This is a genomic window from Pseudoalteromonas sp. 10-33, assembly GCF_001469195.1.
In the GTDB taxonomy this organism is placed as follows: Bacteria; Pseudomonadota; Gammaproteobacteria; order Enterobacterales; family Alteromonadaceae; genus Pseudoalteromonas.
On sequence record NZ_LOFI01000001.1, the window covers coordinates 692,058 to 734,926 of the forward strand.

Consider the following 42,869-nt stretch of genomic DNA (forward strand, 5'->3'; position numbering starts at 1 on the left):
ATATAGCGCTAAAGCGCCAAGTTTGCCCCGTGAATGGGGTATTTGCTGTGCAAGCGACTATTGCAGGGAAACAGGTTTTTGGGGTTGCTAATATAGGCAACAAACCCACATTTAATGGGACACGTGCACTTCTGGAAGTTCATCTTTTTGACTTTGCACAAGACATTTACGGACAATTTATGCACGTTGAGTTGATACAAAAACTCCGCGATGAAAAAAAATTCGAGACATTAACACAATTAACGGCGCAAATAGCAACAGACGTTGCCGCCGCTAAACAGTGTTTTGGTTTAAATCAGGTAGCCGATAGAGACGGAATGTAGGATAAATGAGCGACTATAAACATACTTTGAACTTACCGGAAACACCGTTTCCAATGCGTGGCAATTTGGCACAACGTGAACCAAAAATGCTAAAAGCATGGTATGAAGACGACCTATATGGTCAAATCCGCAGCGCTAAAAAGGGTAAAAAAACCTTTATTTTGCATGACGGTCCGCCATATGCAAATGGCGACATTCACTTAGGTCACTCAGTAAATAAAATTTTAAAAGACATTATTGTAAAGTCTAAAACCTTATCTGACTTCGACTCGCCATATATTCCAGGCTGGGACTGTCACGGTTTACCAATCGAGCTAATGGTTGAGAAAAAAGTAGGTAAGCCTGGCGTTAAAGTAACTGCGAGCGAGTTTCGCGAAAAATGCCGCGCTTATGCTAAAAAGCAAGTTGAAGGTCAAAAAGTAGACTTTAAACGTTTAGGTGTGTTTGCCGATTGGGACAAGCCTTACCTAACAATGAATTTTGATTTTGAAGCGAATGCAATTCGTGTACTTGGTCGTATTATTAAAAATGGTCACCTACACAAAGGTGCAAAGCCTGTGCACTGGTGTACTGATTGTGGCTCTGCATTAGCTGAGGCTGAAGTTGAGTATCAAGATAAACAGTCGCCAGCCATTGATGTGCGTTTTATTTTTGATGATCAAGACGCCGTAGTTAATGCATTTGATATGGCACAAGGGCATAAAGGTAAAGGTGATGTTGGTACTGTAATATGGACTACAACACCATGGACGCTTCCTGCAAACCGTGCAGTCGCAGTTCATGCTGAGTTAGAATATGCATTAGTACAAGTTGAAGATGAAGGCGCTGAGCAGCGTTTAATTTTAGGTTCAGAGCTTGTAAAAGATGCTATGGATCGTTTTGGTTTTAATCATTACCATGTTTTAGGTTACGTAAAAGGTGCTGCACTTGAAAACTTGCAAGTAGCGCATCCTTTTTATGACTTTAATGTACCGGTAATTGTTGCAGAGCATGTAACTACGGACTCAGGTACTGGCGTGGTGCATACAGCACCGGGTCATGGTCAAGAAGATTTCGTGGCAGGCTTAAACTATAACCTAGAAGTTGCTAACCCAGTTGGCGCTAACGGTGTGTACTTGCCTGATACAGAATTATTTGCAGGCCAGCACGTATTTAAAGCTAACGCGAGCGTAATTGAAGTATTAAAAGAGCGTGGCGCTTTAGTGCACCACCATGCGCTTACTCATAGTTACCCTCATTGCTGGCGTCATAAAACCCCTATTATTTTCCGTGCTACGCCACAATGGTTTGTTAGTATGGATCAGGCTAATTTACGTAAAGATTCATTGGCTGAAATCAAAAATACACAGTGGCTACCAGAATGGGGCGAAAGCCGTATTGCAAACATGGTTGAAGGTCGCCCAGATTGGTGTATTTCTCGCCAACGCACTTGGGGTGTACCCATTGCTTTATTTGTTGACAAAGACACCGGTGCATTACACCCAAATACCCAAGCGCTTATTGAGCAAGCTGCCGCATTAGTAGAAAAATCAGGTATACAGGCATGGTATGACTTAGAGCCAGAAACACTATTAGGCGAAGAAGACGCTAAACAATACATGAAAGTGCAAGACACACTCGATGTATGGTTTGACTCAGGTGTGTCGCATGCTTGTGTTGTTGATGCTCGTGAAGAATTAGTAGGCCCAGCAGATTTATATCTGGAAGGGTCGGATCAACACCGTGGTTGGTTTATGTCGTCGATGATGACATCGGTTGCAATTAATGGTCATGCCCCTTATAAACAAGTGCTTACGCATGGCTTTACCGTTGATGAAAACGGCAGAAAAATGTCTAAGTCATTGGGTAACGTTATTTCTCCGCAAAACGTTATGAATAAGTTGGGTGCTGATATTTTACGTTTATGGGTCGCGTCTACCGACTACACGGCTGAAATGACTGTATCGGATGAAATATTTAAACGCTCTGCAGATCGCTACCGCCGTATTCGTAATACGAGCCGTTACTTATTAGCTAACTTAAATGGTTTTGATCCTAAAACAGATCAGGTTGCTGTTGACGATATGGTTGAGCTTGATAAGTGGATTGTTGGCCGTGCTGCACAGCTTCAGGACGAAATTTTAGCCGCTTACGATAGCTACCAAATGCTATTAGTTACGCAAAAGCTAATGAACTTCTGTACGGGTGAGCTTGGTTCGTTCTACTTAGATGTAATTAAAGACCGTCAGTACACAGCTAAGAGCGACAGCCATGCACGCCGTTCTTGTCAAACTGCGCTTTACCATATTGCTGAAGCAATGACGCGTTGGATGGCACCAATTATGAGCTTTACAGCACAAGAAATTTGGGAAGCTTTACCTGGAGAACGTAGCGATTACGTATTTACATCAGTATGGTATGAAGGTTTACAAGCACCAACAAATACCCAGTTTAGTAATGATGACTGGCAAGCAATTTTAAACGTACGTGACGAAGTGAACCGTTTATTAGAAGCGGCACGTAAAGAAGAAGTTATTGGTGCAGCTCTTCAAGCTACAGTTAATTTATTTGCGGGCGAAGAGCTGGCAAACAAATTAACAGCATTGGGTGATGAGTTGCGTTTTGTACTGCTAACGTCAGCTGTTAATGTAGCGCATGTTGATAGCCAGCCTGCAGATACGCAAGAAACAGAAATTGAAGGTTTGTACATTAGTGTTGCAGCAACAGATGCCGCCAAATGTGAACGTTGTTGGCATTACAGCGACGATGTAGGCATTGAGCCTGCTCACCCAGAAATTTGCGGTCGTTGTGTTAGTAATGTTGATGGTGAAGGCGAAAAGCGTCAATTCGCTTAGGGGATGTTTTTAGTGAGCAAACTAGCCCAAAAAAGTGGTTTAGTGTGGTTATGGTTGAGTCTATTGCTTTTAGCAATAGACTTTGCCAGTAAAACACTTGTTGTAAATACTATGGCTTATAGCGAGTCTATTAATTTACTACCTGTTTTTAGTATTACCTATGTGCATAACTATGGTGCTGCTTATAGTTTTTTAAGTGATGCTGGTGGTTGGCAACGTTGGTTTTTAAGCGCAATTGCAATTGCGATAAGTGCCTTATTAGTGTGGTGGCTAAAAAGATTACCTGCCACTAATAAAGTGTTATGTGGTGCTTACTCGTTAGTGCTTGCTGGCGCTATTGGTAATTTATACGACCGTATTGCTTACGGTTATGTAATTGACTTTATTCACGTATTTTATGAAGACTCACATTTTCCTGTATTTAACTTTGCTGATTGTGCTATTTGCGTTGGCGCGGCATTGTTATTATTTGACGCTTTTACAGGCGAGAGTCCGAAGGAGCACAAATCATGAGCCAAGCTGTAATTGGTGAAAACTCGCAAGTTATTTTTCATTTTTCTATAAAACTTGAAGATGGCTCTGCCGCTGATTCAACTAAAGTGCATAACAAACCTGCAAAATTAACAATGGGCGATGGTAGCTTAACAGCAAATTTTGAGAAGTGCCTATTGGGTTTAAGTGCAGGCGAAAGTAAAACGTTTGAATTAGAGCCTGAAGATGCGTTTGGTCAGCCAAATCCAGATAATATTTATTACGTTGATCGTAGTAAATTTGGCGCAGAGACACCTGCTAAAGTAGGTGCCATTATTGCGTTTACACAACCTGATGGAACAGAACTTCCTGGGTTAGTGCGTGAAGTGCAAGGTGAGTCGGTTACAATTGATTTTAATCACCCGTTATCTGGGCAGCGCTTAACATTTGAAGTGGATATTATTGAGGTAGAGGGCTAATGGATATTTTATTAGCTAACCCACGTGGTTTTTGTGCAGGCGTTGACAGAGCAATTAGTATAGTAGAGCGCGCTTTAGATATTTTTGAAAAGCCAATTTACGTGCGTCATGAAGTTGTTCATAACAAATATGTCGTAGATGGCTTAAAAAATCGTGGTGCTGTGTTTGTCGAAGAATTGCACCAAGTACCAGACGATAGCATTGTTATATTTAGTGCTCATGGCGTTTCGCAAGCCGTTCGTTCTGAAGCCAAGCGCAGAGAACTAAAAGTGTTTGATGCAACATGTCCACTTGTTACTAAAGTACATATGGAAGTAACCCGCGCAAGCCGCAAGGGTACTGAATGTATTCTTATTGGTCATCATGGTCACCCTGAAGTTGAAGGCACCATGGGACAATACGACAACAATGCTGGCGGTATATATTTAGTTGAAACCGTTGACGATGTTATTGCCCTTAATGTTAAAGATGCAGAAAATTTATTTTATTGTAGTCAAACAACTCTCTCTGTTGATGACACCGCAGATGTCATTGACGCATTACGAGAAAAGTTTCCAGCAATTGACGGCCCGCGCAAGGATGATATTTGTTATGCAACACAAAATCGCCAAGATGCTGTGCGTGATTTAGCTGATAAAGTTGATGTGCTTTTAGTTGTCGGTGCAAAAAACAGCTCAAACTCAAATCGATTGCGCGAACTTGCGGATAAAATGGGCACAACCGCTTATTTAATTGATGATGCGACTGACGTACAAGAGCAATGGGTTTCAAGTGCTAATTCAGTGGGAGTGACTGCCGGTGCATCTGCGCCTGAAGTGCTTGTTCAACAAGTGATCAGTCGTTTGAAAGAACTTGGCGGTAAGCAAGTTGTCGAAAATCCAGGAGAAGAAGAAAATATCGTATTTGCTGTTCCTGTGGAGCTGCGTTAATCTATATAAATTAACTATTTAGATTACAAGGAGAGCTGTCATGAGCAAGTCGCTTCAATCGGATGCACTGCTTTTTTCGGCTCTTTTTAATGAGCGAGGTGTACTTGCCTCGCTTGTTGTCACTCAAGTTATAGCGGTCGTTTTAGCATTTGCTCCGCACGCTCAGGGGGATATATGGCTTAGGCTTGGGATAATTAGCTTATTTCTACACTTAATCGTTTTATCAAGTACGTCCTCGTTATATATAGCTAGACCTTTATTGCAAAATCGTTCTCATGTTTTGCAACTTTCACTTTTTTTTGTTTCTTTTTTATTATTTACCAGCTTATTTAGTGTTTTATTTTCGCGCTTTGCGTTTGACATAAATACAACTAAACACCTTATTTATTTTGTAATGCAAAATACTATTATTGTCGCTTTTTTGGTTGCGTTGTTTGTGCAGTTTTTACTTATTCATGCTGAAAAAGAGAAGCAAACTAAGGCACTTTCACGTGCAGAATTAGATGCTTTACAGGCACGAATTCGTCCACATTTTTTATATAACAGCTTAAATACAGCAGCAGAATTAACGCATCACGATGCCGCGGCCGCAGAGCAAGCTATTTTAGCATTAGCTGCATTATCTCAAGCAGCAATGCGTTCTGGTAAAAGCGTGCTACTAAACGATGAGGTAACACTGAGTAAGCAATATATTGCTTTAGAAACATGGCGCTTTGGTGAGCGATTAAAAGTTAATTGGCTCATTCCAGAAGAATTACCAGTATTGAATATACCGTGTTTATCACTCCAGCCATTGCTTGAAAACGCAGTATGCCATGGTGTTGAAACAAGTGAAGACGGCGCAACCATTAATGTAGAGCTGCACATAACCACTGGTTATATTACTATGATTGTTTCAAACCCAATCACAGCATCAAAAGTGCAAACTAGGCCTAATAACGGCATGGCGCTTGAAAATATTCGTCAGCGTTTAAATATTTACTATAAAAATAAAGCGCAGCTTACTATTACCAATAGGGACAACGTATACAGAGTAAAGGTCGTTATCCCCAAGCACATTGAGAATAGCTTATGAATGTACTAATTGTTGATGACGAACCATTAGCTAGAATGCGCTTAAAACGGCTTTTAGCAAATGAAAACAGCATAACGATAAAAGCAGAAGCGGCAAATGGTAATGAAGCGTTGAAGCTTGCTAACAAGTATAATCCCGATTTAATTTTCTTAGACGTTGATATGCCCGGTATTAATGGCCTGCAAGTTGCGTATGAGCTTAACAGCTTGGCTTTGCCGCCAGCAATCGTATTTATAACAGCTCACCCTGAACATGCATTGGATGCACTGCAGTTAAGTGCTGCAGGGTATTTAGTTAAACCGGTTACCGAGCAGTCTTTAGCTAAAGTACTAGAACAACTAGGGCGTATAAATAAAGCGCATGTACAAAAGCAGCAATCACCTAAAATTAGTTATCAGGTAGCAGGGGTGATAAAAAGTGTAGATCTTGAAAATATTTTCTATTTTAATGCGCAGGAAAAATACACGAATATGGTTTTTGAAGGTGGAGAAGCCTTTGTTGAACAAAGTTTAAAACAGTTAGAGCTACTTTACCCTGCTCAATTGTTAAGAATTCATAGAAACACCCTAGTAAATAAAAATAAACTGCTGTGTTTAAAAACACAACGTGCTGGTTTACATACTATTGAACTTGCTGGTTGCACAGAGCCGTTGGCCGTAAGTCGACGGGAGCTAAAAGCAGTTAAAAATATATTAAATGCCTAGCTGTTAACCGTTTATCAACAAATCCTACCGCTCATCCTAGTAAGTATTGAATCTAAATTTTAATGTCATAAACTTACAATCAGATAATTTTTATTTGGTTTTGGTATGCAATCGTCTCAAACAAAATTTCAAAAAGGCTTCACACTAATTGAAGTACTCATTGCATTTATTATTTTAAGCTTTGGCTTATTGGGGGCCGTGGCTTTGCAAGCTAAGGCAAAGCAAGCAAGCTTTGATTCTATGCAGCGAGCTGCAGCTGTTGCGCTTGGAAACGACATTATTCAGCGCATTCGTGCAAATGATACACCGCAACTAGTTGGGCTTTACGCTAAAACATTTAACAGTGAAACCTCCACATCAACGTCTCAAGCTTGTTTCAGTGCAAGCTGCAGTGCAGCGCAAGTGGCGGCTTTAGATTTAGAACAATGGAAAAGAGCAATCAGAGCGCGAGAGAACACAGGTGCCTTAGATGATGCAACTGTGTGTATTACGCCAACGGCAGTTGGTGGGTCAGGTGGTAAAGCGTTTAACTTAGAAGTGATTATCTCATGGCAAGGTAGGCAAGAGTTTACAGCCAATGATGCAACAGCTGCGATTGAGTGTGGCGAATCAGACAAAAAGCGTCGTCTAGTTGTTTTAACTAGTTACATTTACTTAAGGAGCTAAGCATGAAGCAAAAAGGGTTTACCCTTGTAGAAATGATGATCTCGCTTTTTATAGGTGGTTTAGTTCTTGGTGGCGTTATGTTTACCTACATTGGTATGAAAGTAACCACAAAAGACACCATGACCATCGGCGAGATCCAAGAGTCTGCGCGTCTTGCTATTAATATTATGCAGCGAGATATAGAACAAATTGGGTTTTGGGGCACATACTACGATGACTCATTTGTCGCAGGTAACACCACAAGGGCTTCAGCAACAACCCCTGCACCAGATTGTTTTGAAGGGGCTAATAATGGGAGTTTTCCTGATTTAGCGTCTACCACTAACTTTAGAACTATTTATGCAAAGGTTGCTGAAGAGTCTAAAGAACTTAACTGTGTGAGTAACCCTGTAAAAAGTACAGATATTTTACAGCTTAAGTTTTTACAGGGAAATCGTTTAACAGTAGGAGCTGCAGGAAACGAAACCCAAGCAGGTCAAAATTACTTTGTTGCTGAGCAAGAAAGAGCGCAATTTGTGCGCGGCGTGGTTAATGCTGGTGCGCTAAATATTAATGCAACTGTTTGGCCCTATAGCCACCATGTTTATTATGTTTCTGAGCAAACCTATAAAGTTAATAATAAAAATATTACCGTTCCCGCATTGATGAGAAAACGCTTGGTGGGCGGCAATATTTCTACAGAGACAATCATGGAAGGCGTAGAAAATATGCGTTTTGTTTTTGGTCTCGACACAAATAGTGACAGCCGCATTGATACCTATAAAAGTATCAGCGATATGGAACATTCAGACTGGGAAGACCGAAAGGGTATTTTAACTGTTCAAGTATTCTTATTGATAAGAGCTTTACAAGAAGATCCGGGGCTTAAAATAAAAAATCAAACATATACCTTGGGCGAAGACGATAATAAGCGTCAATTAACATTTAACGACAGTTACAGACGCACCGTATTTACTACCACTATTCGATTAAACAACGTTGGATCAAACTTATGGCGTATTTAAAAAACTCACCTAACAAGCAGCAGGGTGTTGTGCTTATTACAGCATTGATCATGGTTATAGCCGTTACCGGTATTGCTGTAACACTTATGAGCAGCAGTAGTATTGACGTTAAAATTACAAATGCAGCGCAAGAGCGAGAAGTCGCTGAAAATGAACTGATTGGTGAAGTGCAAAGAATGATTTCTGATGAGGCTAATAAAGGAGCTGCAAACCAGTTTTTTTTAACGCCGGATGAAGTATCACATCACTCAGGTGATAATGGCGAAGGTATGACGATTGCAACACATGGCGATATGCAAAGTAAAATGATTAACCTAAACCAAGGGGCGCTTGATTTAGAGTGCCCAAGGCGTTTTAACTTTACCGCGGGTATATCGTGCAACATGGTACAAGTTGCTACTACCGTTGAATATGGATCTAAAGCAAAGCATTCACTCACAATTGTGACAGGTGTAGCACAAGAAATGGCTAGTATGAGTAAGGGAATTTAAGATGAGTTTTAAATTAAACAAAGTGCTAGCGGCATTACTTGGCTTAGCGGTCAGTGCAACAGCAAGTGCAGAAGACATTGAATTATATGTAAACCATAATGTAGAAACTGATGAAAACCCAAGAGTATTAATGATATTTGATACGTCAGGCAGTATGGCTTGGGATGTGACTGATGGTGGGCAGTGTTATCGTCGCTACCAAAATGGACAATTTTATCAATCAGATTGTTTTAAAAGTCAGCCTTATTTTAATTACACACAGCAGTGCTACAAATCGGTTAACGGATACGCTCAAGCTATTTGTGAAGATAGCCGACTTTTAGTCGCTAAAAATGCGATCACACAACTAGTCAATGATAACGATGATATTGATTTTGGTTTAATGCGTTTTAACGGAAACTCTGGAGGTTATGTACTTGCAAGATCTGGTGCTAGCAAATCAAATATATTAAAAGAAATTGATGATTTGCCAGCTAGCGGTTCTACGCCAATAACAGAGACTCTCTGGGAGGCATACCGTTATATAACAGGTGCAAGTCTCGATTTTGCAAATGGTATAAATAATCGGGATAAAAGCGCAGATGCAAGCGGGAACTATAAGTCGCCTTTTAAAAAAAATTCAGGGGACCCTTTGAGATGTGACAATTCAATAAACTTAATATTAATGACAGATGGCGACCCAACGAATGATAGTGGCCGTGATAATCAAATAAAAAATGTGCACAACGATATATTTGACGACTCAATTCCTTTTGTTGATGGTGACTATTCAAATAGCTATTTAGTGGCTTTATCTAAAATTATTCATGGCACCAACAACACAAAGGTAGATTTATACACAGACACTAGCGATGTTTTAGATACGGGTAGAGTGTATACCATTGGTTTTGGTACAGGTATGAGTGAAGATGGTATTAAGTTACTAGAGGGGGCTGCTTCTGTTGGTGGCGGACAATATTTAGAAGCTCGAACATCTGAAGCTTTGTCTGAAGCACTCAAAAATACAATTTCTCGTATTAGAGAGGTAAACGATAGTTTTTCTTCTCCTTCAGTAGCAAGTAATAACGTGGATCAAACCCGAAGCCGCGACGCTATTTACTTTGCTATGTTTTACCCTGAAACCGGTGCACGTTGGCGTGGTAACCTAAAAAAGTTAAAAGTTTCGGGCAGTCAAATTGTTGACTCAACGGGCAACCAGGCTCTTGATGAAAATGGACTGATTGACGAAAGTGCCAAAACGTTTTGGTTACCTAGCGGTGAAGCTGCCGATGGTAATTTAGTGGCCCAAGGTGGGGTAAATCTTCATTTAACTAATCTTGATTCAGACAGCCGTAACTTATACACAGAGAATCAAGGACAAGTTATTACGTTTAATACAAGTACTGTAACAGATATTCTTGATTTGGTTGACGATAACCCGATTAGCTTATCGAGCAAGGATATTAAATGGGCTATGGGTATAGATGTAGACGATGAAGATGGTGATGGGTCAAGTGTAGATCAGCGTAAAGATATATTTGGCGACCCTTTACATTCAAAACCTGTAGCCATTGATTATGGTAACGATGATATCAGGGTTTTAATTGGCACTAATGCAGGCTTTTTACATATGTTTAAAGATTCTGATACCAGTGTGAGTGAAAGCTGGGCATTTATTCCTTCAGCCTTATACGACATTATTGAGCCGCTTAGGAATAACCAAGCAGATACAAAAGTATACGGTATGGATGGGCCCATTAGTGTTTATTTTAGTAATAAAAACCTAAACAGCGATGGGTTGAACGATGGCATTATTGATGCCAGTGGGGACGACAAAGTGTGGGCGTTTGCAGGTATGCGCCGCGGTGGTGAAAATTACTATGCGCTTGATATTACTAACCCAGATGAGCCTAAAAAACTGTGGGATAACCCAATTGAAGGCGGTAAAGGAGATTTCAAAGAATTAGGTCAGTCGTGGTCTAAGCCACAGATAGCCTATATTAAAGCATTTGGTGATAAACCATTACTTATATTTGGAGCAGGCTACGATATAAATAAAGATGAGGCTATTCGAAGTAATGATGGTATTGGCCGAGGTATATATATTGTTGAGGCTGAAACTGGTAAAAGAGTATGGGCTTTGACACCTAGCATTAATGGGTTTAAGGGCGAGCACAGCATTGCTGCCGATATTACTACATTAGACTCTGACTATGATGGCTACATAGACAGAATATACGCAGCCGATACAGGCGGTGATGTGTGGCGTATAGATATGCCCGGCTCAAACACCAATGATTTTAGCCATTTTAAACTGGCAGAACTTGGCAGTAACAAAGCAACAGAAGACAGGCGCTTTTTTTACAAGCCACTGGTTGCGCGTACTATTTACAGCAAAGTATCAGAGACGACGATTAACGGTAAAAAAGTGATTACACGTTTGGATACACCGTATGATGCAATAGTTATTGGTAGTGGTAACCGCTCTAAACCAACCGGTACAAACGAGCAAGACCAACTGTTTATGATAAGAGATGAGAACACAGTCACACAAACGTTTAAAACAAACGCACCAGACACCATTAAACCAGATGATTTAATGCTCATGAATTCAGACCCGTTTGGTAATGCACTTGATGATGTGGACGATTTTGTAGATTTAGAAATAGACTTAGCAAAATTTAATGGCTGGCGTTACGAGTTAGGAACTGGAGAAAAATCACTTGCCGCTTCGACGGTAGTGGGTGGTGTTGCGTACTTTACTAGCTTTACTCCAGCGTCAGAAACGTCAACAGAGAATCAATGTTCACTAAGTGGCGGAGGGGGCTCATTGTATGCTTTCCACCTACATTACGGTACAAAAGTGTATGACGACCTGAAATTTTCAACCAGTTACGATGTACCTGATACACCGCAACTTTACTTTGGAGAAGGCCCTTCATGTGCCGATGGTAATGGCGATGGTAAGTGCGATGACAACCCAACCCTATCTGTAACACAAGAAAGCCAATTTTATCTCATTGGGCCGGGTATTAAAGGAGAAAATGCACAAAACCCAATGAGGCCAGTTGAGATCACAGGCCCTGGTTTAAATGTAGTTGATGGTAAAGTACAGCTTGTTAACCCTGATAATACATTAGGCTTTGGATTTAGAACGCAACAAACGTATATCTATAAGCGTGAAGAAAATGATGAAGTTGGAAATTAAGGACTAAAAATGAATAAGCAACGTGGGTTTACCTTGATTGAGCTGATGATAGCGGTGGCTATTGTTGGCATTATAGCGGCAGTGGCAGTGCCTAATTACACAGAATATGTAAAACGGGCATCAAGGGCGGAAGCTGCTGCAGCACTTTTAGATACAGCTAATAAGCAAGAGCAGTTTTTTGTTGATAACCGTGAATACACAGAAACATTTGCAGACTTAGGACTTCAAGATAAAACCGAAAATGGACATTTTGAATTATCCATTGATGTCGTCGATGGCAATGCATTTACCATAAAAGCAAAGCCAATTGCAGGTGCTGTAAAGGGTGATAACGACTGCAAGGAGTTATCTGTTACCGATACAGGTCTAAAGGGCGCTAAAGGTGCTAAAGGTAACTCAGATATTGACTATTGCTGGGGCCGTTGAGTTTAATTTTTTTGGCACTTATCGGTTGATTTAATCCGTATTCTGCCAGTTTGACTCACTGACAAAGCCAACCCTTCTAGGTTGGCTTTTTCATTTGGGCAGTAAATAAACGTCCCATTTTGAAAACCGTTTAATGAGCCATCAGGGCGAAAAGTAATTGCAGTACGAGGGTATTCAAGCGCATCAGCCTCATTTATTCTTTCAAAGGTACTAAGTAACAATTCATCGTCATCTAATGTTGTTGATTTATCTAGATCGATAAACAAAGACATTTGACCATCCCATTCATCTTTTGAGCACTCGCCTTCGTTTAATGAGCAAAGAGTAACGAAAGTACTATTTTCAATTGCGTAAAGTCGACCATAATTGATAGTTCGATGAAGAAGGTTAACGTGGTTCTCTAGTCGGTTTTTTGCTAGAAAATCTGGGTAGTACCACATAGAAATTTGACTGATAATGCTTACGACAGCGAGTGTAAGCATTAGTTCAAGAAGCGTGATCCCTTTACATTTCGATATTGATAACCTCATCCCTGAAGTCCTAAATTAATTATCTTTTAATTTAGTTTAGTAAATGAATAAAATATGACAAGCTAAATTGGTTGTTTTTTAACCGCAGGTTTTTGCACTATCACCTAAATAAAACGCCGTACCAGATTGTGATACGCTGAGGGCTTTATTGTTATCTGTGCCGCTGTTAGGACAAAAAACAAACTCTCCTGGGTTTGTTGTAATTCGGCCACTGGTATTAAACCGTAGTCGCTTAGCGTTACCTGTAAATTTAACTTTATCTTCCAGGCTAATTTTTTCCATAACGCGTAATAAAGAATCGGTAGATTTGTTGTAGTGTCCACTGTTATCAGAGTCGATAAAAACAATAATGATTTTATTTCTATCCCATCGGTTTCGGCATTGCATATTATCATTTTGGTTTTTAACTTCGCCGTGTTGTGCTGCGCATATAACAACTATTTCATCGGTGCTTGCCGCTTGAGAACGCGCGTAGCTAATGTTTCTTTTCAGTTCAAGTAAAAAGTTTTCAGCACGGTTTTCTTCTAACATGTCGCTACTATTCCAAAAGCGATAGACGCTATAATGCCAACAATTGCGACGGTTACCATTAATTCTAAAAGTGTGAATCCTGATTGTTTAATCTTCATAACGATCTCATTTACAGCTAATTTTTATATTACGATTCTTATATGGCCAAAATTATATCATGGCTGATTAATTTATCACCGTAATTCAATTGCTTTGTTTGCTATGAACCTTATGATTGTCTAAAATCGTGGCATCTAAAGCTTTAAAAAGTAATTAATATGAAAAAAATAGAAGCAATTATAAAACCGTTTAAACTTGATGATGTACGCGAGGCGCTGTCAGAGGTGGGCATTAACGGCATGACAGTGAGTGAAGTAAAAGGTTTTGGTCGTCAAAAAGGGCACACTGAGCTTTATCGTGGTGCTGAATATATGGTTGATTTTCTGCCAAAAGTGAAGCTTGATATCGTATTGGCTGACGAAAATGTTGACCGTGCTATTGAGGTTATTGTAAAAACTGCACAAACCGGAAAAATTGGTGACGGTAAAATATTTGTCACTGAGGTTGAGCGTGTAGTTCGTATTCGTACCGCAGAAGAAGATGAAGACGCAATTTAATTTAAGCTTAAATAGCTTAGGCAGTAAAAAGGCGCTTTAAAGCTGTCTCTTATACACAAATCCCTGCTAAGAAATTAGCGGGGATTTTTTTGAACTAAATCCCAATGTCATGATCAGATCTTCAAATCTTGTTTGAGGGCACATTATGATTAACGAACATACTCATTGGGCAAAACAACAATTCGGTAAATCGGACTTAGGTTATCCAAGAAGAACAGCGCGTCTGGTAAAGTTAGCATCAACGCTTGCAAATGAACCAGGAAAACCGCTTGTGAACATCACTCAATCCCCCGCCGATATGGAAGGTGCCTACCGCTTTATTCGCAACGAGAATATTGACGCAACGGCTATTGCAAAGTCAGGCTTTAAAGCCACGGTTGAACAGGCCAAAAGTCATAACTTATTGCTCGCATTAGAAGACACGACCACACTAATTTATAAACATTCCTCCATTCGAGATGATTTGGGTCATGTCGGACGAGGAGCAAAACAACGAGGCTTGTTAGCTCATAGCGTATTGCTGTTTGCGCCAGACACAAAGCACGTTGTGGGATTAATTGAACAGTCTCGCTGGAGCCGTAATATCAACACGATTGGAAAAAGGGAAAAACACGCGACGACTTCTTATGAAGAAAAAGAAAGTTACAAGTGGGAGTTAGCGTCACGAGCGATGGCAGAGCGGCTGCAAGGACAAATGGCGAACGTGATATCGGTGTGTGACCGCGAAGCGGACATCTACGAATACTTGCAGTATAAACTAACCGAGCAGCAACGATTCGTCGTACGCTCAATGCAAAGTCGTCATATTGAAGAAGGTGAGGATAAGCTTTATGCGTTTGCAAGCGAGCTGATGAGTGCAGGCACCAAACAAATCCACATTGCACAAAAAGGAGGAAGAAAAGCCCGAAGCGCAACACTGGATATCACCTATGCGCCAGTGACACTGAAAGTGCCTTACAATAAAAAAGGACACTCTCTCCCAGTTTACTATGTCGGCTGTGCAGAGCGAGGAAACGCTGAGAACGATTTAAGCTGGCACTTATTAACTAGTGAACCAGTCACCAGCAAAGAAGACGCCTTAGCCATCATCACCTACTATGAGCACCGTTGGCTTGTTGAGGAATACCATAAAGTCTGGAAAAGTGATGGCACGAATATCGAAAGTTTACGCCTTCAAAGCCAAGATAACATGGAAAGGTTGGTGACGATTAATGGGTTTATTGCGACGCGAATATTGCAACTAAAGTTCACCAATGAGCAGCCTGATTCTCCAAGTTGTGAACAACTGCTACCTCCTAAAGCATGGAAGTTATTGTGGTTAAAGAGAATAAAAACACCATTGCCTGAAACCGCTCCAAATATGTCATGGGCGTATCGAGAACTGGCAAAGTTAGGGGGTTGGAAAGATACCAAGCGCACAGGGCGTGCATCTGTGAAAGTGTTATGGCAAGGATGGCTTAAATTACAAGCCATCCTTGAAGGCTACAATTTAGCAAAATCTCTTGAGTCAGACTTGTGATCAAGAGACAGCTTTAAAGCGCCTTTTTTGTATTTACTGTGTTCTTTTATTCAGTGCTTGTGCTTTTTTAGCGTTTTGGCTTAATTCGGTTAAACCTAACTTTTCATAGCTTTTTTGCATCATATCAAGGGCTGCATTTAAGTAACTACTTTGCGAGTAGTGTTCAACTACAAATTTACCACGGTTAGCAGCTGCTAGGTACGCTTCGCGCTCATAGTAGTATGTAGCTACTTTTAGCTCGTAACGTGCCATACGGTTTAATAACCATACTAAACGACGTTTTGCCTCTGGTGCATAACCGCTTTGTGGAAAACGTTTTACAAGTGTTGATAAATCAGTAAAAGCAACGCGGGTTCTGTTAGCATCCCTGTCAGCTCTATCAATACCAAAGTATTCTTGGAACGCGTTTTTGTCTGCTTTAATATTTACCAAACCACGCATGTAATACATGTAATCTAGATCTTTATGATTTGGATTCAAACGGATAAAACGGTCAATGGTTGCTAATGCTTGTTCAGTGTTACCCGACTGGTAGTGTGCATACACTAAATCCATTTGCACCTGTTTTGAGAATGGCCCAAATGGGTAGCGCGAATCAATCGCTGATAAAAGCTCAATTGCACGGGCATATAAACCTGAATCTAGTGTTTCTTTTGCATCTTCGTATAAAGCTTGTGCTGATCTGTTTGGTACACGTTGAATGTCTTCTTGGTCAGGTGCTGACGAACAGGCACCTAAACTAAGTATCGAAACTGAAAAAACGATGGCAAATGCACGTTTCCCTATTTTATTTATCATTTTATTTGTTACCTTCGATGTCTTCGGCTAGGCCAAGTCGGTAAAACCGAGTAAACTATACGTATTATATTATGCTTTTATTAAAAGCGATTCTAACCCAGTCGAGCAAAGCTTGCACTGGTAAATTGGGTAAAGTTACGAATGACAGAGCAAATTTCTCTTCAAGCCGAGGTTCCAACCGACTTAGGTGGTAAACGTCTAGACCAAGTATTAGCGCAATTGTTCCCTGATTATTCACGTTCACGTATAAAAACGTGGATTTTGGATGATAAAATCACCGTTGATGGCGAAATATTAAACACACCGCGTACAAAACTGTTAGGCGGTGAAGTGTTAAATGTTGAAACAACCATTGAAGCACCGCGTGAATATCTTGCACAAAATATCGACTTAAACATTGTTTATGAAGATGACCATATTTTAGTTATTAATAAACCTATGGGATTAGTGGTTCATCCTGGTGCTGGTAACCCAGATGGCACAGTGCTTAATGCATTATTACACCATTACCCTGACATTATTAATGTTCCACGAGCAGGTATTGTGCATCGCTTAGATAAAGATACAACAGGTTTAATGGTTGTTGCTAAAACAATTCAGGCGCAAACACACCTTGTTAAGGCACTACAAAAACGCGAAAACTTCACTCGTGAATACGAAGCGCTTTGTAACGGTACTATGACAGCGGGTGGTATGGTTGAAAAACCAATTGGTCGCCATGCAACACAGCGTACTCATATGGCTGTGCATGAAATGGGTAAGCCTGCTATTACTCATTACCGTGTTGCTGAAAAATTTCGTGCGCATACGCGTTTGCGCTTGCGTTTAGAAACAGGCCGTACTCACCAAATTCGTGTACACATGGCTTATTTGAACCACCCATTAATTGGTGATCAGTCATACAACGGTCGTCCGCGTCCACCAAAGGGTGCAACACCGCAATTGTTTGAACTGCTTAGAAGTTTTAAACGCCAAGCGTTACATGCGGTAAAACTAAGTATTGCGCATCCAATCACGGGCGAAATGATGACGTGGCAAGCACCTATTCCAGATGATATGGTAGAAATGACGTTAGCACTTCGTGAAGATACTCAGGCTAACCCAGATATAGATAGATAATGCAGTTGCTATCGGCAACATGGCAAAGCCTTCACAATGTGAGTACCCTCAGTACCACACGTGAAGGCGGCGTATCAAAGGCACCCTATAACAGTTTAAATTTGGGGCTTCATGTTAATGATAGCCAAGCTAACGTTTTAAAAAATCGCTCAGTATTAAATAACCTTCTTCCAAATCCAGCTATCTGGCTAAATCAAATTCACAGCGCAGATGTAATTACAGTTGATCAGCAGTTTGATTTTAATAAATTACATAATGCCGATGCACTCTATACGCGCCTAGTTGAACAACCTTTGGCTATAATGACTGCCGATTGCCTACCTATATTGCTTGCAAGTAATGATGGGACTGAGGTAGCAGCTATTCACGGCGGCTGGCGAGGGCTAAAGCAAGGTATTATTCAAAATGCACTTAAATGCTTTAACGCTAAACCAGAAAATATATATGCTTGGCTTGGTCCGGCAATAGGGCCTGATCGGTTTGAGGTTGGTGTAGAGGTTTTTGAAGCATTTAATAATCAATCGCCTCTATTCTCAGATGCATTCAAGCCGCAATCCAATAACAAGTATTATGCTGATATATACGGTATTGCGCGTATTTTATTATCACAGCTAGGGGTAATAACTATTGCTGGTGGTGAGTACTGCACAGTTTCTCAATCACATTTATTTTTCTCTTATAGAAGAGATGGGCAAACAGGGCGAATGGCTAGTTTGATCTGGCGCAAGTAATTAATCATTTAGCGAATATATTTTCTTTCGTACCTTGAACAAATCGTGCAACATACCCATTTATTAATCAATTAGATTTTTTAATAGGTAACCCCTCATGCGTTTAGATAGATTTACAAGTAAATTTCAATCTGCGCTTTCTGATGCGCAATCGCTGGCCCTTGGGCGCGATCATCAATTTATAGAACCCGTTCACCTAATGTATGCACTCCTCCAACAGAGTGGTTCAAGCGTTCGTGCCTTGTTTGCTCAAACAGGTGTCAGTGCAGACGAGCTTAATACAAAGCTGTCTCAAGAAATAGAAAAGCTTTTTAAAGTAGAAGGTGTTGGGGGCGACGTACAGTTATCAAATAATATGGCTACGCTCATAAATTTATGTGATAAATACGCTCAAAAGCGCAAAGATAAATTTATTTCGAGCGAACTATTTGTGTTGGCTGCATGCGACGATAAAGGGCCGCTTGGAGATATATTTAGATCACTTAATATCACTGCAACAAAAATAGAAAGCGCTATAAAAGCAATCCGTGGTGGTCAAAAGGTTGACGACCCGAATGCGGAAGAAACGCGTCAAGCATTAGAAAAATACACGATTGATTTAACCGAGCGTGCCGAGCAAGGTAAGCTTGACCCTGTTATAGGTCGAGACGACGAAATACGCCGTACTATTCAGGTATTACAACGCCGAACAAAAAATAATCCGGTACTAATCGGTGAACCGGGAGTGGGTAAAACAGCCATAGCAGAAGGTTTAGCACAGCGTATTATTAATGGTGAAGTACCTGAAGGGCTTAAAAATAAACGTGTACTTTCACTTGATTTAGGCGCGTTAGTTGCTGGTGCTAAATTTAGAGGTGAATTTGAAGAGCGTTTAAAATCGGTTTTAAATGAGTTGGCAAAAGAAGATGGCCAAGTCATTTTATTTATTGATGAAATTCATACTATTGTGGGTGCAGGTAAAAGCGATGGTGCAATGGACGCAGGCAATATGCTCAAGCCAGCATTAGCACGCGGCGAGCTACATTGTGTGGGGGCGACTACGCTTGATGAGTACCGTAAATACATAGAAAAAGATGCAGCCCTTGAGCGTCGTTTTCAAAAAGTATTAATTGAAGAACCCTCAGTTGAAGACACAATTGCAATATTGCGCGGCTTAAAAGAGCGTTATGAACTGCATCATTCAGTTGAAATCACAGACCCTGCAATTGTTGCTGCCGCTCAGTTATCGCATCGGTACATTAGCGACCGCCAGTTACCCGATAAAGCAATAGATTTAATTGATGAAGCCGGCTCTTCAATTCGTTTGCAAATTGATTCGAAGCCGGAGTCATTAGATAAACTTGAGCGCCGTATTATTCAGTTAAAACTCGAAGATAATGCACTTGCTAAAGAAAAAGATGAAGCCAGCCAAAAACGCCGTAGTGAAATGCAAGAGCTCATAACCGATCTTGATGGGCAATACCTCGAACTTGATGAAATTTGGAATGCCGAAAAAGCATCACTGCAAGGTACGCAAGTAATTAAAGCGGAGCTTGAACAAGCTCGGCTTGATTTAGATGTAGCTCGAAGAGCAAGTGATTTACAGCGTATGTCTGAGTTGCAATATGGTCGTATTCCAGAGCTTGAACGCAAGTTAGATTTAGCGTCACAAGCTGAAATGCAAGACATGACGTTGCTTAAAAACCAAGTAGGCGAAGATGAAATTGCAGAAATACTCTCTCGTTGGACAGGTATTCCTGTATCTCGAATGCTACAGGGGGAACGTGAAAAACTGTTGCAAATGGAAGATAAACTGCATAGTAAAGTAATAGGGCAAGACGAGGCCGTTGTTGCGGTGTCTAACGCTATTCGTCGCTCCCGAGCTGGGCTTGCTGATCCAAACCGACCTATTGGCTCATTTTTGTTTTTAGGGCCAACAGGCGTAGGTAAAACAGAGCTTACTAAAGCCCTTGCTGGGTTTATGTTTGACACAGAAGATGCCATGGTGCGCATTGATATGTCTGAGTTTATGGAAAAACATTCTGTTGCCCGTTTAGTAGGTGCACCTCCTGGATACGTAGGGTATGAAGAAGGGGGCTATTTAACAGAAGCTGTTCGAAGAAAGCCATACTCGGTCATACTGCTTGATGAAATAGAAAAAGCACATCCTGACGTGTTCAATATTTTATTACAAGTACTTGATGATGGTAGGCTAACCGACGGACAAGGGCGTACTGTTGATTTTAAAAATACCGTGATCATCATGACCTCAAATTTAGGTTCAGATATTATTCAAGAGCAGGCGGGTAATAATGATTACGCAACACTAAAATCAAAAGTAATGGATGTATTGATCAGTGAATTCAGACCTGAGTTTATAAACCGCATTGACGAAACCGTGGTATTTCATCCGCTTGCGAATCAGCATATTAAAGAAATTGCTGACATTCAGCTAATGAAATTACGTGAACGTTTAACTGAGATGGGGTACTTATTAGAAATTAGCGACCCAGCTCTCGACACTATTGCTGCAAGTGGATTTGATCCTGTGTATGGTGCACGTCCATTAAAACGAGCCATTCAACAAACAATTGAAAATCCGTTGGCGCAAAAGTTACTTAATGGTGATTATATTCCGGGATGTGTCATTGTTATTGATGCTGGCAGTGATGGGTTAGTATTTACTAGCCGGTAAATAATTATAAAAACCGCTTAGTTGCCTATCTCCTGAAACTAAGCGGTTTTTTAACCTATAATGTTTATACTTTAAAAGTTAAAAGCAAGTCATTTACTTTTCGTGAGCCTTCAACCAGTTCTGCTGCACCTTTAGCTACTTCAAAGCTTAAACTCAAATTGTTATCGCCAAAGGCTTTAATATCAGTCACATTGTTGCTGATATCGTTACTCACCATTTGTTGCTCTTCTGCTGCAGACGATATTTGAATGGCTAAATGCGATATTTCACTAATTTGAGAAAAAATACCTTCTAGCTCCACTTGCGTTTTTTCTGTGGTACTTACGCAATTATCGGCTTGCTCTTTTGTGTCTTGCATCACTTTTGACCAGCTAAATAAAGTATCTTGTATTTCTTTTATTGAGCTGTGAATTTGTGTTGTAGCACTTTGCGTACGAGACGATAAAGTTCTTACTTCATCGGCAACGACAGCAAACCCTCTGCCATGTTCACCCGCTCTAGCTGCTTCTATTGCTGCGTTAAGTGCAAGTAGGTTTGTTTGATCTGCAATGCCTTCTATTTCACTCATTACCTGACCAATCTTATCAGCTTCTGAGGCCAAGCTACTTGCAGTGGTTGCTGCATGCTCAACTTGCACTGCTAATTCAGAAATCATATTGCTATTATTGGCAATGTGTATTTTGATTTCAGAGCAGCTGCTATGTGTTGTGTTTACTTTATCGGCCGTTTCAGCTGTGTTTACTGAAATTTCGCCAATGGTCGATCCCATTTGAGTCATTGCAGATGCAATCTGTTCCAAGCGCTCACCCTGAGAAGCAATTCCTTGCTCTGTAAGTGTTGATTGTTTGTCTAAATTAGTCGCAATACTATTAAAGTTAAGAGTTGAGTCTTTCATTCGCCCAAGTACAGTACGCAACTTGGCATTTAGCAGTTGCTCTTTGTAGTCACTAACGCTGTGGGCTGTGGTACCGCTGTATATATAGCGAGAAACAGAGTCCGATTTAGCTTTATGCTCGCGCAATATTTTAGGGGTTGCAACAAGCTCATCGTAATTTAGGGCGATTACTAATATACAAACAATAATGTTAAGCAAAGTAATGGCTAATGTAGCAAATACTACAGAGCTTATTAACCAAAGTAACACACACGCGATGGTAATACTCTGCCTTACTCCGGTTTGTTCGCGAATACTGAACAATGATTTATTGGCATTGAGGGTGTTGTATAAGCTTTGCGCTTTGTTTTTGAGCGCTTGACTCGGTTTTGTTCTTACTGATTGGTAGCCAACAAGCTGATCATGTTCAAAAATTGGCGTAACAAAAGCGTCAACCCAATAGTAACGGCCATCTTTACAGCGATTTTTGACCATGCCGCGCCAAGAATGACCCTGTTTTAATGTGTCCCACATTTCTTTGAAAGCCGCTTTGGGCATATCTGGGTGGCGAACTATATTATGATTTTTGCCAACAAGCTCTTGTATTGAGTAACCAGCAACGGTGCAAAACTCTGTATTAGCGTAGGTAATAACACCGCGTAAATCGGTTGTTGAAACAAGCTCTTGTGTCTCATCAAAATGAACTTCTTCATTAATTAGTGTTTTATTACTGTGCATTGTATTCACTATCATCCTTTTTAATTAATTGAAGTATATTCAGTTATTTATACAAAGCAAAATTACAGCTCGTTTATGTTTATATTTGAGGTAAATCTAATGCTTTATTGATCTGTATCAAGTTTTTTTAGTTAACAATGTTTACCAAATAAAGTTTGAATTGTTTATTATTAATTACAGGTCTTTTGAACAGCTTGGTTTAATACTGCTTTATTAGCAAATAGCTACGTAAAGCAATTGTATAAAGTGAATAGCAATGGCAAGATTACAACATCATTGCATGAAGATAGTTATATCAAGCGTATGCTCAAATCATGGATATGAGGACTAATTGAAAAAACTATATTGTTCTTAACAATTTAATCTTGAGTAATCGGTAATTAGCCCCCATAACCGAATGATTACGCCACGTGGCCTGAGGAAATATTTTTGACAACACATGATCTAACAAATGCGCTTAACGCGTTATCAACTGGTGAACACCAAAACGCAATTAAGGGCATTAAGCGTGGCATTGAACGCGAGTCGCTAAGAATTCAAAGTAACGGTGCTATTTCTTCTCAAGGTCATCCAAAAGGGGTGGGGAGTGCATTAACTAACGGGCACATAACGACTGATTTTTCGGAGTCTTTACTCGAGTTTATTACGCCTGTTAGCGAGTCATCAACACAGACCCTGAAGCAGCTGCGCGACCTTCAAAAATTTACGCTTGAAAATATGGGTGATGAACTGCTTTGGCCCATCAGTATGCCTTGTTTTATAAATCATCAAGACGATATTGTACTTGCTCAGTTTGGTAGCTCAAATATAGGTAAAATGAAGACGCTTTACCGTGAAGGGCTTAAAAATCGATACGGCAGTATGATGCAGGCTATTGCTGGTGTGCATTTTAATATCTCTTTTCCAGAGTCACTTTGGAAGTCTCTGTACTCGTTAAAGCAAAGTAATGCGAGCTTGCAAGATTTTATATCTGATGGTTATTTATCCCTGATAAGAAACTTTAAACGTGAGCTGTGGCTTATTAGTTACATGTTTGGCGCATCGCCTGCACTGTGTAACTCATTTTTGCAAGGTCGAAAAACAGATTTACCATTTAAAAAGTTAGGTAAAGGCACCTTATATTTAGAGGTAGGAACTGCTCTGCGTTTAGGTAACTTAGGGTACACAAATAGTGCACAATCGTCGTTGCGTGTTATGTATAACTCGCTTGATGAATACGTTGCCGGTTTGAAAAAAGCTATCAATACGCCATCAGATATATACAGTGACATTGACGACTACACTAGCGAACAGCCAAAACAGTTAAATAAAAACATTCTTCAAATAGAAAATGAGTTTTACTCGCCAATTCGCCCTAAACGTAATGCAAACAGTGGTGAGGCACCAACGGATGCATTATTAAGAGCAGGTATAGAATATGTTGAAATTCGTGCACTAGATGTAAATCCGTTTAGTGAAGTGGGTATCGATATAGAGCAAATTCACTTTTTAGATGTATTTTTAACGTATTGCTTATTAAAAGATTCACCACAAATGGACTGGCAAGAACAAGCTCGTAGTACTGAAAACTTAGATGCGGTGGTAAATCAGGGCAGAGAGCAAGGGTTGATGCTCAATGATAATAATACTCCGCGTAGTCTGCAATCTTGGGGTCATCAAATATTCTCTCAATTAACAGATGTTGCAAAGTGGATGGATAAAGCTTACGGCGTTAGTTACTACTCAGAAACAATTGAGCGCATGAGCACATGGGTCACTGACTCTTCACTTACTTACTCTGGGCGATACGTAGCAAAACTAAAAGAGTCAGGTTTAGACAATGGTCACTTTGCTCTAGATTTAGCAAATAAGTATAAGAAAAGCCACGTAAACACAGACTACAGTGAGTTTTTAAAACCGTGGCTTGAGCAGCAAGTTGAGCAGTCAAATGAAGCCCAGCGTAGTATAGAGGATGCAGATACGCAGTCGTTTACAGTGTTTTTAGATGATTACTTCCATAAAAACTGATACTCAACACGTACGCAAAAAAAACGCAGCCCTATATGGCTGCGTAAATACTATTCAGGGATGAAACAATGCTATACAGCTGCATTAATTATTACGACCAACACTTTTTATAAAAGTTCAGTGAGAACACAAAAAATGAACAAAAAAGCACTTATTTTATCTCTCACTCTCGCTTTTACCCTTGCCGGGTGTGCTACAGCGCCCCCTAAACAGCCAAATGATCTTTGTAAAATTTTTGAAGAAAAGCCTGATTGGTATTTTGATGCAAAAGACGCGCAAGATAAATGGGGCTCTCCTAAACATGTGCTCATGAGCATGATGTATCAAGAAAGTTCATTTAAACACGATGCAGCGCCACCAATGGAATACTTTTTGTGGATCATACCAACAGGTAGAGCAAGCTCAGCATATGGCTATTCACAAGCCAAAACTCCTACTTGGGCTGATTACGTTCGTGAAACAGGGAACAGCGGAGCTGATAGAGATGACTTTGATGATGCAATCGACTTTATGGCATGGTTTGTTTATAAAACGCATAAAGTAAGCGGCATTTCTAAATGGGATGCTTACGCTCAATACCTCAATTATCATGAAGGTTGGGGTGGATATAAACGTGGCACTTACAAGAAAAAAAAGTGGCTCATGAGCGTAGCTAACAAGGTAAAAAACAGAGCAAGTCGTTATGGTGCGCAATTAAAACGATGTGAGGATGAACTTGATAAAGGTTGGTTGGAACGGTTATTTACGTAATCGAAAAACAGCGTAAATAAGGAGCCTATTGGCTCCTTATTTGTTATTGGCGAGTACGCTTTTTAGGCTGTATTTTAACTAACTTAATCATGTTTTCTTTTACTTCGAGTACTTCTAATGGATAACCCGCAATACGTAAGCTGATATTTGCGTCGGGGATATCTTCTAAATATTCAACAATTAAGCCACTCAATGTTTTAGGGCCATCAAGAGGGAAGTCCCATTCCATTTCTTTGTTTAAGTCACGAACGTTTGCGCCACCATCAACAATAAAGGAGCCATCAGATTGCGTAGTCACTTCTTCACTTGGTGTACGCGTTTGAGTGGTAGTAAAGTCGCCCACCACTTCTTCTAAAATGTCTTCAAGTGTTACTAATCCTTGAATATCGCCGTATTCATCGACCACTATACCAATTCGCTCTTTGGATTGTTGAAACTTAAAGAGCTGGGTATTTAGTGAGGTCCCTTCAGGGATAAAGTATATTTCGCGAACGGCACGCAACAGCGACGGTTTGTCAAACTGCTCTTTTGTTAAAAGGCGCAGTGCATCACGTGAGTGAATAAAACCAACGGCATCATCAATGTTGTCACGGTACAGTAAAACACGCGTATGCTGCGCATGTGTTAGTTGACGGCTAATTACTTTCCAATCGTCGTTTATATCAATCGCCACAATTTCGTTACGTGGGATCATAATGTCTTCAACAGTGACTTGCTCTAAATCTAAAATAGAAGTCAACATACTCTGGTGGCGAGCAGGTAATAAAGCACCTGACTCATTAACTACCGTTTTTAATTCTTCTTTACTCATGCTGTGCTCATCAATTTGAGCCGCACTAATACCAAATAAACGTAATATGCCGTTAGTTAGCCAGTTTACAACTACAACAAACGGGAACATTATTTTAAGTAACCCTTTAAGGATTACTGAGCTTGGGAAGGCTACTTTTTCAGGATAGAGCGCTGCAAGTGTTTTAGGCGTTACTTCGGCAAATATAAGTACAACTAAGGTAAGCACACCTGTTGCTACCGCAATACCTAAATCACCATATAAACGAATACCTATGATAGTGGCTACTTGAGCCGCCGCTATATTTACTAAGTTGTTACCAATTAAAATGAGACCTATAAGCCTATCGGGACGGCTAAGTAACTTACTGACTCGTTTAGCTGCGCGGTGATCTTGCTTTGCAAGATGTCGCAAGCGTATACGATTGATTGACATGATCCCGGTTTCTGAACCAGAAAAATAAGCAGAAAAAAGTACCAATAATCCTAATGTGATAAACAGGGTACTTGTCGATATGTCGTCCAACGATGGATCCTTTTTTTATAAATCAATACGTATTAAGCTAGAGTGAGCTACTAGAGTCAAGTTAAAACTTGTTTAGCACCACTTCTTGTACAAAACGGCTGCCAAAATAGGCCAATGTGAGGATAAATGCTGCAACCATGATGGTAATGACCACAGGTTTACCACGCCAGCCTTGTTTAATATGGCCAAGTGCGACAACAACAAAAATTGCCCATGCTACCAACGAAAGTATGGTTTTATGGATAAACTCTTTGGCAAACATGCCATCGAGAAATATAAATCCGCAAACGAGCGCAACTGTAAGCAGTGCAGTGCCAAGATTAAGAAGTTGGTATAACTGGCGCTCCACTACCATCAGTGGAGGCAAATGACTGTGCACAATAGCGAGGTCTTTGCGCTTAAGGCGTTTGTCTATAAAGTAAAATTGTACGCCGTATAAGGTTGCAATAATCAAAATACAATAAGCAAGTAAGGAAAGTGATATATGAGCAACCAAACCAAGCTCAACGTCTATACTTTGCAGTAATATATGATGGGGTATAAATAAGCTCGCAACAGTTAAAAGCGCTGCAAATCCATACACCACAGGCAATAATAAAGTAGCTGGGAACTTAAGCGACACGGCAGTGACAGATACAACAATAACCCAACAAGTCAGCAGTGCTACATTTACGATGCTTAAATCTTGTCCGTCAGATCTAAATACCGAATTTACCAATAACAGCATATGCGCCAATATAGCGACAGTACTTAAAATGACCGTTATTTTTTGGCTAGGGCCTTGTTTATGAAAAAGCCGTGAAAGTACATGTGACGTTGCTAACACATAAAATATACTGGTGATAATAGTTAAACTGATAATCAGCATTTTGCTTGGGCCACTTAATTTGAGTCAAAAAAAATCCTTTCAAGTACAAACGCATTGTATTTTATAGCAACGCAAATGAATAGACCTTAAAAAAGAAACTTAATTCACTGCACTTGAACACTGTATTGTCCGCCACTATTTACGGTATACTGTTTTTAATTCAAATTTAATAATATCAATATCATTAGTCGAGCCGCTAGTTAAATCGGCTGCGTAATTAAATTGGTATAACGTTTTATCGGAACCGATACATGTTTGAGAATCTCCAAGAACGATTAGGTAAAACCTTAAAAAATATCAGTGGCCGTGGCCGCCTAACAGAAGACAATATCAAAGATACTCTTCGCGAAGTGCGCATGGCCTTTTTGGAAGCCGATGTGGCTTTGCCAGTTGTTCGCGATTTTGTAAAGCAAGTTAAAGAACGTGCAGTGGGGGTTGAAGTAACTAAAAGCTTAACGCCTGGACAAGTGTTTGTAAAAATTGTGCGCGAAGAGCTTGAAAAAGCAATGGGTGAAGCAAACGAAGAGCTAAGCCTTAATGCACAACCGCCAGCAGTTGTTATGATGGCCGGCCTGCAAGGTGCGGGTAAAACGACCAGTGTGGGTAAACTTGCTAAGTTTTTAAAAGAGCGCAAGAAAAAATCAGTGCTTGTTGTAAGTGCCGATGTTTATCGTCCTGCAGCAATAAAACAGCTTGAAACGCTAGCGACGGAAGTTGATGTAGATTTCTTCCCAAGTGACATATCACAAAAGCCAGTTGATATTGCTACAGCTGCTATTACTCACGCTAAAAAGAAATTTATCGATGTGGTACTAGTTGATACTGCGGGTCGCTTGCACGTGGATAGCGATATGATGGATGAGATTAAAGATCTTCATTCAGCGATAAATCCAATCGAAACACTATTTGTTGTTGATGCTATGACAGGTCAAGATGCGGCAAATACTGCAAAAGCATTTGACGAAGCTCTACCGCTTACCGGTGTAATACTAACAAAAACAGATGGTGATGCTCGAGGTGGTGCTGCTTTATCTATTCGTCACATAACCGGCAAACCAATTAAGTTTATGGGTGTTGGTGAACGCACCGATGCACTTGAACCATTTCACCCTGATCGTATTGCATCGCGAATTTTAGGCATGGGTGATGTACTTTCATTAATCGAAGAAGTCGAAATGAAAGTGGACAAAGAGCAAGCTGCAAAAGTTGCCGAAAAAGTATTTAAAGGTGCCGGTTTTACACTTGATGACTTTGCTGATCAGTTAAAGCAAATGAAAAATATGGGGGGGATGATGTCGATGCTTGATAAACTCCCTGGCATGTCTAACTTACCAGATGCTGTGAAAGGCCAAATGGGTGATAAAACATTTATCCAAATGGAAGCCATTATTAGTTCTATGACAAAGCAAGAGCGTGCTCGTCCTGAAATAATTAAAGGGTCGCGCAAAAAGCGTATTGCAGCTGGTTCAGGCACACAAGTACAAGAGATAAATAAGCTACTTAAACAGTTCACGCAAATGCAAAAAATGATGAAAAAAATGAAAGGCAAAGGCGGCATGCAAAAAATGATGCGCGGTATGAAAGGGATGTTACCACCTGGCATGATGGGTGGCGGCGGTCCAAAATTCTAGAAATTGAATAAGCATTGTGTTTAATTTAAGCACAATGAATACAAAAAGGGAGCATAACGCTCCTTTTTTGTTGAATAATTTATGCACTCAATACTGCATTAGCTCTAATTTTTAGCCTAGATCACGGTTTAACCTACTAAACTGGCTTTTTGCTTCACTTCTTACTTGCGTTATTGCTAAAAACTCGTACAATTCACCGGCTCCCCATACTGGGGAGTAAATCTTATTAATGAAAACAGTCAATCTATTTAGAGGACGGTATGGTAACTATTCGTTTGCAACGTGGTGGCGCTAAAAAACGCCCTTTCTATCAAATTGTGGTTGCGGATAGCCGTTTCTCGCGTGACGGTCGCTTCATCGAGAAAGTTGGTTTCTTTAACCCAATCGCTTCGGGTCAGGAAGAAAAACTTCGCTTAGATTTATCTCGTGTAGATCACTGGGTAGGTCAGGGCGCAGGTCTTTCAGATCGTGTAGCTAAATTAGTTAAAGACGCTCGTAAAGCGGCTTAATAGGCGTAAGTGTAACCATGAGTCAAGAGAACACCTCATCAATAATTGTCGTAGGAAAGCTCGGCGCCCCTTATGGTATAAAGGGCTGGCTTAAGGTACATTCATTTACTGATGATCCCGCAGGGATCTTCGATTTCAGCCCGTGGTTGATAGGGCAACAAGGTAAATGGCAGTCCTTAGAAGTGGTCGACTGGCGTCGCCACAACAAAGGCTTTATCGCTAAATTTGCGCAAGTAAACGACCGAGACGAAGCAATGGCTTATACCCATGCAGAAATCTCAATGGATGCAACGCAATTACCAGAACTCCCGCAAGGTGAGTTTTATTGGCGAGATCTCATTGGCATGTCGGTTATGACTGATAAAGGTTATAACTTAGGCATTGTTGATGACTTGATGGAGACAGGCTCAAATGACGTACTGGTTGTGAAAGCAAACAGTAAAGATGCATTTGGTCAATCGGAGCGTTTAATTCCTTTTTTAACTGACTCAGTTATAAAAGAGGTTAAATACGACGTAAAAGAAATTACCGTAGACTGGGATCCTGGGTTTTAATGACTCAAACTAGTTCATTATGGGTAGGGGTGATAAGCCTTTTTCCGGACATGTTTGATGCTATTACCCAACAAGGGGTTACTGGTCGCGCAGTAAAAAATGGATTAATCGATTTTAACTGCTGGAATCCTCGAGACTATGCTTTAGATAAGCATAGAACCGTAGATGATCGTCCTTACGGGGGCGGACCGGGTATGTTAATGATGGTTAAACCATTAGAAAAAGCCATCCTTGATGCTAAAAAAGCGGCAGGCGACGGTGCTAAAGTAATTTATATGTCTCCACAAGGGCGCAAACTTGATCAGCAAGGGGCTAGCGAATTAGCTAACTCTGAAAAACTGATTTTGATTGCCGGTCGATATGAAGGTGTAGATGAGAGAATAATAGAGTCATACGTTGACGAAGAATGGTCAATTGGTGATTTTATTTTGAGTGGTGGTGAACTACCAGCCATGACACTAATTGACGCAGTAGCGCGATTGGTGCCAGGCGTGTTAGGACACAACCAGTCAGCAGAGCAAGACTCATTTTCGGATGGCTTGCTAGATTGTCCTCACTATACACGACCAGAAACATTGGACGACAAACAGGTTCCTGCTGTATTGCTCAGTGGTAATCACCAAGCGATAGCAAAATGGCGGCTTAAGCAGTCATTAGGCAGAACTTGGTTACGACGTCCTGACTTGTTGCATAACCTAGCTCTGACTGAGGAGCAAGCGGTATTACTCGCAGAATTTCAGCAAGAGTACCAAAAAGCTTGTGGCTAGAAGACAGTTACACCTAGGAAAGTGAGAAACATAATGGCAAAAGTAAACCAAAATATTATTAAAGCGCTTGAAGAAGAGCAGCTTAAAACAGACGTACCTGCATTTGGCCCTGGTGATACAGTGGTTGTACAGGTAAAAGTAAAAGAAGGTGCTAAAGAGCGTCTACAGGCCTTTGAAGGTGTTGTAATCGCTAAGCGTAATCGTGGTCTTCACTCAGCATTCACAGTTCGTAAAATCTCGAACGGTGAAGGCGTTGAGCGTGTATTCCAAACGCACAGCCCTCTTATCGATAGCGTAACAGTTAAGCGTCGCGGTGCAGTTCGCCGTGCTAAGCTTTACTACCTACGTGAGCGTTCTGGTAAATCTGCACGTATTAGAGAAAAACTTAACTAATACGCGCTGTTTATCAACGCAAAAAAACGGGTTGCAGTCTTCGGATTGCAACCCGTTTTCGTTTTTATAAAGGAACACTTATTTGAATAAGACTTTAGGTGTTTTGTAATATTTAACTTGTTTGAGGGGGAAATTATTAACTCTAATCGCGTTAATAATTATGATGCAGAACAATCAATAAGTTTTTGTGCTACCAACAGGGTTTAATAACTAGCAAATAGATTATTCTATTAATCAAATAGGTATTAATTACTCTAACAACCAAAGTTTTCCTAGATGTTATTGAAAATTTTTGTGGTTATAAGCCGTTTTTTTGCGATGCGCAAATTTTTTAAAACATTATTAAGCATACGCTTTGCAATCTAATGTTAAGTTGGTTAACGGTCAGTGAGTTATTTCTCTATTACCTCTGTGCTACAACTTCGGTTTTTACTAATCTATATTTGCTCTGCTCTTTTAACGGTTTACATATCCTGTTAGTATTTATTGTATTGATTAGTTTACCTTCATGTAAATTTATATTTACGATATTTGGTTTTTATGGTGAGATTGAACGTGGCAGATATAAGTGATTTAGCCCAGCTGAGAAAAGGCATAGATGAATGTGATACGCAGCTGGTTGCCTTACTAGCTAAACGTAATGGTATTACCCAAAAAATCGGTGAATTCAAACAGCAAACAGGTGCGCCTTTACATGCACCAGAACGTGAAGCTGAGTTACTAGCAGCAAGGCGGGAAGAAGCAATTAGCCAAAGTGTAAGCCCTGATTTAGTAGAAGACATTCTCAGACGGATGATGCGTGAAGCATATCAAAATCAGCAGGCTAAGCTAGCTTGTGCTGCGCCATTGCTTTCTCCTATAGTTATTGTGGGGGGGCAGGGGGCAATGGGCCAGTTATTCGCGCAGCAATTTATGCGCTCGGGCTACGAAGTTAAAGTGCTAGATAAAGATCAACAAGATGATGCTCACAAAATTTTGAGTGGCGCAAAACTGGTTATGATCAGTGTACCAATTAATGCTTTAGAATCGGTAGTGGCTAAACTACCGAAACTAGATGAAGAGTGTTTGCTTGTTGATATAACATCAGTAAAGCAATCGCCAATTAAAGCGCTAAAGGCTGCACATAGCGGCCCGGTTGTCGGTTTGCACCCAATGTTTGGCCCAGATATTTCACATTGGGTAAAACAAACCGTGGTGGTTTGTGAAGGCAGGCATCATCAAGCGGCCAAAGGGCTATTAGAGCAGTTACAAGTGTGGGGATGTCAGCTTGTAGAGCTAGATGCTAAAAAACACGATGAAGCTATGCAAATAATTCAGGTAATGCGACATTTAACAACGTTTGTTTATGGGCAGTTTTTAGCAAAACAAAGCCATACTTTGGCAGAGTTACGAAGCTGTTCGTCGCCAATATACCAATTAGAACTAATGATGGTGGGACGCTTGTTTGCACAATCTCCGGAACTTTATTCAGATATTATGTTAGCTCAATTTGACGATGTAGAAAGTCTATTGGCTCAATACCAAGATACGTTTGCACAAACACTCGAAAAATTAAGGGATGGCAATAAAGCGGCGTTAATAGATGCATTTGCCGATGCAAAATCTTATTTTTCAGACTCTACTGCGCATTTTTTAACACAAAGCCGCAGCTTACTTAACAAAGCGAATGACGCTAAAGTACTCGACTAAATTTGTGACATTAATAATGCAATCTAAAAGGGGCCGAATCTGGCCCCCTTTTAGTTTTATATTTAAGTATTAACACTGACGGCTTGCAATGTTTCACTTTGGTAGCAGCCTAATATGCGGACATACTGGGTATGTTCTTTAAGTTCTTCTAACGCTTCTTTTACTTGGCCGTCGGCTAGATTTGCCTCTAAATCAACATAAAACACTTCTTCCCACGGATTGCCCGGAGTAGGACGAGATTCCAATTTTACTAAGTTTATTTTGTGTAGCTTAAAAATCATCAGTGCATCAGCAAGTGAACCAGCCTGTTGTTTAGTAGACATAATTAAACTGGTCTTTGTTGGTATTTGATTCGACACATGTAAAGGCTTACGCGCTACGACTATAAACCGGCTGTGGTTTTCGCTTTGGTTAGCTAAGTTTGATTTAATAACTTCGAGTCCTACATTCTTGCCGGCTTGGGCTGATCCAATGGCAGCGCTATTTGGTGTGCTTAGCGCAGATTGAAGCGCCGAGGATGTTGAATCACAGGTTTCTTGTTGTAAATCACCTAACCCTTGCAAAAAGCGGCTGCATTGAGCAAACGGTTGAGGGTGCGCAAATAATTTTGTAATTTGGGCTAGTTGAGTGTCCGGTGAAGCTAATAAACAATGTTCAACACTGTGTGTTACTTCACCAACAATAGAGACTTGCGCATGCTGAAGCAAATCAAATACTTCATTAATGCTCCCTGAGCTTGTATTTTCAATGGGAAGTAAACCAAAGTCGGCTTGTCCGTTTTCTACTTTTGAGGTGATTTCTTCAAACGATGAACAACCAATTTCAACAAGCTTCCCTGGACGACGACTAAAGTATTTATGGCAAGCTAACTGACTATATGAACCTTGTCCACCAAGGTAAGTTACACGATGTGTTTCACTTAAAGCATCAGGGTTTAGATTTTTTTGCAGCATGGCTTGTTGATGCAGTACTGAATCTTCTAAGATTGTTTGAAAAACGTTATTTACATAATACGCATCCAAGCCGAGTGATTTACCGTAACCAATAAGCTTTTCAAGCAATGCTAATTCACGAGCCTCATCACGAATGGGTTTATTATTTGCTATTTTATATTCAACCACGCCGTGACTAATACGACGTCGCTTAGCTAGCAGTACGAGTAAATCAGAATCTATTTCGTTTATATCATGTCTTAAGGTGTTTAAAACATCGTTGGTCATTTTTGGTTTCCTCATTCCAAAATTAATCTGCGTAAACGCAGCATATACAAAAAAGCCTCCCAGTTGGGAGGCTTTACTATTCGATTGATTTATCTCACAAACAGACAAGCCTCTTTATATAAAGAAGCTAAAAAAAGAAAAAATAGTGCGAGAATTAAATATGTTCATGCACTTAATGTATGGAGAGTTAGGAGTAATGTCAATAACATACTTTACTAACATAGTGCTTAAGTATTGATTATTTCAACTTTTGTAATTTTTTTATAAAGTTTACAAAAAATTTATAATAATGAATTTGAATCTGGTATATTTCATTAACAGCTAAATAATAACAATTATTAATAATTAAGGTTGGCTTGTGCTATATAGACGCCCTCCATCGCGTTTTGGAATAAACTCTTTAAGTGTAAAACTGTCGTTACTTATATCTTCAATTTGTTTAATTGCGGGTGTTTGTGCTGCATTTTTTATGCTTAAATCAGAGGAAAAACAGCTGGTTTTTGAAGAGCATGAAGTACTAAAAAGCTCGACCGATTTATTAGTAAGGCAATTTAAAGAACGAATAAAAACTAAAGTAAATATTGCTAAGCAAGCTAACAACATAGTTAATGAGCAGTTATTTCAAAAAAACTCCCCCATTGATCTAACCAGTAAAGCGCAACTACAGTTTAACAGTGATGGTACGATTCGAAGCGCTTCATCTGATGGCTTATCCGCCGCTTTTTTACCACAAGAAAAGTACAGCCCTTTTTACAAACAGCTATTTAATAATTCTGAAGCACTCTGGGATGTTATTTCACCAACATTAGTTTATGACTTCTACAATTTTTACCTTATTACGAATGATGACTTTATTAGAATATCGCCTCCTAATTGGGCGTTAAATGCCCCTGCTGATTTTCGGGTAAGCGCAGGCCCAACTTACAAGTATGTTCGAGAAAGCTTAGGTAACTCAATAGAACCAGAATGGTCAAAAGTTTATTACGATAGGGTGTGGCATGATTGGGTGATCAGTTTACTGGTTCCTATTTATTCGAATAATGAATTTATAGGGGTTACAGGCAGTGATATTACGCTTAATAAACTCGTGTCTTTTTTACCCATAGGAGACAAAGAAAAAAACTTACTCGTTTTTGATAGCAAAGGCCAATTATTAGCTCACCCAGATTTAAGTGCTTCATTACTTGCTGAATACGGAAAAAATAACAAAACAGTAGTTATGGACGAGTTTGTAAACCCACAGCTTAAGTCAATTGTAGGTGAAGCAATTGCGACCAAGCTTCCTGAGTTCGCCAGCTCATTTTTACAAAATGATGAGGCACACTTAATCAATATTCAAAAAATTGATGAGCTAGATTGGTATATAGGCGTTTATAAAAAGCGTTCTTCTACATTATCTGCACTGCAAGATTTAAAGTTTAAGTTTTTTGGCCTATTTATCCTTTACGCTATTTTAGTTGCCTTATTATTGCATCAAGCATTGCAGCATCTTGTGTTACGTCGATTGCATTCACTTGTTTATGCGGTGTCGAGTTTTGGACAAGGAAAACTTGATACTAAATTCCCAGAAGAGAACAAAGACGAAATTGGTACGCTTAACGGTTCGTTTAAAGATATGACGATTGAAATTCGTAAATTAATAGACGGACTTAACCAACGAATTTCAGAAAAAGAAATAGCCGAAAAAGCAGCTAATCGATTATCAAAAGCAGTCGCTTTCTCAGGAACAGGTGTAGTTATAACTGACGAAAACTTTGTTATTGAATACGTTAACCCTAAAATGTTAGAAATGACTGGGTACCCTGAAAGCCACTTTACCCGAGCACCCCTTTTAAATATTGTTGCTTCAGATATGGCGATTTTGGTTGAAGATATTGATATTGATCTTCGTAGTCGCAACTATTGGCGCGGTGATACGTTAATTGAAAGCAAAGGTAAACAGCCTATATGGGTTTCATTGAGCGTTTCACCAATACGTGAAGAGGGGGGCAATATCACCAGTTATGTTGCTTCTGCACAAGATATTTCGTTTGTTAAAGAAAGCCAACGCAAAATGGAACAGCTGGCTTATTTTGACACGCTAACAGGTTTGGCAAACAGAACCTTCTTTAGAATGCAGCTGCGCAAATCTCTTGCACTTGCAGAGCGCGGTCATTACGCCTTTTCACTTTTTTACTTTGATTTGGATGAGTTTAAACGCATAAACGACACCCTTGGCCACGATGCGGGCGATCAATTATTAATACAGGTTGCGAATAGACTTAAAAAACGTCTTCGCTCTGAAGATACTATTGCACGCTTGGGCGGTGATGAATTTGCAGTACTATTGAGTGGTATCGAAAGCCAAGAACACGCAACCGATGTAGCAAATACAATTCAGCAAACACTTAGTATGCCTATCATGCTGGGTAATAATGAGGTCATTATAAGTGCCAGTATTGGTATAACTATGGCGCCGTACGATAGCCTAGAAGAAGACCAATTATTAAAGCATGCTGATTTAGCGATGTACGAGGCAAAAGAAAAAGGGCGTAATACGTTCCACTTTTATAGTCAAGAACTTAATGCGGCAGCAAATGAGCGCTTATTTATTGAAAACGAACTGCGTATTGCATTAAAAGAAGAGCAGTTTGTGGTTTATTATCAGCCACAGATCGATAGCCGTACTCAAAAGGTTGTTGGATACGAGGCGTTATTGAGGTGGTTCCACCCAACAGAAGGGTTAATACCGCCGGATAAGTTTATTCCGATTGCTGAGGCGACAGGGCTTATTGTTGAATTAGGTGAGTGGGTATTACAGGAGTCATGTAATTTTGTTGTGAGATTGACAGAGCAAAACCGTGAAAATAATGTATCTATAAACTTATCTGCTCGCCAATTTAAAGATTCGAATCTTGTGCCAACCCTAAGCAAAATGATTATTACATCAGGTGTTTCGGCTAAGCGCTTACATTTAGAGTTAACCGAAAGCATGTTAATGGGGAACGTAGAGGCCGCTATTACGCAACTTCATCAGTTAAAAGCGTTAGGTATTTCTATTTCAATTGACGATTTTGGAACGGGTTACTCTTCATTGAGTTATTTAAAACGCTTTCCGGTGGATATACTCAAAATAGATCGTTCATTTGTGCAAGATATCCCAGAAGATAGCAATGATATGGAAATTACAGCCGCTATCATAGCAATGGCTCAAAAGCTTAATTTAGATGTCGTTGCCGAAGGGGTAGAAACCATAGAGCAAGTAGAGTTTTTACAAAATAACAACTGCTTTATAGTGCAAGGGTACTATTACAGCCGCCCAATTCCTGAATCTGATTTACCAGACTTATATACAAAGCTGAGTGAAGTACCATTTAAAAAAGTTATGTAGTTTATAGTTGCGGGTTAACCACCCGCAATTTTCACTTTAAATTTTAAGCCTTCTAAAATCGCTTTTAATTTATCTCGGTCATCGCCTTGAACTTCAATAATACCTTCTTTTACAGCGCCGCCTTGGCCCATTTTACTCTTTATTGTTTTAGCTAACTTTTTTAAGTCATGTTCTTTTGGGTCAATGCCAACTACAAGCATTACGCCTTTTCCTTTACGGCCTTTTGTTTGACGCTCAATACGCACAAAACCATCTTTGAAGAGCTTAATATCAAGCTCTTTTTCTGGTTTTGGCTGGTCAATGCGTCCAGTGCTTGTTGAATATACTAAGTGACTATCTGTCATGGTTTACCTTATTCAGTCAAAATGTATTAAATAATGGCGTAAATGATAGCAAATTTGCTGTTGTGTGTTTTTCTTTTTGCTAAATAGTTTTAACAGGTTATATTTAGTCAAAGATACATTTAACGGAGAAATCAATGAATTTAACTACCCGTACATCAGCCGATGGAAAAGCGCTAACAATACAAATAAAGGGAAAGTTTGACTTTAATTTAGTTCAGTCTTTTCGCCAAGCCTATGCACAAATAGACAACGGCACTAATAAAGTTATTGTTGATTTAAGAGAAACTGACTACATGGATAGTTCTGCCCTGGGTATGCTTTTAAATATGAAAAAAACATTAGAAGATAAAGTAACTGTGTTTGAAATTACTAATTGCCAGCCACAGCTTAAAAAAATACTACAAATATCGCGCTTCGATAAGAAATTTGACATTAGCTAATGGCAGCACACGTTCTTATTGTCGATGATCAGGCATTAAACCGTATTTTACTAAGTCAAATGCTTAAAGGTGAGGGGTATCAAATATCGATGGCCTATAACGGCCAAGAAGCCATTAAAATCCTCGAACATGAACCCATAGACATTGTGTTACTCGATGTAATTATGCCCGTTATGGACGGTTTTGAGACCGCCAAAATAATAAAAAATAATTTCAGTGATGTTTATTTACCTATTATTTTTATTACTTCTTTAGATGACAAAGCAAGTTTTGAAAAATGTTTGGAGGTTGGTGGGGACGACTTTATTCATAAACCATTTGATAAAGTAATCCTTAACGCAAAAATTAAAGCGCATAGAAGAACCCGAGAATTAAGTAAAAAAGCGAATCAGCAAAAGCAACTTCTCGAATATCACCATAATCAAATTGAGCGTGAACACGAAATTGTTGAGCATATTTTTAATAATTCGCTCGAAAATCAAGATGGTTTTAAGCAGCACCTCGACTTTAATTTGTCTCCCGCTTCTATGTTTAACGGCGACATGTTTTTAGTTGCGCAAAGTCCAATAGGTAACTTGTATTGTATGCTGGGCGATTTTACCGGGCATGGTCTAGCAGCTGCTATTGGTGCACTTCCTGTATCTCGTGCATTTTATACAATGGTAAATAAAGGCAAGGCCGTTAATGATATTGCTTTTGAATTAAATACGCTTTTATACAACCTGCTACCAGGGCACATGTTTTGTGCGGCGACTATTGTAGAGCTCAGTGCATCTGGAAAAAGTATATCAGCGTGGCTTGGTGGCTTACCTGATGCATATTTGATTGATAGCGAAGGCAATATAAAAAAAACGCTAGAGTCTCAGCACATGGCACTGGGCATATTAGACAAACATGAATTTGAGTACGACTTAATACATTTTGAAGTAAATAGTGATACGCGTTTAGTGCTTGCTACCGACGGCATAATAGAAACGACAAATAAACAAGATGATTTTTTTGCCGAAGACCGCTTTATAGCCACTCTACAAAGTAAGCCTATGATCACCTGTGAGGATATAATTGCACATGTCAGCGATTTTGCACAGGGCTTACAACAACAAGACGATGTAAGCATTGTGCTGCTTAACTGCTTGCCTTTGCCGATGGAAGAAAAGCCCAGAGAACCTTTCTCAACGCTTGCTTTTAATTTGTCATTGAGCCTAAATTCAAAACAAATTAAACAAACTGATCCCGTCTACGACATTGTAAATATTCTTAGTCGTATTGAAGGATTAAATGATCACCGCTCAAACATATTTTTACTCCTTTCTGAAGCTTACAATAACTCACTTGATCATGGTGTTTTAGGATTAGACTCTGCAATCAAACTTCAGGAGGACGGTTTTTTTAAATTTTATGAAATGCGTGAAAAGGCAATTAGTGAGCTAAAAGATGCCATGATCATTATTGATATACGTTATTGCCCAGATACACTTAGCCTCCATTTTATGATTTGTGATTCGGGTCGGGGGTTTAGTAGTCAGTCAAATGATGTAATGAGTGGTAATAATGAATTTGGTCGGGGCCTGTCATTGCTTGAAGAAATAGCAGAAAAAGTGACTTACAACGCAAGCGGTAACCAAGTTGAAATGTGCTATAAGTTGATCTAGCTCTGCGAAAATATCCATGCTATTATCCTCGAAAATTTAGATGTATGGATGGCCAAATGATTTCTTCTTATTTAACACAAGCGCAGTTAAGCGTCGATGCAAACTTAATTTCAGCCGAGCTTGAAAAGCTCGAGAATTATCTTGCGCATACATCTTTGCCAGAAACTCGTTGGCAGTATCAAATACCTGAATTAGGCGAAGGCGGAGCATGTAGCTTATTTGGTTACTTGCAAGATGAGCCTTTCAACCTTGCTGATTTCATAAATAACGATAGCAATACCAATGATAAGCTTGCACAGCTGCAAAGTATTGTTAACTATGTACACTCGCAAACGGGTGTTGACTGGTATGGTATTTATCAATCAACAAACACTAACGAAGGTAAACAACTATTAAAGCTTGCTTATCATGGCGTGCCTAGCCGTCCTTTATTTCCGCTTACACAAGCCTTTGCTGCAGGAAGCAATAACGTTCAAGTGGCTTTATCTCAAAAAGGCCGCATTATTAATAATGTAGAGCAATACTTGGCACAAGGTGGAGAATATTATACCTGTGACCCTAAAGTTAAATCTGAAGTGTGTTTGCCTTTGTTTAATGCTCAAAATGATTGCGTAGGTATTATTGATGCGGAAGCATTTAATAATGATTTTTTTGATGAAAAAGTACTGGCCATTTTAATTGCATGTTGTATTAAAATTCCTCATTCACTAGTGTAAATAACACTAGTCAACGTGATGTGCTTTTATGTTAAGCTAAGCTTAATTGCTAACCCATAAATATAGATAAGAGATAGCCCATGTTCTCAGTATTAAAACCATTACCAACTGATCCGATCCTTGGCCTTATGGCGGCCTACAAACAAGACACAAACCCTAATAAAATTGATTTAGGTGTGGGTGTTTACAAAGATGAGCACGGCAATACACCTGTACTAAATGCAGTAAAAAAAGCAGAAGCGTTCCGTTTGGAAAATGAAACAAGCAAATCTTATATTGGTTTAGCAGGTAACTTAGATTACTGTCAAAAAATGGAACAGCTATTACTTGGTGAGCACCAAGCATTATTAGCAAATCGTGTTCGTACTGCACAAGCACCAGGTGGTACAGGCGCACTTCGTGTTGCTGCTGAGTTTATTAAACGCTGTAATACAGATGCAACCGTATGGGTTACAACGCCGACTTGGGCAAACCACATTAGTTTATTTGAAGCGGCAGGTTTAACCGTCAAAGAATACCCGTACTACGACTACGAAAATAAAGATCTGTTATTTGATGAAATGATCAATACCCTTAAGCAAGTACCAAAGGGTGATGTAGTACTGTTACATGCATGTTGTCATAACCCAAGTGGTATGGATTTAAACGAAGAGCAGTGGAAAACCGTTGCAGAGCTTGCCAAAGAGGTTGGCTTTACACCGTTAGTAGATATTGCTTATCAAGGTTTTGGTTCTTCACTTGAAGAAGACGCACGCGGGCTACGTATTTTAGCCGACGCTGTAGAAGAGTTAATTATTTGCTCTTCGTGCTCTAAAAACTTTGGTCTATACCGTGAGCGTATAGGTGCATGTTCATTAATCGCAAAAGACAGTGCAACAGCTGATGTGTCTAACTCAGTAATGTTAAGTGTGGTACGTAGTATTTACTCAATGCCTCCGGCACATGGCGCTGATATTGTTAACACTATTCTAAGCAGTACAGAGCTTACGCAAATGTGGCATGCTGAACTTGATGAAATGCGTACACGTATTAATGGCCTTCGTAGTTTAATTAAAGAAAGTCTAGCATCAAAAGACATAGCGCAAGACTTTTCGTTTATTGAACGTCAACACGGTATGTTTTCGTTCTTGGGTATTAATAAAGAGCAAATTGAGCGATTACAAAAAGAGTACGGTATATACATTGTTGGCTCAAGCCGCGTAAATGTAGCGGGTGTTAGCAAAGCAAACCTTGATTACTTTGCAAATGCAGTGGCTGACGTTTGTAAATAAGCGTAGTTAATATAAAAAAACCGCACTCCATTAATTGAAGTGACCCCCAATAGTTGGACATTCCAATTACTGGGGGTCTTTTTATGTCCAAACATCACCGAGTTTTCAAGCTCAAAATAGCTGAACTCGCTTTGTCTGAAAGCTCTTCGGCGGTAAGTAACAGATTTAATGTTACAGATAGGCAGGTCCGATATTGGACCGCTATTTATCGAATTCATGGCGCTGAAAGCTTCAGGTCTGTTCACAAACCTTATTCTCTAGCATTTAAGGCTGAAGTGTTAAAAACGATGACAGCAAACAGTTGGTCACTCGGTTATACCAGTGCTTTCTTCGATTTATCGTCCCCAGGCATTCTTTTTCAATGGCAAAAGCTTTATGCTCGTGATGGTATATCCCGTCTTAAACCACAGAGAAAAGGTAAGCCATTCATGACAAATAATTCTTCTTCATCAAAACTAGTAGAGCAAATGACTGAGGAGGAGTTACGAGAAGAATTAGCATACTTACGAGTTGAGAATGATGTGCTAAAAAAGTTAGAAGCCTTGGCTCAAGCCAGAAAGAAAAAAGCAAAGACAAAACGATAGTCGTCGAAGAGTTCAAGGCAAAGCATAGCTTACGACACCTTTTAAAGGCTACAGGGCTGCCAAAGAGTGTTTACTATTATCATCGCACTA

General features: G+C 39.8%; 38 protein-coding genes and 1 pseudogene (1 of these 39 only partly in view). 31 read left to right on the forward strand and 8 right to left on the reverse strand.

From position 1 onward, the window contains the following. The 12 genes from ribF to ATS76_RS03265 all read left to right on the forward strand — a co-directional run. Window positions 1-323, forward strand: the end of a protein-coding gene (gene ribF / locus ATS76_RS03210) for a bifunctional riboflavin kinase/FAD synthetase (RefSeq protein ID WP_006792776.1). It extends 628 nt beyond the left edge of the window; the window shows 323 of its 951 coding nt (coding positions 629-951); the start codon falls outside the window, past its left edge; it ends in the stop codon at window positions 321-323. Window positions 324-328: 5 nt separating this feature from the next. Then, a complete protein-coding gene (gene ileS / locus ATS76_RS03215) occupies window positions 329-3,157 on the forward strand; it encodes an isoleucine--tRNA ligase (protein WP_058551005.1) in 2,829 nt (942 codons plus the stop codon). Window positions 3,158-3,169: 12 nt separating this feature from the next. Further along, complete coding sequence (gene lspA / locus ATS76_RS03220) at window positions 3,170-3,670, forward strand: signal peptidase II (protein ID WP_058551059.1); 501 nt, start codon at window positions 3,170-3,172, stop codon at window positions 3,668-3,670. Then, window positions 3,667-4,107, forward strand: a complete 441-nt coding sequence (gene fkpB / locus ATS76_RS03225) for an FKBP-type peptidyl-prolyl cis-trans isomerase (protein ID WP_006792779.1) — start codon at window positions 3,667-3,669, stop codon at window positions 4,105-4,107. The genes lspA and fkpB overlap by 4 nt, the downstream gene beginning before the upstream one ends. Next, window positions 4,107-5,036, forward strand: a complete 930-nt coding sequence (ispH, locus tag ATS76_RS03230; RefSeq protein ID WP_058551006.1) for a 4-hydroxy-3-methylbut-2-enyl diphosphate reductase — start codon at window positions 4,107-4,109, stop codon at window positions 5,034-5,036. The genes fkpB and ispH overlap by 1 nt, the downstream gene beginning before the upstream one ends. Before the next feature lie 40 nt (window positions 5,037-5,076). Continuing rightward, window positions 5,077-6,111 (forward strand): sensor histidine kinase, encoded by a 1,035-nt coding sequence (locus ATS76_RS03235; RefSeq protein WP_058551007.1) that lies wholly within the window; start codon window positions 5,077-5,079, stop codon window positions 6,109-6,111. After that, the gene (locus ATS76_RS03240) at window positions 6,108-6,815 is read left to right on the forward strand and encodes a LytR/AlgR family response regulator transcription factor (protein ID WP_058551008.1); all 708 of its coding nucleotides are present in this window, start codon (window positions 6,108-6,110) and stop codon (window positions 6,813-6,815) included. The genes ATS76_RS03235 and ATS76_RS03240 overlap by 4 nt, the downstream gene beginning before the upstream one ends. A gap of 105 nt (window positions 6,816-6,920) precedes the next feature. Beyond that, window positions 6,921-7,481, forward strand: a complete 561-nt coding sequence (gene pilV, locus ATS76_RS03245) for a type IV pilus modification protein PilV (protein ID WP_058551009.1) — start codon at window positions 6,921-6,923, stop codon at window positions 7,479-7,481. Window positions 7,482-7,483: 2 nt separating this feature from the next. Then, window positions 7,484-8,485, forward strand: coding sequence for a PilW family protein (locus tag ATS76_RS03250; protein ID WP_058403471.1), 1,002 nt, complete (start codon window positions 7,484-7,486; stop codon window positions 8,483-8,485). Further along, entirely contained in the window at window positions 8,473-8,976 is a 504-nt protein-coding gene (locus ATS76_RS03255; protein WP_010555936.1) for a hypothetical protein, read from the forward strand. Before ATS76_RS03250 ends, ATS76_RS03255 begins: the two co-directional genes overlap by 13 nt. 1 nt (window position 8,977) lies before the next feature. Next, complete coding sequence (locus ATS76_RS03260; protein ID WP_058551010.1) at window positions 8,978-12,163, forward strand: pilus assembly protein; 3,186 nt, start codon at window positions 8,978-8,980, stop codon at window positions 12,161-12,163. Between the two features lie 9 nt (window positions 12,164-12,172). After that, window positions 12,173-12,589 (forward strand): type IV pilin protein, encoded by a 417-nt coding sequence (locus ATS76_RS03265; protein WP_006792787.1) that lies wholly within the window; start codon window positions 12,173-12,175, stop codon window positions 12,587-12,589. Window positions 12,590-12,591: 2 nt separating this feature from the next. Here the strand turns inward: ATS76_RS03265 and ATS76_RS03270 are convergent, their stop codons facing one another. Together ATS76_RS03270 and ATS76_RS03275 are read right to left on the reverse strand one after the other, a co-directional pair. Continuing rightward, on the reverse strand, window positions 12,592-13,119 hold the full coding sequence (locus ATS76_RS03270; RefSeq protein WP_058551011.1) for a GspH/FimT family pseudopilin: 528 nt from the start codon (window positions 13,117-13,119) through the stop codon (window positions 12,592-12,594). A 78-nt stretch (window positions 13,120-13,197) separates the two neighbouring features. Further along, a pseudogene (locus tag ATS76_RS03275) lies at window positions 13,198-13,748 on the reverse strand (GspH/FimT family pseudopilin). A gap of 159 nt (window positions 13,749-13,907) precedes the next feature. On the opposite strand from ATS76_RS03275, the gene ATS76_RS03280 reads away from it, so the two are divergent. Next, on the forward strand, window positions 13,908-14,246 hold the full coding sequence (locus ATS76_RS03280; protein ID WP_058551012.1) for a P-II family nitrogen regulator: 339 nt from the start codon (window positions 13,908-13,910) through the stop codon (window positions 14,244-14,246). Window positions 14,247-14,391: 145 nt separating this feature from the next. Beyond that, window positions 14,392-15,765 (forward strand): IS4 family transposase, encoded by a 1,374-nt coding sequence (locus ATS76_RS03285; protein WP_058551013.1) that lies wholly within the window; start codon window positions 14,392-14,394, stop codon window positions 15,763-15,765. A gap of 33 nt (window positions 15,766-15,798) precedes the next feature. Here the strand turns inward: ATS76_RS03285 and ATS76_RS03290 are convergent, their stop codons facing one another. After that, window positions 15,799-16,563, reverse strand: a complete 765-nt coding sequence (locus ATS76_RS03290; protein WP_058551014.1) for an outer membrane protein assembly factor BamD — start codon at window positions 16,561-16,563, stop codon at window positions 15,799-15,801. A 141-nt stretch (window positions 16,564-16,704) separates the two neighbouring features. Between ATS76_RS03290 and rluD the strand changes: the two genes are divergently transcribed. From rluD to clpB, 3 genes are all read left to right on the forward strand, one after another. Continuing rightward, on the forward strand, window positions 16,705-17,682 hold the full coding sequence (gene rluD, locus ATS76_RS03295; RefSeq protein ID WP_006792792.1) for a 23S rRNA pseudouridine(1911/1915/1917) synthase RluD: 978 nt from the start codon (window positions 16,705-16,707) through the stop codon (window positions 17,680-17,682). After that, window positions 17,682-18,413 carry a peptidoglycan editing factor PgeF gene (pgeF, locus tag ATS76_RS03300; protein WP_058551015.1) on the forward strand — a complete coding sequence of 244 codons (732 nt, stop codon included), beginning with the start codon at window positions 17,682-17,684 and terminating at the stop codon, window positions 18,411-18,413. The genes rluD and pgeF overlap by 1 nt, the downstream gene beginning before the upstream one ends. 97 nt (window positions 18,414-18,510) lie before the next feature. Beyond that, window positions 18,511-21,087, forward strand: coding sequence for an ATP-dependent chaperone ClpB (gene clpB / locus ATS76_RS03305; RefSeq protein ID WP_058551016.1), 2,577 nt, complete (start codon window positions 18,511-18,513; stop codon window positions 21,085-21,087). Window positions 21,088-21,151: 64 nt separating this feature from the next. Here the strand turns inward: clpB and ATS76_RS03310 are convergent, their stop codons facing one another. After that, the gene (locus ATS76_RS03310) at window positions 21,152-22,699 is read right to left on the reverse strand and encodes a methyl-accepting chemotaxis protein (RefSeq protein ID WP_058551060.1); all 1,548 of its coding nucleotides are present in this window, start codon (window positions 22,697-22,699) and stop codon (window positions 21,152-21,154) included. Window positions 22,700-23,128: 429 nt separating this feature from the next. Between ATS76_RS03310 and gshA the strand changes: the two genes are divergently transcribed. Then, the gene (gene gshA, locus ATS76_RS03315) at window positions 23,129-24,706 is read left to right on the forward strand and encodes a glutamate--cysteine ligase (protein WP_058551017.1); all 1,578 of its coding nucleotides are present in this window, start codon (window positions 23,129-23,131) and stop codon (window positions 24,704-24,706) included. A 135-nt stretch (window positions 24,707-24,841) separates the two neighbouring features. Next, complete coding sequence (locus tag ATS76_RS03320) at window positions 24,842-25,456, forward strand: transglycosylase SLT domain-containing protein (protein WP_058551061.1); 615 nt, start codon at window positions 24,842-24,844, stop codon at window positions 25,454-25,456. Window positions 25,457-25,499: 43 nt separating this feature from the next. On the opposite strand, the gene ATS76_RS03325 is transcribed toward ATS76_RS03320, so the two are convergent. Further along, a complete protein-coding gene (locus ATS76_RS03325; RefSeq protein WP_152995619.1) occupies window positions 25,500-26,771 on the reverse strand; it encodes an HlyC/CorC family transporter in 1,272 nt (423 codons plus the stop codon). Window positions 26,772-26,832: 61 nt separating this feature from the next. Further along, a complete protein-coding gene (locus ATS76_RS03330; protein ID WP_058551018.1) occupies window positions 26,833-27,639 on the reverse strand; it encodes a cytochrome C assembly family protein in 807 nt (268 codons plus the stop codon). 251 nt (window positions 27,640-27,890) lie between these two features. On the opposite strand from ATS76_RS03330, the gene ffh reads away from it, so the two are divergent. The 6 genes from ffh to tyrA all read left to right on the forward strand — a co-directional run bounded on the left by ffh (window position 27,891) and on the right by tyrA (window position 33,182). Next, entirely contained in the window at window positions 27,891-29,270 is a 1,380-nt protein-coding gene (gene ffh / locus ATS76_RS03335) for a signal recognition particle protein (protein WP_006792800.1), read from the forward strand. A gap of 260 nt (window positions 29,271-29,530) precedes the next feature. Further along, window positions 29,531-29,779, forward strand: coding sequence for a 30S ribosomal protein S16 (gene rpsP, locus ATS76_RS03340; RefSeq protein WP_006792801.1), 249 nt, complete (start codon window positions 29,531-29,533; stop codon window positions 29,777-29,779). A gap of 17 nt (window positions 29,780-29,796) precedes the next feature. Continuing rightward, the gene (gene rimM / locus ATS76_RS03345) at window positions 29,797-30,333 is read left to right on the forward strand and encodes a ribosome maturation factor RimM (RefSeq protein WP_058403461.1); all 537 of its coding nucleotides are present in this window, start codon (window positions 29,797-29,799) and stop codon (window positions 30,331-30,333) included. Continuing rightward, window positions 30,333-31,100, forward strand: coding sequence for a tRNA (guanosine(37)-N1)-methyltransferase TrmD (trmD, locus tag ATS76_RS03350; protein WP_058551019.1), 768 nt, complete (start codon window positions 30,333-30,335; stop codon window positions 31,098-31,100). Before rimM ends, trmD begins: the two co-directional genes overlap by 1 nt. Window positions 31,101-31,133: 33 nt before the next feature. Then, window positions 31,134-31,493 (forward strand): 50S ribosomal protein L19, encoded by a 360-nt coding sequence (gene rplS, locus ATS76_RS03355; protein ID WP_008132530.1) that lies wholly within the window; start codon window positions 31,134-31,136, stop codon window positions 31,491-31,493. Between the two features lie 555 nt (window positions 31,494-32,048). Beyond that, window positions 32,049-33,182 (forward strand): bifunctional chorismate mutase/prephenate dehydrogenase, encoded by a 1,134-nt coding sequence (gene tyrA / locus ATS76_RS03360; protein WP_058551020.1) that lies wholly within the window; start codon window positions 32,049-32,051, stop codon window positions 33,180-33,182. A gap of 62 nt (window positions 33,183-33,244) precedes the next feature. Here tyrA and ATS76_RS03365 read toward each other — a convergent pair whose 3' ends face one another. After that, a complete protein-coding gene (locus ATS76_RS03365; RefSeq protein WP_058551021.1) occupies window positions 33,245-34,402 on the reverse strand; it encodes a chorismate mutase in 1,158 nt (385 codons plus the stop codon). Window positions 34,403-34,760: 358 nt separating this feature from the next. On the opposite strand from ATS76_RS03365, the gene ATS76_RS03370 reads away from it, so the two are divergent. Further along, the gene (locus ATS76_RS03370; RefSeq protein ID WP_058551022.1) at window positions 34,761-37,772 is read left to right on the forward strand and encodes a bifunctional diguanylate cyclase/phosphodiesterase; all 3,012 of its coding nucleotides are present in this window, start codon (window positions 34,761-34,763) and stop codon (window positions 37,770-37,772) included. Between the two features lie 14 nt (window positions 37,773-37,786). Here the strand turns inward: ATS76_RS03370 and ATS76_RS03375 are convergent, their stop codons facing one another. Then, a complete protein-coding gene (locus ATS76_RS03375; protein ID WP_058403457.1) occupies window positions 37,787-38,116 on the reverse strand; it encodes a translation initiation factor in 330 nt (109 codons plus the stop codon). 134 nt (window positions 38,117-38,250) lie between these two features. Between ATS76_RS03375 and ATS76_RS03380 the strand changes: the two genes are divergently transcribed. From ATS76_RS03380 to ATS76_RS03400, 5 genes are all read left to right on the forward strand, one after another. Beyond that, window positions 38,251-38,556 carry an STAS domain-containing protein gene (locus ATS76_RS03380; RefSeq protein WP_058551023.1) on the forward strand — a complete coding sequence of 102 codons (306 nt, stop codon included), beginning with the start codon at window positions 38,251-38,253 and terminating at the stop codon, window positions 38,554-38,556. After that, window positions 38,556-40,208: a SpoIIE family protein phosphatase gene (locus ATS76_RS03385; RefSeq protein ID WP_058551024.1), complete on the forward strand. Its 1,653-nt coding sequence runs from the start codon at window positions 38,556-38,558 to the stop codon at window positions 40,206-40,208. Before ATS76_RS03380 ends, ATS76_RS03385 begins: the two co-directional genes overlap by 1 nt. A 56-nt stretch (window positions 40,209-40,264) precedes the next feature. Continuing rightward, entirely contained in the window at window positions 40,265-40,924 is a 660-nt protein-coding gene (locus ATS76_RS03390) for a GAF domain-containing protein (protein ID WP_058551025.1), read from the forward strand. Between the two features lie 80 nt (window positions 40,925-41,004). Beyond that, window positions 41,005-42,195, forward strand: a complete 1,191-nt coding sequence (locus ATS76_RS03395) for an amino acid aminotransferase (RefSeq protein ID WP_058551026.1) — start codon at window positions 41,005-41,007, stop codon at window positions 42,193-42,195. A gap of 83 nt (window positions 42,196-42,278) precedes the next feature. Further along, on the forward strand, window positions 42,279-42,779 hold the full coding sequence (locus ATS76_RS03400; RefSeq protein ID WP_058551027.1) for a helix-turn-helix domain-containing protein: 501 nt from the start codon (window positions 42,279-42,281) through the stop codon (window positions 42,777-42,779). Window positions 42,780-42,869 lie beyond the last annotated feature (90 nt).

Bases quoted from the DNA above. Each gene is read 5' to 3' on its own strand.
- ileS (WP_058551005.1), top strand. From the start codon at position 329: ATGAGCGACTATAAACATACTTTGAACTTACCGGAAACACCGTTTCCA.
- fkpB (WP_006792779.1), top strand. From the start codon at position 3,667: ATGAGCCAAGCTGTAATTGGTGAAAACTCGCAAGTTATTTTTCATTTT.
- ispH (WP_058551006.1), top strand. From the start codon at position 4,107: ATGGATATTTTATTAGCTAACCCACGTGGTTTTTGTGCAGGCGTTGAC.
- ATS76_RS03235 (WP_058551007.1), top strand. From the start codon at position 5,077: ATGAGCAAGTCGCTTCAATCGGATGCACTGCTTTTTTCGGCTCTTTTT.
- ATS76_RS03240 (WP_058551008.1), top strand. From the start codon at position 6,108: ATGAATGTACTAATTGTTGATGACGAACCATTAGCTAGAATGCGCTTA.
- pilV (WP_058551009.1), top strand. From the start codon at position 6,921: ATGCAATCGTCTCAAACAAAATTTCAAAAAGGCTTCACACTAATTGAA.
- ATS76_RS03250 (WP_058403471.1), top strand. From the start codon at position 7,484: ATGAAGCAAAAAGGGTTTACCCTTGTAGAAATGATGATCTCGCTTTTT.
- ATS76_RS03255 (WP_010555936.1), top strand. From the start codon at position 8,473: ATGGCGTATTTAAAAAACTCACCTAACAAGCAGCAGGGTGTTGTGCTT.
- ATS76_RS03260 (WP_058551010.1), top strand. From the start codon at position 8,978: ATGAGTTTTAAATTAAACAAAGTGCTAGCGGCATTACTTGGCTTAGCG.
- ATS76_RS03265 (WP_006792787.1), top strand. From the start codon at position 12,173: ATGAATAAGCAACGTGGGTTTACCTTGATTGAGCTGATGATAGCGGTG.
- ATS76_RS03270 (WP_058551011.1), bottom strand. From the start codon at position 13,119: ATGAGGTTATCAATATCGAAATGTAAAGGGATCACGCTTCTTGAACTA.
- ATS76_RS03280 (WP_058551012.1), top strand. From the start codon at position 13,908: ATGAAAAAAATAGAAGCAATTATAAAACCGTTTAAACTTGATGATGTA.
- ATS76_RS03285 (WP_058551013.1), top strand. From the start codon at position 14,392: ATGATTAACGAACATACTCATTGGGCAAAACAACAATTCGGTAAATCG.
- ATS76_RS03290 (WP_058551014.1), bottom strand. From the start codon at position 16,563: ATGATAAATAAAATAGGGAAACGTGCATTTGCCATCGTTTTTTCAGTT.
- rluD (WP_006792792.1), top strand. From the start codon at position 16,705: ATGACAGAGCAAATTTCTCTTCAAGCCGAGGTTCCAACCGACTTAGGT.
- pgeF (WP_058551015.1), top strand. From the start codon at position 17,682: ATGCAGTTGCTATCGGCAACATGGCAAAGCCTTCACAATGTGAGTACC.
- clpB (WP_058551016.1), top strand. From the start codon at position 18,511: ATGCGTTTAGATAGATTTACAAGTAAATTTCAATCTGCGCTTTCTGAT.
- ATS76_RS03310 (WP_058551060.1), bottom strand. From the start codon at position 22,699: ATGCACAGTAATAAAACACTAATTAATGAAGAAGTTCATTTTGATGAG.
- ATS76_RS03320 (WP_058551061.1), top strand. From the start codon at position 24,842: ATGAACAAAAAAGCACTTATTTTATCTCTCACTCTCGCTTTTACCCTT.
- ATS76_RS03330 (WP_058551018.1), bottom strand. From the start codon at position 27,639: ATGCTGATTATCAGTTTAACTATTATCACCAGTATATTTTATGTGTTA.
- ffh (WP_006792800.1), top strand. From the start codon at position 27,891: ATGTTTGAGAATCTCCAAGAACGATTAGGTAAAACCTTAAAAAATATC.
- rpsP (WP_006792801.1), top strand. From the start codon at position 29,531: ATGGTAACTATTCGTTTGCAACGTGGTGGCGCTAAAAAACGCCCTTTC.
- rimM (WP_058403461.1), top strand. From the start codon at position 29,797: ATGAGTCAAGAGAACACCTCATCAATAATTGTCGTAGGAAAGCTCGGC.
- trmD (WP_058551019.1), top strand. From the start codon at position 30,333: ATGACTCAAACTAGTTCATTATGGGTAGGGGTGATAAGCCTTTTTCCG.
- rplS (WP_008132530.1), top strand. From the start codon at position 31,134: ATGGCAAAAGTAAACCAAAATATTATTAAAGCGCTTGAAGAAGAGCAG.
- ATS76_RS03365 (WP_058551021.1), bottom strand. From the start codon at position 34,402: ATGACCAACGATGTTTTAAACACCTTAAGACATGATATAAACGAAATA.
- ATS76_RS03375 (WP_058403457.1), bottom strand. From the start codon at position 38,116: ATGACAGATAGTCACTTAGTATATTCAACAAGCACTGGACGCATTGAC.
- ATS76_RS03380 (WP_058551023.1), top strand. From the start codon at position 38,251: ATGAATTTAACTACCCGTACATCAGCCGATGGAAAAGCGCTAACAATA.
- ATS76_RS03385 (WP_058551024.1), top strand. From the start codon at position 38,556: ATGGCAGCACACGTTCTTATTGTCGATGATCAGGCATTAAACCGTATT.
- ATS76_RS03390 (WP_058551025.1), top strand. From the start codon at position 40,265: ATGATTTCTTCTTATTTAACACAAGCGCAGTTAAGCGTCGATGCAAAC.
- ATS76_RS03395 (WP_058551026.1), top strand. From the start codon at position 41,005: ATGTTCTCAGTATTAAAACCATTACCAACTGATCCGATCCTTGGCCTT.
- ATS76_RS03400 (WP_058551027.1), top strand. From the start codon at position 42,279: ATGTCCAAACATCACCGAGTTTTCAAGCTCAAAATAGCTGAACTCGCT.